This window comes from Neoroseomonas soli (assembly GCF_018129065.1).
In the GTDB taxonomy this organism is placed as follows: domain Bacteria; phylum Pseudomonadota; class Alphaproteobacteria; order Acetobacterales; family Acetobacteraceae; genus Neoroseomonas; species Neoroseomonas soli.
The window spans coordinates 1-46,267 of the sequence record NZ_JAAEDM010000033.1 but is presented as its reverse complement, the minus strand read 5'-3'; the positions used below and the strand labels follow the sequence as shown (position 1 = coordinate 46,267).

Genomic DNA, 46,267 nt, shown 5'->3' with positions numbered 1-46,267 from the left:
ACTGGGGCGGCGGGCTCGCCTGGGTGGCGGGGCCCGCGACGGCGGGGGGCCATGCGGCGCTGGTTGCCGCGGCGGCGCTTTCGGGCGGAACCTGCACGCTGTTCCGTGCGCCGGAGGCCTTGCGCCTGGCCGTCGCGGTGCTGCCGGAGGAGCCGGCGCCGCTCGCCGCCATCGCGCGGCGCGTCAAGGCGGCGCTGGACCCGGCGGGGATCCTCAATCCGGGCCGGATGCGCGCGGGGTTCTGATACGGGCGACAGCGTCGCCGACTCGTGGCCGAAGGTCGCTGCCGCCCGTATCCCCTTTCGCTTGCACGCGGCCGCTCCACCAGCCCCGCGTGCGGATACGGCCGGCAATGATCCCGGGCGCATGAGGCCCGGCTCGAGCGGTGGCGACTCGATAACCGCCGCGTGCGAAACTGCACGCGTCATGCAATCGATCACGCGCTTCGTCCCGCCCCTGTCCGTGTGCGCCCTCGCCGCCGCCCTCCTGCCGCTCCTGGCGGATCCTGCCCGCGCCCAGGGCGCCGCCGACCACATCGACGTCACCGCCGTGACGGTCGAGGGCGCGAGCGCCGAACAATGCGCCGAACGCACCATGCGCCTCGCCTGGCAGTCGCGCGCGTTGTCGCTCGCCACCTCGCCGCCCTACGACCTCTCGGAGGGGCTGCGCACCTTCTATGACCACGTGCTGCGGCTCGACCCGAATGGCGAACTGTCATCCACCGCGCAGCTCAGCACCGTCTACGCCACCGGCTACACGGTGGCAGGCGAAAGGATGCTGCGAGCGGTGACGCCCTTCATCCGCGTCGAGGTCGCCCGCCCCTCCGGCACGCCCGCCGGGGCGCCGTCGCGCCTCGCGATCTCCTGGCTGTGGCTGCAGCGCCTGGCGCAGGCCACCGACGCCGCCGGCCGCGCGGTCGAGCGCCCCTCCCTCCATCGCTTCGATGTCGTGGGGGAGGTCGAGACCACCTACGGCACCTGGGGGCATGCGGTCGCGCCCTGCCGGGTGGGCTCGGATGGGCTGTGGTTCGGCGCCGTCGTGGTCTGGAGCTATCTGGCGCCGTAAGGCTCAGCCCGCCTCGCGCACCGCGAAGCGGGCCTTGCCTTCCGCCTCCAGCTCCGCGCGCCTGGCGTCGATCTGCCGCTGCACGGCATCCCGGTCGCTGCGGCTGTAGCGGTATCGCCGGCAGGAAGCGTTCCACTCCGTCACGGCTGCGTTGAAGGCCTGGATTTGCCCCTGCTTGGCGCTGCGCATGTCGGCGCGCGCGGCCTCGATGCGGATGTCGTTGAACATGCACCAGCGCAACTCGGCGCGGCTCAGCGATCGTTCGCCGCCACCCTCGGCGGGCCTGGTTTCGGTGAGGTCGTCCGAGCATGCGGTGAGGGCCAGACCCAGCAGCAGGATGGCGGCGCGGCGGTATCGCATCGGCGGCGTCTCCTTCCGCCGGGCCGGCCTGCCCGGCGGGACGGCCACAGGATAGCACCGGCGCAACGATCGGGTGCGGTGACCTTGCGCTCATTCCGCACGCCCTTACGGTGCGCGGCGATCCAGAGGAGGCGCCCATGGCCCAGCGCAAGCACCGCATCGCCGTCATTCCCGGCGACGGCATCGGCAAGGAAACCACGCCCGAGGGGCTGCGCGTGCTCGATGCCGCCGCGCGCCGCTTCGGCTTCGAACTGGAACTCACGCATTACGACTGGTCCTGCGAGACCTACGCCGAGACCGGCAAGATGATGCCGGATGACGGCATGGACCGGCTGCGCGACAGCGACTCGATCTTCCTCGGTGCGGTGGGCTGGCCGGGGGTGGCGGACCATGTGTCGCTGTGGGGCCTGCTGATCCCGATCCGCCGCGGCTTCGACCAGTACGTGAACCTGCGGCCCTGCAAGCTGCTGCCGGGCTCGAAGTCCCCGCTTGCCGGCCGCGGGCCGGAGGACATCGACTTCTACGTGGTGCGCGAGAACACCGAGGGCGAGTACAGCTCCGTCGGCGGCCGCATGTTCCCGGGAACGGACCGGGAATTCGTCTCCCAGCAGTCGATCATGACGCGGATCGGCTGCGACCGGGTGATGAAGTACGCCTTCGAGTTGGCGATGACCCGTAAGCGGAAGAAGGTGACGAGCGCCACCAAGTCCAACGGCATCACCTTCACGATGCCCTACTGGGACGAGCGCTTCGCCGAGATGGCGAAGAACTACCCGGAGGTGACGACGGACCAGTTCCACATCGACATCCTCTGCGCCCATTTCGTGCAGCATCCGGACTGGTTCGACGTGGTGGTGGGCTCCAACCTCTTCGGGGACATCCTGTCCGACCTCGGCCCGGCGGTGGCGGGTTCGATCGGCATCGCGGCATCCGCGAACATCAACCCGGAGAAGACGGCGCCGTCGATGTTCGAGCCGGTGCACGGTTCCGCCCCCGACATCGCCGGCAGGTGGATCGCCAACCCCATCGGGCAGATCTGGTCCGGGGCGATGATGCTCGAGCACCTGGGCGAGAAGGCGGCAGCGGACTGCATCGTGCGGACCATCGAGAAGCTGCTGGCGGAAGGCGGCCCCCGCACGCGTGACATGGGTGGCCAGGCCGGCACGGTGGATGTGGGCAAGGCGATCGCCGAGGCCGTCGCGCGCGGCTGACGGCGCTGTCACTTGAACAAGGCGGCCCGTGCCGTTACCCTGACCATCTATTGCGAGTGATTCGCAACTGACGCCTCGGAGGGTATCGGGCATGGGCCGCGATTTCAGCCATATCGCGCGGCGCTGCGAACGCGCGGTGGTGACGGCCTATCGGGAATTGCGGGAGCAGGGCTCGGGCGACTTCGGTGCCTTCGGGGCCTGTACCGCGCTGTACCGCATCCATCACCCGGAAGCCTCGGTGAAGGAGGCCCGGCGGCTCGTCGCGGAATGGATCGATCACCACATCGTCCGGGCGGATGAAGGCCCGGCGCCGGGCTGCGACTGCGGCTGACGGCGCCTGCCGTTCGGCGCGCCGCAACCACCCCCCCCGGAGAGGGGCTTTGCCCCCCTCCGGACCTCCCCCCACCAAAGGCCGAAAGGCCCTTGGAACCCATGAGATTCAATCGGGGGAGGGAACTCATGGCCGCGCCCCGGCTTGCGGGCGCGCTTCCCCTCCGAGAACTCCCCGATCAGGTCCTGGTGTCCAGAGGCCTTTCGGCCTCTGGCGGGTGGGGTCCCGGGGAGGGCAGAGCCCTCCCCGCGCCGCCCCTCACCCCGCCGGCTTCGCCCAGGCGATCGCCGCCCGTGCCAGCGCGTCGATCGTGTCCGCCACCGGGAAGGGCAGCGCCGGCCCGGCGCTGATGCCGAGCGGAATTTCCGTGCAGCCCAGCACCACGGCCTTCGCCCCGCGCGCCACCAGGCGCTGCGCTGCCTCGGCGAGCGGCGCATAGGCCGCCGACACCTTGTTCGCCTTCACCAGTTCGATGGCCGGCATCACGACCCGGTCCATCTCCTCGGCCGGCGGGGCCAGGCATTCGTGGCCGCGGCTCTCCAGCCGTTCCTGGTAGAGCCGCATCGCCAGCGTGCCCTTGGTCGCGAGCAGCCCGATCGGGCCGCCGGTGATGCCAAGGCGCAGCAGTTCGTCGGCGGCGGCCTCGACGATATGCAGGATCGGCAGGCGGGTGGCGGCCTGCATGCCGTCGAACCAGCCATGGGCGGTGTTGCACGGGATGGCGATGGCGCCGCAGCCGGCCGCTTCCAGGCCGCGGATGCCGCGCATCAGCCAGGGCAGCGGGTCCTCCCCGCCGGCGATCCGCGCCGCGGTGCGGTCGGGCACGCGCGGGTCGGACCACAGCACCGAGGGGATATGGTCCTGGTCCCGCTCCGCCGGCGTCAGCAGCGTCAGCCTTTGCATGAAGGTGGCCCCGGCCAGCGGCCCCATGCCGCCGAGCACACCCAGCACCCGCGCATCCTTCATCCGCCGAACACTCCGTCCCAGGTCAGTTTCACGCCCGTCGCCAGCAGCAGCACGTAGAGCACCCGGTAGAACAGCGCATCGGAGACGTGCCTTTGCGCCCGGATGCCGAGATAGACGCCCACGGGCGCGAGCGGGAGCAGCACCGCGCTGGTCGCCAGGTTCCCCACCGAGAGGTTCCCGAGGAAATAATACGGTACCAGCTTCACGTAGTTCATCACGCCGAAGAAGACGACCGTGGTCGCCGCCATCACCTGCCGGTCGAGCCGCCGCGGATAGAGGTAGATCGCGAGCGGCGGCGATCCGGCATGGGCGATGGTGCTGGTGAAGCCCGAGACCGCCGCGCAGATCCCGCCCTTGGCCGGGCTGTGCGGTGCCGGCGGCGGCGGTTCCCGGTGGCGGGCGAGCCAGAGCGTGCGCGCGAGGAAGGCCAGCGTGGTGACGCCGACCATCGCCAGGATGGCGCGGTCCGACATGTAGCCGAAGGCGAGCGCGCCGATCAGGATGCCGACCAGCGCGCCGGGGATCAGCACGCGCATCTCCCGCTGGTCCCACTTCCCCCACCAGGCCTTCACGCCGGAGATGTCCATGGCGCAGAGCAGCGGCAGGGCGATGCCGGCCGCCACCGGGGCGGGCACCGTCAGCGCCATCAGCGGCACCAGCAGGTTGCCCGCGCCCGAGGCGAAGCCGCCCTTGCTGATGCCGGTGATCAGCACGGCCGGTATGGCGAGCGCGTAGAACCAGGGATCGGTGACGAAGGGCAAGGCGGGGTGACGCTGGATGGGTCAGCGTGTATGGCACACGCGGTTTCCCCCGCCCATCCCGGACGTCCCGCCCATGGAACACCTCAACGACCCGATCTGGCTGCTCGGCCTGGCTGCCGCGATGGCGGCGACCGGGCTTGTCTCGGGCACGCTGGCGGGGTTGCTCGGGGTCGGCGGCGGCATCGTCATCGTGCCGCTGCTGTTCAACGTCTTCCCGCTCTTCGGCATTCCGGAGAGCATCCAGATGAAGGTTGCGGTCGCGACCTCCCTGGCGACGATCATCCCGACGTCGATCCAGTCGGCGCGCAAGCACTACCAGAAGGGGGCGATGGACGTGGCGCTGCTGCGCTCCATCTGGCCGTCCATGCTGGCGGGCGTGGCGCTCGGGACCTTCCTGGCCGTCTATGTGCGGGGGGAGGGGCTGACGGCGGTCTTTGCCGTGGTCTCGCTGATGGTCGCGCTGAACATGGGCTTCACCGGCGTGGAGTTCAAAATCACCGACAGCGTGCCCGACGGCCCGCCGCGCCAGGCGCTCGGCATCGGCATTGGCTCCGTCAGCGCCATGATGGGCATCGGCGGCGGGACGCTCGGCGTGCCGATCCTGTCGATGTGCGGGGCGCCGATCCGCTCGGCGGTTGCGACCGCCTCGGCCTTCGGCCTGATCATCTCCATCCCGGCGACGATCGGCTTCGTGTGGGGCGGGTGGAGCGACCCGCTGCGGCCGCCCTATTCGCTCGGCTACGTGAACCTGATCGGCTTCGCGCTGATCGCGCCGAGCTCGATCCTGGCGACGCCCTGGGGCGTGCAGCTCGCGCACACCATCCCGCCGCTGTGGCTGAAGCGGGCCTTCGCGGTGTTCCTGGCGATCACCAGCTTCCGGATGTTCTGGTCGCTGTTCACCTGATGGCGCGGCGCCGGCCGCGTCACGCGGCCGGCCTGTGGTCCCGGAACATCTCCCGCAGCTTCATCTTCAGGATCTTGCCCGTCGCCGTGTGCGGAATCTCGTCCAGCACCACCAGGTCATCCGGCAGCCACCACTTCGCGACCTTGTCCGCCAGGAACTCCCGCATCTGCTCCAGCGACGGGGAGAGCACGCCCGGCTTCATCACCAGGATGAGCAGCGGCCGCTCGTCCCACTTCGCGTCCTTCATCGCCACCACGGCGGCCTCCGCCACGCCGGGATAGCCGACGGCGGCGTTCTCCAGCGCGATGGAGGAGATCCACTCGCCGCCGGACTTGATGACGTCCTTCGAGCGGTCGGTGACCTCCATGTAGCCGTTCTCGTCGATGGTCACGACGTCGCCGGTGTCGAAGAAGCCCTGCGGGTCGAGGATCTCCTCCTCCTCGCGCCGGAAGTAGCGGCGGGAGATGGCCGGGCCCTTCACCTTCAGGCGGCCGAAGGTCTTTCCGTCCCAGGGCAACTCGTTGCCGTCGTCGTCGGTGATCTTCATCTCGACCGTGTAGGGCGGCGTGCCCTGCTTCGCCTGCAGCGCGAGCATCGCGTCGCCGGACAGGCTCGCGACCTCCGGCTTCAGGGAACACAGCGTCCCGACCGGGGAGAGTTCCGTCATCCCCCAGGCATGCAGCACCTGCACGCCGTACTTCTCCTGGTATGCCCTGGTGATCGCCGGTGGGCAGGCGGAGCCGCCGATCGCCACCCGCTTCATCGAATCGATGCGGGAGCCGGTGCTCTCCATGTGTTGCAGCAGCATCATCCAGACCGTCGGCACGGCGGCGGAGAAGGTCACCTTCTCCCGCTCGATCACCTCATGCACCGAGGCGCCGTCGAGCTTCGCGCCCGGCATCACCAGGGTCGCGCCGGCCATAGGCCCGCAGAGCGCCAGCGACCAGCCGTTCGCGTGGAACATCGGCACCACCGGCATGACGCGGTCGGCCGCGCCGAGCCCGAAGGCGTCCGCCTGATTGCAGGCCAGGGCGTGGATGACGTTGGAGCGGTGCGAATACACCACCCCCTTCGGGTCGCCCGTGGTGCCAGAGGTGTAGCAGATGCCCGCCGCCGACTGCTCATCCACCTTCATCCAGGCGAAGTCGCCGTCCACCTCCGCGATCCAGTCCTCGTAGGCGACGGCGTTGCGCAGGGATGTCTCGGGCATGTGCGCTGCATCGGTCAGGATGATGAAGCGCTCCACATGCGGCAGCCGGTCCGCCACGGACTGCACCAGCGGAACGAAGGTCAGGTCGAGCATCAGGATGCGGCTGCCCGCGTGGTTCATGATCCAGGTGATCTGGTCCTGGAACAGCCGCGGGTTGACGGTGTGATAGACGGCCCCGGCGCCGGCGATCCCGTACCAGGCTTCCAGGTGCCGCCAGGTGTTCCAGGCCAGCGTCGCCACGCGGTCGCCCGGCCGGATGCCGTCCTTCACCAGCCGCTGCGCGACCTTCAGCGCGCGCCCGCGCACCGTCGCGTAGTCCGTGCGGTGGAAGGGGCCCTCGACCGAGCGGGTCACAACCTCCCGCTTCGGGTGCTGGATCGCCGCGTGGTCCAGCACCGTGTGCATCAGCAGCGGCCAGTCCTGCATCAAGCCAAGCATGCGCGTCTCCCCTCCGCGGGCCGTCCTGCCCGCTGAGAAGGCGGCGGCCCTGCGATTGCCGGGGAAGGCTACACGAATTCGCCGCGCCACAAGGAGGGGCGGCGCGCTACTCCGCCGGGACCAGCGCCGCGCCCTGCCGCGCCGGAGCCCCGCGCCGCCAGGGCAGCGCCAGGGAATACAGCGCCGGCACCACCAGCAGCGTCGCCAGCGTGCCGAGCGTCAGCCCGCCGATCATGCCCACCGCCATCGGCCCCCAGAAGGTGGACTGCGTCAGTGGCACGAAGGCGAGCACGGCGGCGAGCGCCGTCAGCAGCACCGGCCGCGTGCGGCGCACCGTGCTCTCGATGATCGCCTGCCGCAGCGGCAGCCCGGCCTCCAGGTCCTGCCGAACCTGGTCCACCAGGATCTGCGTGTTGCGCATCACCATCCCGGCCAGCGCGATGACGCCGAGCAGCGCCACGAAGCCGAAGGGCGCGCCGAAGGCCAGCAGCGCGAAGGCCGCGCCGGGGATGCCGAGCGGCGCCGTCGCCAGCACCAGCGCCATCCGCCCGAAATGGCGCAGCTGCGCCATCAGCAGCACCAGCATGGCCACGGCCATCAGCGGGAAGATGGCAAAGAGCGCGGCATTGGCCTTGCCGGATTCCTCGGCCGTGCCCCCGGCCTCGATGCGCATGCCGACGGGCAGGGATTCGATCACCGGGGCCAGCCGCGCCTGCACGGCGGCGGCGACATCGGGCCCCTGCAAGCCGTCCAGCACGTCGGCTCGGACGGTGATGTAGGCCTCCCGATTGCGGCGGAAGAGGATCGGTTCCTCCGCCTCCGGCACCAGCCGCGCGACCTGCGACAGCGGCACCGGCCCCGCCGGCGTGGCGAGCGAGAGGTCGGCCAGCGTCTCCGTCGTCAGCCGTTCGGCCGCCGGTGCGCGCAGCACCACGTCCACCAGCCGGTTGCCCTCGCGATGCTGGGTCGCGGTCATGCCGGTCAGCAGCAGTTGCAGGGAGGACGCCACCTGCGCCGGCGACAGCCCGAGTTCCGCCACGCGCGCCCGGTCGAGTTCCAGCCGCAGGTTCGGCGCCCGTTCCCCCCAGGACATCGAGACATCCCGCGTCCCCGGCGTGGCGCGCATCGCGGCCATCACCTCGTCGCCGATGCGGCGCAGGTCCGCGGGGTCGGCGCCATGCACCCGGAACTGCACCGGGAAGCCGACCGGCGGGCCGAAATCGAGGCGCGAGACGCGCACCCGAGCCTCCGGCACCAGCCCCTCGGCGATCAGGCCGTTCAGCCGCGCGCGCAGGCGTTCGCGCGCCGGCACGTCGGGGGTCTGCACCACCAGCTTGGCGAAGGCCTCGTTCGGCAGGTCCGGGTTGAGCGCGAGGAAGAAGCGCGGGCTGCCCTGGCCGAGATAGGTCGTCACCAGCCGCGCATCGGGGTCGCCTTCCAGCGCCGCCTCGATGCGCCGGGCGGCGGCCAGCGTCGCCGCATGCCCCGCGCCCTGGCGCAGCGTCACGTCCACCAGCAGTTCGAGCCGCGCCGAGGTCGGGAAGAACTGCTTGCGCACCATCCCCATGGCCGCGAAGCCCGCTACCAGCACGCCGAGCGTGCCGGCGATCACCACGATGCGGTGGTCCACGCACCACGCCACCACCCGCCGCAGCGCGCGGTATCCGCGCCCGTCATAGGCGCCGTGGTGCTCGGCGCGCTTCGGCGCCGGCAGCAGCTTCACTCCGAGCCAGGGCGTGAACAGCACCGCGACGATCCACGAGGCGACCAGCGCCATCCCCACCACCCAGAAGATGCCGCCCGCGTATTCGCCGGCGCTCGACTTCGCGAAGCCCACCGGCAGGAAGCCCGCCACCGTCACCAGCGTGCCCGAGAGCATCGGCCCCGCCGTCGAGGTCCAGGCGAAGGTCGCCGCCCGCGCGCGGGACCAGCCTTCCTCCAGCTTCACCACCATTGCCTCGATGGCGATGATCGCGTCGTCCACCAGCAGGCCGAGGGACAGGATCAGCGCGCCGAGCGTCACCCGCTCCAGCTCCATCCCCGTCGCCAGCATCAGGATGAAGACGATGGCGAGCGTCAGCGGCACCGACAGCGCGACGATGATCCCCGCGCGGAAGCCGAGCGAGAGGAAGGACACCACCATCACCACGCCGAGCGCCGCGACGAACTTCAGCAGGAATTCGGCGACGCTCTCCTCGACCACATGCGCCTGGTCGACGATCTGCGAGACGTTCACGCCGACCGGCGTGATGCGGCGCTGCGCTTCCATCGCGCGGTCGAGGTCCGCGCCGAGCGTCAGCACGTTCACCCCCGGCTGCTTGCCGATAGCGATCAGCACCGCGGGCTCCCCGCCCTGGCGGATGCCATTCGCAGGCGGGTCGGCGAAGCCGCGCGTCACCTCGGCGATGTCGCCCAGGCGCAGGGACCGCCCGCCGGCCGCCACCGGCACGTCGCGGATTGCCGCCAGCCCGTCATAGCCGCCGCCGAGGCGCAGATGCAGCCGCGTCGCGCTGCCTTCCACCGTGCCGGCCGGGATCACCGGATTGTGCCGCGCCAGCGCATCGAGGATCGCCTGCGGCTGCAAGCCGAGCGAGGCGAGCCGCGCATGCGCGACCTCGACATGGATCCGTTGCGGCTGCTCGCCGAAGATCTTCACCTTGTCCACGCCGGGCACGCGCAGCAGGCGGGCGCGGATCGCCTCGGCCTGGCGCACCAGCTCGGCATTGTCGGCGCCGGTCAGGGCGTAGATCGCGGACCAGACGTCGGAATACTCGTCGTCGAAGAAGGGGCCTTGCACGCCGGCGGGCAAAGTGTGGCGGATGTCGCCCACCTTCTTGCGCACCTGGTACCAGAGGCCCTGCACTTCTCGCGGCGGCGTGGTGTCGCGCAGCACCACGGTCATCACCGCCTGGCCGGGGCGGGTGAAGGTCTCGATGCGGTCGAGCCAGGCGAGATCCTGCAACCGGCTTTCGATCGGGTCGGCGACCTGGGTCTGCATCTCCTCGGCCGTCGCGCCGGGCCAGGCGGCGGTGACGACCATGACCTTCAGCGTGAAGCCGGGATCCTCCGCACGGCCGAGGCGCAGATAGGCCATCGCCCCGGCCGCCGCGAGCACGAGGATGAGGAACAGGGTCAGCGCGCCATTGCGCACTCCCCAGTCCGAGAGGTTGAAGCGCTGCCCTTCCATGATGCGCCCCTCAGCGCAGCGTCGCGGCTGCGCGGGTCTGCACCACGCGCACCGTGCTGCCCGGATCGATCAGCTGCGGGCCGAGCGAGACCACCTTGTCGCCATCGGCCAGCGCGCCGCGCAGCGCGACCTGCGTCTCGCCGATCCGCGCGACTTCCACCGGCACGGCGGTGACGCGGCTGCCCTGCACCTTCCACACCATCGGCCCCTGGCCGCGGTCGTGCAGGGCGGAGACGGGCAGCACCACGACCGGCGCGCTTTCGGCACTCAGCCGCACCGTTCCGGTCATGCCGAGCGCCACCCAGTCGGGTGCGGCGGGCAGCGCGAAGCGGGCGGCATAGGTGCGCAGCACCGGGTCGGCCTGGGGCGAGACCTCCCGCAACCGGGCGGCCACGGGCGTGCCGGGGCGGGCCCAGAGCACGGCGCGGGCCTGGGCGCCGGCGAGGCCGGGCAGGGCGCCTTCCGGCACCTGGACCAGCAATTCGCGCTCGGCGGGATCGGCCATGCGCAGCACCGGCTGGCCCTCGGCGACGACCTGGCCGGATTCCGCCAGCAGCACCGTCACCACGCCGTCGGCGGGGGCGCGCAAAACGGTGTGGCCCAGGCGGTTGCGCGCGAGGTCGAGCGCCGCACGGGCCGCGCCGGCACGTTCCTCGGCGCCGCGGGCGGTGGTCTGGCGCTGCTCGTCATAGGCGGCCGCGACATGCCCGGCGGCGCGCAGCGCGGCGGAACGCGCGGCATCGGCCGCGGCGCGGCGGGATTCGGCCTCGGCGGCAGCGAGGTCGGCCTCCGCGGCGCGGACCGCGAGCGCGATGTCGGCAGGGTCGAGCCGCGCCAGTTCCTGCCCCGCCGTCACCATGGCGCCGACATCGACCAGCCGCTCGGCGATGCGCCCGCCGGCGCGGAAGCCGATATCGGCCTCCCGCCGGGACCGCACCACGCCGGCGAAGGCGCGCGGCTGCTCGGCGGGGGCGTAGCGGATTTCCGCTACCTGCACGGGCTTCGGGGCCTCGGCGGAAGCGGCGGCCTGCGGGCCGGGCTCGCGGCAGGCCGGCAGCAGGGCAAGGGCGGCGAGGGCAGGGAGGGCAGCGCGCACGGCTCGATTCCTGGGGGCCGCCGAAGCTATCCATTTCGACTGACGAAAGTCAATAATCGTCAGTGATCAATCTTCAGTCCCCGGATCAGCAGGTCGAGCATCCCATCCAGTTCCACCGCCAGTTGTGCCTCATCGGCGACACCCTTCTCGAGGCAGTCGGCGATCAGGACCGGGTGGGTCCAGGGAAAGGTCGCCTGTTTCAGTCGCCGCGCCGCAGCCACCGGATCGACCGGCGCGAATTCCGCCCGTGCCACACCGTCGGCCAGCACGCGCGCGAAGGCCGCTTCGATCCGTGCGACGAAGGCGGCGATGACGCCCCAATGCTCGCTCATGGCCGCCGAGACCATGTCGTGCATGCGCTTTTCCCGGAAGAAGAGTTCCAGGTGGCGGGCGTGCAGCAGGCGGAGCATGGCGCGCAGGCGCCCGGCCGCCGGCCCGGTGCCGTCGGCGATGGCATCGAGCTCGCCGCCGATGCCCGCGAGCAGCCGCTCGGCGATCGCCTCGTTGATCGCGCTTTTGGACGCGAAGTAGCGATAGACATTGGCCGGCGACATGCCGAGCTCGCGGGCGATGTCCGCGACCGCCGTCTTCTGGTAGCCGATGCTGCGGAACAGCGCCTCGGCGACCTCCAGGATGCGGCGCCGGGTCGCGGCGGCACGGTCCTCCTGCGCGGCGGCGACCGGGCTGGTCATGTGCTGATGGATTCCGTCAATCGTTAGTCATCTTCTAGGCCAGGCGGGGCCGCCATGCCAGCGCGGCGGTTGCCGTGCCTGCCGCGGCGCACCAATCTCAGGCTCTCGCGCGGGAAGAGGAGGAGTGCCGTGACAGGCGTGCCGGATGTCAGCCCGAAGGAAACCTGGGAAGCGCTGCGGAACGACCCGCAGGCGGCCCTCGTGGATGTTCGCACCGATGCGGAATGGAACTTCGTCGGCCTGCCCGACCTGGGTTCCATCGCCAAGCAGGCGGTGATGATCCCCTGGCAGATCTACCCGACCATGCAGTTGAACGGACATTTTGCCGACCACCTGCACAAGGCCGGGCTGACGCCGCTGCACAAGATCTACTTCATCTGCCGGTCGGGCGCGCGCTCGCTGGCCGCCGGCCAGGCGGCGCAGGCGGCGGGGTTCCCGCACGCCTTCAACGTCGCCGACGGCTTCGAAGGCCCGGTCGACGGCGCGGGCCATCGCGGCAACGTGGCCGGCTGGAAGGCCGAGGGCCTCCCCTGGCGGCAACGCTGACGGGCGGGCATTCTCCCCCGCCTCATCCAAAGGGGGAGAACGCCATGACGCCGCTGCCGCTCAAGACCGAGTTCCTGTTCCGCATCGCCCTGTCCGTCGGCACGCCGCAGATGGCCGGCACCGCGCGGAACGGGGAATTGCGTATCGTCCCCGTCACCGGCGGCAAGGCCGAGGGCCCGCGCTTCAAGGGCGAGGTGCTGCCCGGCGCCGCCGCCGACTGGCTGCGCGTGGACCCGGACGGCACCGCGCATATGGACGTGCGGCTGACGCTGAAGTCCGAGACCGGCGGCATCGTCTTCATGCACTACAGCGGCATCCGCACCGGCTCGCCCGAGGTGCTGGCGCGGCTGAATTCCGGCCAGGCGGTCGATCCTTCCGAATACTATTTCCGCACCGCCATGCGCTTCGAGACCGGGGCGCCCGAACTCGCCTGGATGAACCAGGTGATCGCGGTCGGCGTCGGCCAGCGGCCGCCCAGCGGGCCGACCTACGACGTCTACGCCGTGGCCTGACGGGCCGGCGCTCGCAGCCCGATCGCGCGGCCAGGCGCGATCGGGACCCGCGATGCGGGCCGCGGGCCGGCCCCGGGCAGGACCTCGCCCGGGACCGGGCGCCATCGCCGATATCGGACCGCCGGTATCGGACACGGATTTCGTCCGCTTTCCGAACTGATTCCCGCTAGACTTGCCCCCGGCCGGCGCGCCGCCGCACCCGCGAGCACGGGGGATTGAGGTCATGCAATGTCGATGGCTCGGGCCGGCGCCGAGGCCGGGCAATGCCGGCGAGCCACGGAACCGCCGCATGGAGGTCATCCTCCGATGATGCGCGACGCCCCCTGCCTGCGCCGCCTCGCCGCGCCGCTGCTGGCCCTGGTGATGCTCGTCGCCTGCACCAGCGTGCAGGTGCCGATGAACCGGCCGCTGCCGACGGACGCGGCGGGCCAGCCCGACTTCGCCTCGAACTACGGCGTCGGCACCTTCGCGCGCAGCATCGAGGCGGGTGATCCCGAATGGCCGGCGGCGCGCAGCGACCTCCTGGTGTTCGTCGCCTTCTCGGGCGGCGGCAAGCGGTCGGCGGCCTTCGCGCACGGCGCGCTGCGCGGGCTGCGCGCCATCCCGGTGCGGCCGCGGGGCGAGGCCGGTTGGACCATGCTCGACGACGTGGACTACATCTCGGGCGTTTCCGGCGGCAGCTTCCCCGCGGCGCATTACGGCCTCTACCGGGAACGGCACTTCGAGACCTTCCCGCAGGAATTCCTCAAGCGCGACATCAACGCCTTCATCTACGGCATCTACCTCTTTCCCTGGCGCTGGGACTGGCTGGTGAACCCGCTGGTCGGCACCAACGACTACATGGCCGAGATCTACGACCGGCTGATGTTCCGCGGCGCGACCTATGCCGACCTCCGGCGGCGCGGCCCGCCGCTGATCTCGGTGAACGCGACGGACATCACCAACGAGATCTCCTTCTCTTTCCTCGGCGCCACCTTCGGCCTGCTCTGCTCGGACCTGAACAGCTTCCCGATCGCCCGCGCCGTCGCGGCGAGCAACGGCTTCCCGGTGCTGTTCTCCCCCATCACGGTCGAGAACCACGCGGCGCGCTGCAACGGACGCAGGCCGCCCAATGCGCCGCCCGCGGCCTGGGCCTCGCCGGCGAGCCTGGTCTCCCGCCGCGCCGAGATCGCGCGCATCGCCAATGTCTATGCCGACCCGGAGCAGACGCGCTTCGTCCACCTCATGGACGGCGGCATCGCGGACAACCTGGCGCTGCGCGGGCTGATGAACCTCTTCGTGCGGCTGGATGCGAGCAACGAGATCTTCCGCGAGGCCGCGCGCCACACGCGCCGCATCCTCATCCTCAGCGTGGATGGGGAGGCGGCGCCGGACCGCAGCCTCGGCCGCCGGCGCGTCGTCACCGGCATCGGGCAGGTCTTCTCGGCCGTCAGCAGCACGCAGATCGACGCCTACAATTTCGAGACGCTGTCCCTCGCCGAGGAAAAGGTGGCGGCCCTGGTGCGCGGCTTCCGCGAGGCGCGCTGCCGGGAGGCGCGGCTGATCAACGGCTACCGCTGCGACGACGTGCAGGGCGAGGTGGTGCACGTCTCCCTCTCCGGCGTGGACGATCCGGTCCTGCGCGCCCGGCTGCAGGCGATCCCGACGGGGCTGACCATCCCGGAGGCGGATGTGGATGCGCTCGTCGAGTACGGCGAGCGCCTCGTGGCCGTGCATCCCCGCATCCGCGCCATCGCGGCGGATGGCGGGGTCAATGCGCCGGCGGACCAGACGGTGGCGGCAAGTGCCCCGGGGCGGGGCGGGAGGTGATGCGATGCGGAGCACCGGCACTCGCGACATGTGGGCAGCAGCCCTGGGAGGCAGCGCGGGCCGACGCGCCGTCCTGTGCGGGGCGGGAGTCGCGGCACTTTCGGCCACCCTCGCGGCCTGCGGCGCCGAGACGCCGGCCGGGCCGGATCCCACCAGCGGGCGCCGCCCGGAGGCGACGGTCGAACTCGAGATGGTCCAGGCCGCCTATTACGGCAGCGCCGCGACCGGCTCGGGCGAGATCGAGTATCGCGGCCGGCGCCACCGCTTCCGCGTGAGCGGGGCGGGACTCGGCGGCATCGGGCTGGCGCGCGTCCAGGCCTATGGCGAGGTCTTCAACCTGCGGGACCTGGCCCGCTTCCCGGGCGCCTATGCCGAGGCCAGGACCGGCTTCGCGCTCGGCGCCCTCGGCGGCGGCCAGTTGTGGCTCGAGAACGAGTCGGGCGTGATCATGCGCCTCCAGGCACGGCGGGAGGGGCTGATGCTCTCCCTCGGCGCCGATGCGCTGGTGATCGAGTTGGAGTGACGCGGGAGGCGGGCCGGCCGGGGGCATCCGGGGAAGGTGGCGATCATGGGTGGCCTCGCGACGCCCGCCCGGGCCTTCGGGGCCGCGCCGTGATGCACGACATCGGGTACTGGAGCAGGTCGTGGGTCTTCGGCGTCCCGCTCATCGCGCTGACCGTCGTGGTGCACGTGATCGGGCTGAGCCTGATCCGCGTGGCCTTCGCGCGCGCCTTCGGCCGCCGCGACATGCGCCGGGCGGCCTCGACGCTGCGCTTCGCCGTCGTGATGGGCGCGGCGACCGCGCTGGTCACGCTGCTGCACGTCGTGCAGGGGGCGATCTGGGCGGCCGCCTATGTGCTGCTCGGCGCGTTGCCGGACCCGCACGAGGCGATGCTCTATTCGCTGGGCGCGATGACCGCCTATGGCCACGCCGCCGTCTTCCTCGCGCCGGCCTGGCAGATGCTGGGCGCGCTGGAGGCGCTGAACGGCCTCATCCTCTTCGGCCTGACCACCGCCTTCCTCTACGGCATGATCCAGCAGGCCTGGCCGGGGCACGAATAGGCCGGCCCGGCTTCCCGCGCCGCCGGGCGGCCCGCCCCTTCGGCATCGATCCCGCGCGCGGCTGGCCCGCCGGCCGCGCGCGCGGACGCGCCGGGCCGATCCGCCGGGCGCATCATTCGTTGTAGTAGTAGTTGTTCACCACTGTGGGCGGCTGCGCGTAGTGGTTCGCGGTCGCCGCGGCGGTGCCGGCGGCAACGCCGACCGCGGCGCCCGCGGCGATGGTGCCGGCAGGATGGATCCAGGGCGTGACCACCACGGGCGGGCGGTAGTAGCCCCCGTAATGCGCGTCTCCCCAGCCATGCACATAACCATGATAGGCCCCGCCGGAGGCTGCGCCGCCCCAGCGGTAGCCGTCCGCCCCGCCTGCGTGCCAGCGGGTGCCGGCGGGCGTCACTCCACCGGCATGCCACCAGACGAGGCGGGCGCCCGGTGTGGCGGCGCGCAGCGCCTGGCGCGCCGCGCCGCCAGCCTCGATCGGCGCCGAGGCCGCGGCGGCGCTGGCAAGGGCGGCCACCGCCGCCGGAAGCAGGATCCTGCGCATGGCGAAGTGCTCCCCGGTCAGCGGTTGAGGTTGTGGTCCTGAAGCAGCTTGCGCCAGTCGACGAGGCTGCGCTCGCAGAAGCTGCGGTCCACGTCGTGCGAGGAGCCCGCGCCGAAGGAGGAGGAGAAGCGGAAGGCCGCATTCGCCCCCATCTGCGCCACCAGGATGCTGTTGAAGGCGAGCACCGCCTGCTGTGCCGCCGGGCGTTCGCCTTCGGGCAGGCACTGGTACGCGTGACCGGCCATGAGGCCGAGGTTCACCAGGCCGCGGTCCAGCCCCTCCGGCGTGACCGCCGTTGCCGGGGGCGATGTCTGCGCCGCGGCCGGTCCCGCTGCGGCAATGACCAGGAGCGCGGCACCCAGGATGTTCCTGCACATCTCCGTCCCTCCCCGATGCGGGGGACAGCCTAGCCGAAAGCCGGCGCCCGCCGGGCATTCATTCGCCATCCGCCTTCGGCGCGGGGCGGCGCGGAGGAAGCCCGTGGTCCCCGTGCAGCGGGGCGCCGCCGCGGATCGCCATGCGATCGCCGCGGCGGCGCCCGGCCGTGATGCCGCGCCGGCTCAGTTCCTCGGCACGTCCAGGCGGCTGAGGATCGGCCGCCACTGCTGGTCCGACCGGCGGAGGAAGTCGGCGAAGTCCTGCGGCGTGCCGCCGGCGAGGAACTGGCCCTCGTTGGTCAGCCTTTCGCGGATGCGGGCATCCTGCAGCGCCTCGTTCGCCGCCGCGTTCACGCGCTCGACGAAGTCCGCCGGCGTGCGCGCGGGCGCGAGCAGCCCGAACCAGGACAGCACGTCGAGGCCCGGGGCGTAGGCCGTGGTCGTTGGCACCTCGGGGGTGGAATCCACGCGGCGCGCGCTGGTCCAGGCGATCAGCCGGCCCTGCTGGTTGCGGTGGGTCGGGATGGCGGTGCCGCCGGCGACGATCAGCATGTCGAGGTCGCCCGCGAGGAAGGCGGCGAGCTGCGCCGAATCCCCACGATAGGTCACGTCCTGCATGGTGATGCCGAGGCGCTCCATCACCATCAGCATCGCGACATTGGTCAGCGTGGTCGGCCCGTTGGTGCCGTAGGTCATCTGTCCCGGCCTGGCCTTCGCCGCGGCAACCCAGGCCGCCACATCCACCGGCCCGCCGTTCAGGCGGGAGAGGATGCCGAAGGGGAAGGTCGTCGCCAGCATCACCGGCGCGAAATCCTCAAGCTTGTACGGCAGGTTCGGGATGATCACCGGGTTGATGGTCAGCGTCGTGCCGGCGGCCATCAGCAGCGTGTGGCCGTCCGGCCGTGCGCGGGCGACGTATTCCGCCCCGATGATGGTGTTGGCGCCGGGGCGGTTCTCCACCTGCACGGTCTGGCCGAGGGTGGCCGTCATGCGCTCGGCCATCAGGCGGCTCACGATGTCCGTGCTGCCGCCCGGGGCGAAGGGCACGACGATGGTGATGGGGCGCGCCTGGGCGCCGCCCTGCGCCAGGGCGGGCCGTGCCAGGCCGGCTGCGGCGAGGCCGCCGAGCAGCGGGCGGCGGGCGATGCGGAAGGTCATGCGGTTCTCTTTCCTGGCGTGACGCGGGCCGTGCTCTGCCGGCGCGGTTTCGCGGCGCAGTCTCGCCCTTATCGCGCCGTCGCGCTACCGCCGCCCGGCGCGCTGCCGGTCACGGTCGCGCCGCGACGATCCAGAACGCGCCATCGAGCACGATGCCCTCCGGGCCCTCGAGGCCGGCATAGGCGGCGGTCACGGCGCCGAGCACGGCGCTGCGCAATGCCGCATCCTGCGGATCCATCGCGCGCGTCAGCGGACCGAAGCGGATCGAGAACTCGGCTGCGTCCGCCACGCCGCCGGGGCCGCCAAGCCGCATGCGTTCGTCATGCGGTGCAACCTCGATCGTCCTGAAGCCGGCTTCCTGGAGGATGCGCCTGATCCGTGCCGGATCGGCGAGCGAGAACATCCCGGGTTCCTCCGGCCCCGGCACCGGCACCGCCCCCTCGGGCAGCAGCGGCTTCGCGGCCGCGAGCGCGGTGGTGATGTACGGGTTCTCCGCCGGCGTCCGGAAGCAGACGAACACGAGGCGGCCGGAGGGCTTGAGCGCGCGATGGAGATTGCGGAAGGCCTCGACCGGCGCGCCGAAGAACATCACCCCGAGGCGCGAGAGCACGAGGTCGTAGGCGCCCCGCGGCAGATCGTGGCGGCCGGCGTCGGCGAGCGTCAGCATGACCTGCGACAGCCCGGCCTCGGCGATGCGGGCCTCGGCACGCGCCAGCATCGGCGCGGAGATGTCGACGCCGTGCACCTGGCCCGAGGGCCCCACGCGATGCGCGAGGTCGAGCACGGTCGCCCCGCAACCGCAGCCGACATCGAGCACATGCTCGCCTGCCCGCACCTCCGCGCGGGCCATGATCGCTGCCAGGAGCGGAGCGAGAAGGGTGTCGAGCCTGTCCTGCAGCGTCACCCACGGCGCCGTCGCGGGGCTGTTCCAGTAGCGGGCCTGCCTGGCGTCGGGGTCATCGTCCGCTGGTGTCGCCGGTGGCTCCTTGCCGGATCCCATGGGGCGTCTCCTCGCGCGGCGGCCTTGGCCGCTGCGTCAGGCTGGCATGGTTCGCGGCCGCAACTCAACCGGCATGCGCGCCGGCCGGCGCCTGGGCGGCTTCCGTTCGCTTCGGCCCGCGGCGACCGCTCCAGCCACCCGCTTTCGCGAGCATCTTCACCCGATCAGTGGTTTCGCCCGTTCGGGATCAGCTCTAGCCCCGCCCCGCGAGTTGCCGGTTCTCGAGGCGTGAGAGCAGCCGCACCACCGGCCAGAGCAGGATGAAATACGCCACCGCCGCCGCCATGATCGGCGTCGCGTTGTAGGTGACGCTCTGCGCCTGCCGTGCCTCGAAGAGCAGTTCGGGCAGCGCCACAACGCTGGCGATGGAGGTGAGCTTCACCACCTCGAGCGTGTTCGAGATCAGGTCCGGCAGAACGTTCCGGACCGCCTGCGGCAGCACGACATAGGTCATGGTCTGCCCGCGCGTGAGGCCGGTGGAGCGCGCCGCCTCGAGCTGCCCGCGCGGCACGCTCTCGATGCCGGCGCGCAGGATTTCCCCGTAATAGGCGCCGGTATTGAGGAAGAAGCCGATCGCCACCGCCCCCCACGGGCCGACATCGACGCCGACGAAGGGCAGCCCGGCGAAGATGAAGACCAGCAGCACCAGCGGCGGCAGGGCGCGGAAGGTGTCCACCCAGACGCGCAGCGGCCACTTCACCCAGGGCGAGGGGAAGGTGGTCAGCACCGCGAGGATGATGCCGCCGAGCAGCCCGAGCGGCACCACCAGCGCCGAGAGCAGCAGCGTCGCCTTGAGCCCCTGCCAGAGGATCGGCCAGGCTTCCTGGACGATCTGCCAGTTGAAGAAGGTGTCGAGAAAGAGGTCCATGGTCCTAGGTTCCGACCATGCGATTCACGCTCCGCTCCTCGCCCGCGGCTGCGGGGCTCCGCGATCGCATGGTCAGCGCTTCCACGCGAAGCGTGTCTCGATCCAGCGGCCGAGCACGACGACGGGGAAGAACAGCACCAGGTAGGCGATCGCGCCGAGGGTCAGCGGCGAAGGGTTGAAGGAGAAGGACACCCCCGCATTCGCCGCGCCCAGGATGTCCGGCACCGCGACCACCGAGGCGAGCGCCGTCCCCTTGGTGATGGCGATGGTGCGGTTGGTCAGCGGCGGGATGGTGATGCGCAGCGCCTGCGGCAGCACGACGAAGCCGAGCGTCTGCACGAAGCCGAGGCCGGTGGAGCGCGCTGCCTCCCACTGGCCCTTCGCGACGGAGGTGATGCCGGCCCAGAAGATCTCCTCCGAGAAGGCCATCAGCACCAGCGTCAACGCGAGCCATGAAGCGACGAAGCCCGACAGCTCGACACCCGCGTTCGGCAGCCCGAAGTACAGCAGCACGATGATGACGAGCGGCGGCAGCGCGCGGAACAGGTCAACCACGAAGATGATCAGCCAGTTCAGCGGCCTGATGCTGAAGGTGCGCACCAGCGCCAGCAGCAGCCCGAGCGCCAGCCCCGCGGCGATGATGCAGAGCGCGAGCACGACCGTCAGCCCGAAGCCATCGATGATCTTCGGCAGGTACTGCGCCATGACGCGCGCGTTGAAGAAGCTGTCGGTGAAGCGCTCCCAGCCGGTCATGGCTCAGTGGCGTTCGATCTGGGAGATGAAGGCGCGGGTGCGCTCGTGCTTCGGGTCGGCGAAGATCTCGGCCGGCAGGCCGCTCTCGACGATCATGCCGTCGGCCATGAAGACCACGCGGTCGGCGGCGGCCTTGGCGAAGCCCATCTCGTGGCTGACCACCACCATGGTCATGCCGTCCTCGCGCAGTTCCCGCATCACCGCGAGCACGCCGCCGACCAGTTCGGGGTCGAGCGCGCTGGTCGGTTCGTCGAACAGCATGACGCGGGGCTCGAGCGCGATGGCGCGCGCGATCGCCACGCGCTGCTGCTGCCCGCCCGAGAGTTGCAGCGGGTAATGGTCCGCGCGGTCGGCCAGGTGCACGCGGTCAAGCGCCGCCTGCGCCTTCGCCTCGGCCTCCGCCCTGCCCAGCCCCAGCACCTTGCGCAGCGCCAGCATGACGTTCCCGAGTGCGGTCATGTGCGGGTAGAGGTTGAAGGACTGGAACACCATGCCGATGCGCTGGCGCGCCTTGTTGATGTCCGTCTTCGGGTCGAGCATGTCGATCCCGTCCACCGTCACCGAGCCGGAGGAGGGCTCCTCCAGCCGGTTCAGGCAGCGCAGCAGCGTGGACTTGCCCGAACCCGAGGGGCCGATCAGGAAGACCAGCTCCTTCTCGACCACCCGCAGGTCGACACCCTTCAGCACGTGGAGGTGGCCGAAATGCTTGTGGATGTCGCGCGCCTCGACGATGGGCGCGCGCCCTGTGGTGGTGCTCACCCGCAGTTCGGATTCTGTGGCGTCGGGTCATAGCCCGGCATGTCGGGCGGGCCGTAGCCGGGGAATTCCATGCGCTCGGCCTGGTCCGGGCCAGGCGCGTTGCCGAACCAGCGCTCGGACAGGCGCGCGACCGTGCCGTCGCGCTTCATGCAGGTCAGCACGTCCTCGACCTGGTTGCGCAGGGCGCCGCTGTCGCGCCGGAAGGGCGTGCCCCAGTGCAGCCGCGTGCCCGGCAGCACCCAGTCCGCCACGAACTGCGGCGTGCGGGACGCCGAGTAGCGGATCACCGTATTGCCCGAGAGGTTCGCATAGGCGCGCCCCTGGATCACCGCCTGCGCTGCATCCGCCTGGCTGTCGAAGGCGAGCAACGTCAGGTTGAGCCGCTCGCGGTTGTTCACCACCCACTGTTCGTAGGGCGTGCCCTTGTTCACGCTGATCGCCTTGCCGCGCAGGTCCTCCTCCGAGCGGATCGGCGCGGTGCCGCGACGGATGCCGAACTGGAGCTCCGTCCAGATGTAGCCCTCGGTGAAGAGCAACGCCTCGGCGCGTTCGCGCGTGACCGTCGTCGGCGCGCAGAGGAAGTCGTAGCGCCCGGCGTTGAGCGCCGGGATCAGGCCGGAGAAGGAGGCATTGTCGATCACGATCTCCCGGCCCATGCGGCGGGCGACTTCGCGGAAGAGGTCGATCTGGAAGCCCTGCACGCCGCCCTGGAGGTTCGGGAAGGAGTGGGGGGCGAAGGTTCCGTCCACGGCGCAGCGCAGCGGCGGCTGCCCCTGCGCGAGGGCCGGCCCGGCGGCGACGGCCGAGATGAGGGCAGCGGCGAGCAGCCTGCGCATGGTGAAACCTCCCTTGATGATCCTCGTCCGTGCATCAATTCCAGATGGCTGCCCTGCTGTCCATGCGGGGATCGCCACAAAACCGCCCCCGTAGCGTCCCGCTGCCGCCGCCGCAGGCAGTTTCACTGGTGGATGAACGGAGCAACGCCATGCCTGTCATCCCCCTCGCCATGATCACCGCCGGACTGGTCGGGAACCTGCTGCTCGTCGCGCTGCTGCTGGGCGACGCGACGGCGCCCGGGCGCATGTCGCTCGCGGTCGCCGCGGTGCTCGCGCTGGGCGGCGCCGCGCTGATGCTGGGCGGGCTGATGATGCTCGAGCCGCGGCGCGGCGGCCCAGCCGATCACCGTTCCTGATGCCGGTTGTCCATCCCGCGGAAGACGATCAGCGGGCGTGACGTTCGCGCCCTGGGCGACATCTCGAGCCAATCGAGGAATTCCACCAGCACCTTGCCGGTGATGTCCGCCACATGGAGGCGGTGTGCCGCCTCCGGCGTGTACCAGCCGAGCCGTTCCAACTCGCCCGATCCGGCGATCTCCCCATGCACCGCCTCCGCCGGCACGGCGAGGAAACGGGCATTGAAGCGGATCGGCCGGCCCGAGGGCGTGACCGCCCGGCAGACGTAGTGCAGCGCGCCGAGTTCGGCCGCCACCGCTTCCCCCCGCCTTTCGCCCAGCACCAGGCCGGTTTCCTCGAAGAGCTCGCGCGCGGCGGCGATGCCGATGGCGCGCGCCCGGGCCGCGGTGGCGTGGCGTTCCAGCATACGGCGCGCCGCCGCGCCCAGTTCGCTCAGCGCCGGCTGGCGGTGGTCGTCGGGGTCCACCCGCCCGCCGGGGAAGACCATGACATCCGGCATGAACCGGTGGCGCGAATGGCGCTTGCCCATCAGCACCTCCGGCCCGGTGGGTCCGAGGCGCCAGACGATCAGGCTGGCGGCATCCCGCGGCCGCACGATGCGGCGGGCATGGCCTTCGGCATCCGCCCCGCCGGGATTGTCGGCGGCGGGGTGCTCGTGGCGCGATTCAGTCAAGGGTGAATCCCCGCAGCCGCAGCCAGGTGCGGAAGCCGAAGCGCTCGGGCACGGATAATTGCCGCGCCGCGTTCTCCGACCAGGTGCAGCCTTCCGGCGCCGGCCCGTGCACCTCCGGGTAGCGCGGCTTCTGGCGCGGGCGCAGCGCGTCGTAGTCGGCCAGCGCGAGGTCGAGCCCGGAATCCGCGTAGCGTTCGCGGTGCACCACCGCGGAGGGCGGCAGGCGCGGCGTCACCTCATTGCGGGAAGCAGGCCAGCCGAGGCTAAGCCCGGCCACCGGATAGACGCCTTCCGGCAGGCCAAAGAGCGGGCCGACCTTCTCGATATGGCTGCGCACGTAGGAGATCGGGCAGGTGCCCAGCCCCGCCGCATCGGCCGCGGCAATCGCCATGCCCATCGCCAGCGCGGCGTCCACCGCGGTGTTGAGGAAGGTGTCCATGTTGTTGTTGGCGTGCGCGCGCCCATGCAGCTCGCAGGCCCGCTGGCCGCGCCGCATGTCGCCGCAGAACAGCAGCAGGACCGGCGCGTCCTTGATCCAGGGCATGGTGCCGATCCAATCGGCCACCCTGGCGATCTTCGCCGCGTCCCGGGTGACGACGATCGAATACTGCTGCAGGTCCGACTTCGACGGCGCCGACTGCGCCGCGGCCAGGATGGTGTCGAGCAGCGGGTCGGGCACCTCCTCGCCGCGGTAGCGCCGCGTCACGCGGCGGTCGAGCAAGGCGGCGAGGGCCGGGGGAACGTCCTCGGGCGGCTCGAAGGGGACGGAGCCGTAGCGGGCGTGGATCAGGTCGGCGGGAGTCATGCGTGCAGCGTGGCACCGCCGTGGCCGGACGGGAAGATCACGGGTCCGGGCTCGGCCAGGCCAGGCGGAAGCGCTCGAAGACGGGGCCGGTCCCGGAGGCCCGAGCGATGGGCCGTCCCGAAGGCCTCGACCGCCGGCGAGCGGTCAGGCACGGACCACCCAGGCGTCGGCGACCGTCACGCCCTGGCCCTCGGCGTGGACGATCATCGGGTTGATCTCCGCCTCCGCGACCTCCGGCACCGCGGCGAGGAGCGAGACGGCGACGATGGCTCGCGCGAGGGCATCGAGGTCGCCCTGCGGCAGCCCGCGCCAGCCAGCCAGGGGCTTCAGGCCCTTCACCTCGGCGATCATGGTGCGGGCTTCGCCGAGGCCGACCGGGGCGCAGCGCAGGGCCGTGTCGCGGTGCAGCTCGGCCATGATGCCGCCGGCGCCGACCAGCACGACCGGCCCGGATTCCGGGTCGCGCCGGAAGCCGATGATCGCCTCGGCCAGCCCCTTGGCCATGGGCTGCACCAGGAAGCCGGTGACGGCCGCCGCCGGCGCCTTTTCCCGGACCAGCGCGAGCATGGCCGCCGCGGCGTCCTGCAGCGCCGGCGCGTCGGCGATGTTCAGCGCGACGCCGCCGACCTCGGTCTTGTGGGCGAGGTCCGGCGACAGGATCTTCAGCGCAATCGGATACCGCAGCCCTTCCGGCACGGCATCGGGCGTCGCCATCACGGCGAAGGCGGTGTCGAGGCCGAGCGCGCCGAACAAGCGGCGCGCATCCGCCTCGTCGGGCCGGGCCGGCAGGGCGTGCACGACAGCGGGTGCTGCGGGCATCGCGCGCGGCGCCTGCCATTCGATGAAGGCGCGGATCACGTCGGCGCAGGATTCCGGCGTGCGGAAGGCCGCAATGCCGGCCTCGCCCAGCATGCGCAGGGAGACATCGGCCTGCGGCACCAGGAACGCCGCGACCGGCTTCCCCAGCCCGGCCTGCGCCGCGCCCAGGATGCCGGCGACCGCATCGGCGGGCCGGAACTGCGCCGAGGAGCCGATCACCGACAGGGCAAGGTCGGTGTGCGGATCGGCGGACAACGCCGAGAGCGCCGCCTTCACCTTGTCTGCCCGCGTGCCGGCCAGCGTCACGTCGATCATGCGGCCATGGTGCGGCAGGCCTGCGGCCTTCAGTCCCTCGACGGCCGTGGCGTCGGGGGCGCGCGTCTCGATGCCGGCGACGCCGAGCGCATCCACCGCCATCGCCCCGCCACCGCCGGTCGTGGTCATCACCGAGACGGCACGCTTCGGCGCCGCGAGCGGCCTGCGCCCGATGAAGAGGGCAGGGGCTTCGAGCAGCGCCTCGATCATCGTCACGCGTGCGATGCCGTTGGCGCGGAAGAAGGCGTCCGCCGCCGCGTCGGACCCCGCCAGCGCGCCGGTGTGGCTGTTCGCCAGTTCCGCCCCGAAGGCCGAACGCCCGAGCTTGAAGGCGATGATCGGCTTGCCCGCCGCGTGCGCCCGGCGCGCCGCCTCGGCCAGCAGGTCGGCGCGGCGGATGGCTTCGAGGAACAGCAGGATGGCGTCCACCTGCGGGTCGTCCACCAGCAGGCCGGCGATCTCGCTCGCCGTCAGGTCGGCCTCGTTGCCGGTGCTGATCAGGTGCGAGAAGCCGAGCCCCCGCGCCGCCCCGCGCGCCATGATCGCGCCGAGCATCGAGCCCGACTGCGACACCAGCGCGAGCCGGCCGGCGGGCAGGCTCTCGGCTTCCAGCGCCGCGTTCACGCTGCAGGCCGTGCGCGAATTCAGGTTGATCAGCCCCATGGAGTTCGGGCCGAGGATGCGCACGCCTGCGGCCTGCGCCGTCGCCAGCAAGCGTGCCTGGCGCGCCTGGCCTTCCGGCCCGGCCTCGGCGAAGCCGTCCGCGAGGATGGCCGCGACCGGGATGCCCTTCGCGGCAACATCGGCGATCACGCCTTCCACATGCTCCGTGCCGAGCAGCAGGTAGGCGAGGTCCACCGGCCCCGGGATGTCGGCGATGGTGGGATAGGACTTCTCCCCGAGCACCGTTTCGGCGCGCGGGTTCACCGGGTAGAGATCCCCGTCGAAGCCGTGCTTGCGCAGGTAGATCTGCGCCCGCGCCGTCAGCCGGGCGGGGTCCGCCGAGGCGCCGACGAGGGCGATGCGGCGAGGGTTCAGCAGGGCGGGGGCGAGGGCATTCATCGGGGGACGTTCCGGCTCAGCGCGACCCCTGCGCGAGGCAGCCTTCCGGCGGCGCTGCGGGCGGGGCGACATGAAGGGCAAGGAAGGAGGGCTGCGGCGCATCGGCCGGCAGCAGCGCAAGGTCGAGCGCATGCAGGGTGACGTCGCCCTGCGCGATCCGTGCGCGCGTCGCGGCGCGGGCAAGCAGCTCGCGCGTCGGCCGTATCACCAACGCGCGCCGGCCGGCTTCGAGGCCCGGCAGGCCGTCGAACAGCACCACGGCGGCCGGCTTGGCCCAGGGGATGTTGGTCGGGATGCGGGAAAGGTGCCGCGCGGCATCTGAAAACGCGCAAGGCGCGGCACGCTCGACCGCCTCCAGCGCGGCGGTCGGCGGCAGGCGCATCGCCGCGTCCTGCGTCTCCGGCGTCTGGGCGGCCGCCACGGCGGGCAGGGCGGCAGCGAGCACCGCCACCACCGCCCGCCGCATCGGGAACCTCATACCGGCCAGCCTTTCGGCTGGCTCGGCATGAGCCTTCGTCTTGCGCGCAGCCGCCACACCAACCCTGCGCGCGGATACGCCCGGCAAAGATGCCGGACGTATCAGATCGGGTCCCAGCAGAAGACGTCGCCGGACCGCTCGAGCTTCGAGAAGCCCTGCGCCAGCGACGGCAGCGCGTATTCGGCGATCGCTTCCGGCGTCCAGCCGGCCTCGCGGTGCACCGACTTGATCGGGCGGATCTGGCTGTAGACGAACAGCTCGTTCATGCGCGGGGAGAAGATCTGACCCGTCACGTCCTTCGCCGCGTCGGAGGCGAGGAACACCGCGAGCGGCGCGTTCTTGTCCGGCGTCATCTGCATGATGCGCTCGACGCGGCGCTTCTGCTCCGGCGTCTCGGCCGGGATGGTGCCGGTCATGCGCGACCAGGCGAAGGGCGCGATGCAGTTCGAGCGCACGTTGAAGCGCGCCATGTCGAGCGCGATCGACTTCGACAGCCCGACGATGCCGAGCTTCGCCGCCGAGTAGTTCGCCTGGCCGAAATTGCCGATCAGGCCCGAGGTCGAGGACATGTGCACGAAGGCGCCCGACTGCTGCTGGCGGAAATGACCGGCCGCGGCGCGGGAGACATAGAAGGACCCGTTGAGGTGCACGGCGATGACCGCGTCCCATTCTTCCGGCGTCATGCGGTGGAAGATCTGGTCGCGCAGGATGCCGGCGTTGTTCACGACGATGTCGATGCGGCCGAAATGATCCAGCGCCGCCTGCACGATCTTCTGCGCCGAGGCCCAGGTGGACACGCTCTCGGTCGAGATCTCGGCCTGGCCGCCCTTCTGGGCGATGATCGCCTTGGTCTGCTGGGCCGGCGTCGCGTCCTGGCCCTCGCCGGACACCGAGGCGCCGATGTCGTTGATGATGACCTTCGCGCCCTGCGCGGCCATCATGATGGCGATCTCGCGCCCGATTCCGTTGCCACCCCCGGTGACGATCGCGACCTTGCCTTCGAGCATATTCGGCATCTGGCGTATCCCTCCTCGGTCCTTAGCCGGCTAAGCTTCTAGACCCGGCCTCGCGGGGCGTGAAGCCGCCCCCTTGGGCGTCGTGCCGGGTTGCCGGGCCGCGATCACGCCCTAACATGGCCGTGTCCGGGAAAAAGGGGTTGCCGTGGCGTTCGTATCGCTCGAAGGCGTGGGCAAGACCTATCGCGGCCGCACCGGGGCCTGGGAGGCGGTGCGGGATTTTTCGCTCGATCTGGCGGAAGGCGAGTTCTTCTGCCTGCTTGGCACCTCCGGTTGCGGCAAGACCACGGTGCTGAACATGGTCGCGGGGTTCGAACAGCCGACGGCGGGGCGCATCCTGCTGGACGGCAGGCCGGTGGACCGCCCCGGCGCCGACCGCGGTGTGGTCTTCCAGGGGCATGACAGCCTCTATGACTGGCTGACCGCGCTCGACAACATCGGCTTCGGCCTGCGCCTGCGCGGCCTCGGCAGGTCCGAACGGCGGGCCAAGGCCGAACATTACCTGACGATGGTGGGGCTGACGGGGCAGGGGGCGAAGCATCCGACCGAACTCTCGGGCGGCATGAAGCAGCGCATCCAGATCGCCCGCGCGCTCGCGAACGACCCGCGCATGCTGCTGATGGACGAGCCCTTCGGCGCGCTCGACGCCATGACGCGCGCGGTGCTGCAGGGCGAACTCAGCCGCATCTGGGCGGAAACGCGCAAGACCGTGCTCTTCATCACCCACGACATCGAGGAAGCGGTGGCGCTGGCGACGCGCGTCGGCGTCATGAAGCGGGGCCCCGGCGGCACGCTGAAGGCGGTGATCCCGGTGGACCTGCCCTTCCCGCGCGAACGCACCTCCGACGCCTTCATGGCGGTGTTCCGGGAGGTCCACGCCCTCATTCACGACGAGATCCACGGTGCGCACTGACGGCCTTGCCACCGCCGGGGGCTATGTTGCCGGCTTCGCGCTGCTGTTCCTGGTCTGGCACCTGGCGGCGACGGTGCTGGTGTCGTCGGTGCTGTTCCCGCCGCCCCTGCCGGTGCTGGAACGCGCCGTGGTGCTGATCGAGGACAACATCCTGCAGGAGCAGATCGTCGCTTCCATGCGTCGCATCCTGCAGGGCTTCCTGATCGGGTCCGCAATCGGCATCCCGATCGGCCTCGCCATCGGGTCCTTCAAGCTGATCCGCTGGCTGCTCGAGCCCTGGACCGAGTTCTTCCGCTTCATCCCGGCGGTGGCGATGATCACCGTCGCGGTGATCTGGTTCGGCATCGGGGAGGAAAGCAAAATCTTCCTCATCGCCTACACCACGGTCTTCGTCGTCGTCATCAGCACCGCGGCGGGAGTCGGGGCGGTGGGGCGGGACAAGATCCGCGCGGCGCAGTGCCTCGGCGCCTCGCGCCTGCAGGTCTTTGCGCTGGTGGCGCTGCCGGCGACCGTGCCCTACATCCTGACCGGGATGCGGCTGGCGATGTCCAACGCCTTCGTCACCATCGTGGCGGCGGAACTGATCGCCTCGAACGACGGCCTCGGCAAGCTGCTGTGGGATGCACGCCTGTTCATGCAGGTGGAGGACATCTTCGTCGCCCTGCTGGCCCTCGGCCTGCTTGGCTTCGCGACCGACCGGATCTTCCGCTTCCTCATCCGCGCCTTCGCGGGGCGCTTCAACGCAACAGTCTGAACAGGGAGACCAGGAAAATGAACCGTCGCTCGCTCCTCGCGCTGCCGGCCGTGGCCGCCGCCGGCGCCTATATCGGCCCGGCATCCGCCCAGGCGCCCACGCGCATCACCATCGCCACCGGCGTCGATCCCTCCTTCGCCGCCTACTACGTCGCCAAGGAAGGCGGCTTCTTCGAGCGCAATGGGCTCGACGTCACCGTCAACACCGGGCCGTCCGGCTCGGCGATGATCGCCTTCCTGATCGGCAACCAGATCCAGTCCGCCTATGGCGCGGAGCAGGCCGGCGTCTCGGCCAATGTGCGCGATCCGAACGTGGTCGCGGTCGCTGAGGGCGTCGCCCTGCTGCGCTGGATCAGCGTGCTCGGCCGCGGCATCCGCACCATGGAGGAGCTGAAGGGCAAGCGCGTCGGCGTGGCGCGCGGCACGGGGTCCGAGACCTTCTGGCTCTCGGTCGTCTCGAAGCTCAACCTCAACCCGGCCGACTACACCATCGTGAACGTCGAGGCGCCGGAGATGGTCGCCGCCATGGAACGCGGCAACATCGACGCCTTCGCGGTGTGGGAGCCCTGGCCGACGCGCGCCCAGCGCGCCATCCCGAACACGCACATCCTCGTCAACAACGAGCAGATCCAGATCGTCCGCAACTACGTCTACATGAACAAGGCCTGGGCGACGGAGAACCGCCCGGTCACCGAGCGCCTGATGCGCGCCCTGATCCAGGCGAGCGACTTCCTCGATTCCAACCGCGACGAAGCGGTCCGCCAGGTTGCGCGCTTCCTGCGCCAGGACCGTTCCCTGGTGGCGGAACTGATGAACAAGGTCGGCTACCGCATGAACCTGACCCCCGACAGCGTGGCGAACGTCCAGCTCGCCATCGACCAGCTGCGCGGCATGAACCGGCTCGATCGCCCGGTGACGACCGCCGACGTGATCTGGGCGGACCCGATGCGTTGGGTCGCGCCGGACCGCGTGCGGATCTGATGCGGTGACGGACCGCCGCGTCGCCGCGCTCGCACGCCTCGCCGCGCATGTGGCGGAGGTCGCGCCGGTCGATCTCTCGGTGCGGCTGTGGGACGGGTCGGTCCTGCCGCTCGCGCCCGGGGCGAGGGAGGACCTGACCCTCGTGGTCGGCACGCCGGCGGCGCTGACGCGGCTGGTGCGGCGGCCACGCCTGCCGACGGTGGTGGAACTGATCGCCGAAGGCGCAGTGGACCTTGAAGGCGGCACGCTGCTCGACCTCGCCGCGCGGGCGGGGTCGGGCTCCACGCGCGGGATCGCGAAGCGGATCGACAAGGGGCTCGCGCTGCGCGCCTTCCTGCCCTTCCTGTTCGGCCCGGGCGGCGGCGGGGCTGGGCATGCCTACACCGGCACGCAGGCGGCGAGGCACGGGCAGGGGCGCGACGACAAGGCGCAGGTGCAGTTCCACTACGACCTGTCGAATGCCTTCTACGCGCTCTTCCTCGACCCGGAGATGGTCTATTCCTGCGCCTACTTCCCGGACTGGGAAGCGGACCTCGCCACCGCGCAGCGCGCCAAGCTGGAGATGATCTGCCGCAAGCTCCGCCTGAAGCCTGGCGAGCGGATGCTCGACATCGGCTGCGGCTGGGGCGGCCTGGTCTGCCACGCGGCGCAGCACCACGGCGTGCAGGCGCATGGCGTGACGCTGTCCCAGGCGCAATTCGACTTCGCCACGGAGAAGGTCCGGTGCCTCGGCCTGCAGGACCGCGTCACCATCGAACTGCGCGACTTCCGCGACCTGCGCGACGTCGAGTTCGACAAGGTCGCCTCCATCGGCATGTTCGAGCATGTCGGCCTCGACAACCGCGACGGCTATTTCCGCCACATCCGGTCGCTGCTGAAGCCGCGCGGCATCTACCTGCACCACGCCATTGCCCGCCCGATGAAGGCCACGGAGAAGAAGTTCCGCAAGGCGAACCCGGAATTCCGCGCACTGGTGAACTACATCTTCCCCGGCGGCGAACTCGACCACATCGGCGGCACCACCGACGCGATGGAACGCAACGGCTTCGAGGTCCACGACACGGAAGGCTGGCGCGAACACTACGGACGCACCTGCCGGCTCTGGACCGAACGGCTCTACGCCAACCGCGAAGCCGCCTACATCGAGGCCAGCGCGGCCAAGACGAAGATCTGGCTGCTGTATCTCGCCGGCTGCGCGCTGGCCTTCGAGCGCGGCACCGTCGGCATCTTCCAGACGGTGGCGACGAAGCGCGCCCGCGGTGCCTCCGGCCTGCCGGCGACCCGCGCCGACCTCTACGCGTGACCGGGCCGGTCTTCCGCCGCGCGACCGCAGCCGACGTGCCGGCGATCGTTGCGCTGCTCGCCGACGACGTGCTCGGCGCGGCGCGCGAGACGCCGGGCGACCCTGCCTATGCCGCCGCATTCGCGGCGATCGAGGCCGATCCCAACCAATTGCTCGCGGTGGCCGAGGAGGACGGGCGGATCGTCGGCTGCGTGCAACTCACCTTCATCCCGGGCCTGTCCCATCGTGGCCTCTGGCGCGGGCAGATCGAGAGCGTGCGAACCGCATCGGACCGGCGCGGCTCGGGCCTTGGGCGGCGCATGTTCGCATGGGCGGTCGAGCAATGCCGGGCGCGCGGTTGCGGGATGGTGCAACTCACCACGGACAAGTCCCGCACCGAGGCGCGGCGGTTCTACGAGGCCCTCGGGTTCAATGCGAGCCACGAGGGGATGAAGCTGGCGCTGTGAAAGCGCGCCGGAGAGGGGCGCCGCCCCTCTCCGGACCTCTCCCCGCCAAGGGCCGAAAGGCCCTTGGAACCCATCAATTTCAAGCGGGGGGAGCGGGCCCGCCGGGAGCGGCTACGACTTCGCCGCGATGATCGCCCCGGTCATGCTTTCCGGGATGCGCGGGCGCCAGGCGCCGGCATCGACCTGCGTCACGAAGTCCAGCACCGCGCGGTTGAACGCGTCCGGATCCTCCAGGTTCATGGTGTGCCCGCATTTCGGCATCACCAGCAGCGCGCTGGTCGAGATGGTGCGCTTCAGGAACAGCGCCGGTTCCAGCGTCGGGTCGTCCTCGTCGCCGGCGATGATGAAGGTGGGCAGGGTCATCGCCCTGAAGCCGGCCTCGAGGTCGCCCAGCGCCGGGCGCGCCCGCTGCACGCCCATCATGGTGTTGGCCGATCCTTCGGTCGAATGCTCCATGAGCTGCGCGCGGAACTCGGCGTAGCCGCGCGGGTCCTTCTCCTCGAAGACCAGGCGCGTCGGGCCGCGGGCGTAGACGGCGCCGATCCTGTCCATGCCCTCGGCGCGGATGCGGGCGGCGGTCGCCTCGACCTCGGCGCGGAACTGGTCCTGCTTGCCGGGGGCGGCGCCGTAGCCGACGCCCGCCGCCGTCAGGCTGCGGGCCACCCCGGGGTAGCGCAGGCCGAGATGCAGCGTCGCGAAGGCGCCCATCGACAGGCCGACCACATGCGACTTGCCGAGGCCCAGGCCATTGATGACGGCGGCGATGTCATCCGTGGCGCGATCCTGGGAATAGGCCTTCGCGTCCGCCGGCACGGCAGAGGGTGCATAGCCCCGCGCAGAATACGTGATGCAGCGGTAGCGGCGGGAGAAGAACCGCATCTGCGGTTCCCAGGAGCGGTAATCGCCGGCGAACTCATGCACGAAGACCATCGGGATGCCGCTGCCGGCCTCCTCGTAATACAGGTCCACGCCGTCATCGGTCCGGATCGTCGGCATTCCGCTCACTCCCGTTGTTGCCGGTGCAGGATGGAAGGGTCACGGCGCGCCGTCCAGGCGCCTTGACAGGGGCGGGTCGCGAGCGCATCTCCAATCCGGACCAATTGGGTCCAGATTGCAGGAGGCGACCGGCCGTGCTGCGGCTGTCAAAGCTCACGGATTATGCGGTGGTGGTGCTCACCAGGCTGGAGGAAGCCGAGGAGGGTGGCGTGACGACCGCCCCCGTCCTTGCTGCCGCGACCGGCCTGGCGGAACCCACCGTGTCGAAGGTTCTCAAGATCCTGTCCCACGCCGGCCTGGTCGAGGGACGGCGCGGGGCTGCGGGCGGCTACCGCCTGACCCGCGCGATCGCCGAGATGCCTTTGACCGAGGTCATCACCGCGATCGACGGCCCGATCGCCCTCACTGCCTGCGTGGACAATACCTTCGGCCTTTGCGACGCCGAGGCCACATGCCCGGTCCGGGGGCGCTGGGACCCTGTGAACGACGCCATCCGCCGGGCGCTGTCCGGCATTTCCATCGCTGACCTCGCGGCTGCGCCGGCCATCGTGCCGCACCCCGAGGTCGTCGCCGCCGAATAGGACGGAGATCACGAATGCCTGCCGTCACGGAAACGATCGAGGCCGTCCAGTCCGTCACCGAGTCCGGCTACAAGTGGGGCTTCGAGACGGACATCGAGATGGAGTTCGCCCCCAAGGGGCTGAACGAGGATATCGTCCGCTTCATCAGCGCCAAGAAGAACGAGCCCGAATGGCTGCTCGAATGGCGCCTGCGCGCCTTCGCCGCCTGGAAGGCGATGGAGGAGCCGACCTGGGCGGCGGTGAAGTATCCGCCGATCGACTACCAGGACGCCTACTACTACGCCGCGCCGAAGCACACGAAGGGGCCGAAGTCGCTCGACGAGGTCGATCCCGAACTGCTCAAGACCTACGCCAAGCTCGGCATTCCGCTGCGCGAGCAGGAAATCCTCGCGGGCGTCGAAGGCGCGGGCTCCACGCCGGCCGAGGGGCGCATGCCCGTCGCGGTCGACGCGGTGTTCGACAGCGTGAGCGTGGCCACGACCTTCAAGGATCGGCTCGAGAAGGAAGGCATCATCTTCTGCTCGATCAGCGAGGCGGTGCAGAAGCACCCCGAACTGGTGCGGAAGTACCTCGGCACGGTCGTACCGCAGGGCGACAACTTCTTCGCCGCGCTGAACAGCGCGGTCTTCACCGATGGCAGCTTCGTCTACATCCCGAAGGGCGTCCGCTGCCCGATGGAGCTGTCCACCTATTTCCGCATCAACGCCAAGAGCACCGGGCAGTTCGAGCGCACGCTGATCATCGCGGATGCGGGTTCCCACGTCTCGTATCTGGAAGGCTGCACGGCCCCGATGCGCGACGAGAACCAGTTGCATGCCGCGGTGGTCGAACTGGTCGCGATGGATGACGCGACGATCAAGTACTCCACCGTCCAGAACTGGTACCCCGGCGACGCCGAGGGCAAGGGCGGCATCTACAATTTCGTCACCAAGCGTGGCGCCTGCCGCGGCGCGCGGTCCAAGATCTCCTGGACGCAGGTGGAGACGGGTTCCGCCATCACGTGGAAGTACCCCTCCTGCATCCTGCAGGGCGCGGACAGCGTGGGCGAGTTCTACTCCGTCGCCATCACCAACAACTACCAGCAGGCCGATACGGGCACGAAGATGTTCCACATCGGCCCGCGCACGACGTCGACCATCGTGTCGAAGGGCATCAGCGCCGGCCATGGGCAGAACACCTATCGCGGCCTGGTGCGCATCGGGGCCAAGGCGACGGGCGCGCGCAACTTCACCCAGTGCGACAGCCTGCTGATCGGCGACCTCTGCGGCGCGCACACGGTGCCCTACATCGAGAACCGCTGCATGTCCGCGAAGGTGGAGCACGAGGCCACCACCAGCCGCATCGCCGAGGACCAGCTCTTCTACTGCCGCCAGCGCGGGCTGACGGAGGAGGAGGCGGTCGGCCTCATCGTCAATGGCTTCTGCCGCGAGGTGCTGAAGGAACTCCCGATGGAGTTCGCGGTGGAAGCGCAGAAGCTGCTGCAGATTTCGCTCGAAGGGAGCGTCGGATGAGATCGCCGGAGGGCTACGGCACCGAAGGCACGAATCTCATCCGCAAGGAGAACGCTTAAATGCTGCGTATCGAAGGACTGACCGCCGAAGTCGAAGGCAAGCCGATCCTGAACGGGGTCGACCTCGAAGTGCCGAGCGGCGAGGTGCATGCGATCATGGGCCCGAACGGTTCGGGCAAGTCCACGCTCTCCTACGTGCTTGCGGGGCGCGAGGGCTACGTGGTGACGGGCGGCAGCGCCACCTTCAATGGCGTCGACATCCTGGCGATCGAGCCCGAGGAACGTGCCGCGGCCGGCCTCTTCCTGGCCTTCCAGTACCCGGTCGAGCTGCCGGGCGTGGGCAACGCCACCTTCCTGCGCACGGCGCTCAACGCGCAGCGCAGGGCGAAGGGTGAGAGCGAGCTCGACGCCATGCAGTTCCTCAAGCTGGCGCGGGAGCGGATGAAGGCGCTGTCGATGCCCGAGGACATGCTGAAGCGCGGCGTGAATGTCGGCTTCTCCGGCGGCGAGAAGAAGCGCAACGAGATCCTGCAGATGGCGATGCTCAAGCCGGCGCTCGCGATCCTCGACGAGACGGATTCCGGCCTCGACATCGACGCGCTGAAGATCGTTTCCGATGGCGTCAACGCCATGCGCGGGCCGGACTTCTCCGCCCTCGTCATCACCCACTACCAGCGCCTTCTCGACTACATCGTGCCGGACCGCGTGCATGTGCTGATCAGCGGCCGCATCGTGAGGTCCGGCGGTCCCGAACTCGCGCAGGAGCTGGAGGCGCAGGGCTACGCTGCCGTCCAGGCGGCGGCATGACGGCACCTGTCGCCACCGGCGCGGCTGGCTTCCTCGCCCGCTACGAAGGGCTGAAGGACCACCTGCCCGGCGCCCGGAAGCCCTGGCTGAACCAGCTGCGCGCCGACGCCGCGGTGCACTTCGCCGCGCGCGGCTTCCCGACGCGCCGCGTGGAACAGTGGAAGTACACCGACCTCGCCCCCGTCGCGCAGGCCTCCTTCGCCGAGCCGCTGACGATGGTCGAGGGCGCCATCGCCCTGCCGGTGCCGAATGCGGAGAACCGCGCGGTGTTCGTGGATGGCCGCTTCCGGCCGGACCTCTCGACGCTGGATGGCCTCGCCTTCCGCGTGGGCGGCCTCGCGCAGGGCCTCGCGGATGCCGAGCCGTGGCTCGGCGCGCTCGCCAAGCCGGGCACCGAGCCGCTCGCCGCCCTGAACACCATGCTGTTCGAGGACGGGCTGTTCCTCGACCTGCCGGAAGGCGTCGATGGCGGGCTGCTGGAACTGGTCTCGATCGCGGTCGATCCGGGCCGCCCCTTCGCCTTCCACCCGCGCCACCTGTTCCGCCTCGGCGCCGGCGCGAAGCTGACGCTGATCGAAACCGCCACCGGCCGCGGCCACTGCCTGCACAACCCGGTCTTCGAGATCGACGTCGCCGAGAACGCGACCCTGACGCATGGCCGCATGCTGCAGGAGGAAGCGACCGTCTTCCACCTGTCGACCATCTACGCGACCGTCGCGGCGGGCGGCACCTACGACAATTTCACCGTCGCCGCCGGCCCGCGCCTGACGCGCAACGAGATCCATGCGGCGCTGACCGGCCCCAAGGCCGCCTGCCACATGAACGGCGCGCAGATGGCCAGCGACGGCCAGCACGTGGACACCACCACCGCGCTCGACCACGCCGCACCCGACTGCGCCAGCCGCCAGACCTACAAGACGGTGCTCGCCGGCCGCTCGCGCGGCGTCTTCCAGGGCAAGATCCACGTCCACAGGGTCGCGCAGAGGACCGACGGCTACCAGATGAACCAGGCGCTGCTGCTCTCGGACGAAGCCGAGATCGACAGCAAGCCGCAGCTGGAAATCTACGCCGACGACGTGAAGTGCAGCCACGGCGCGACGGTGGGCGCGCTGGATGCGGACAGCCTCTTCTACCTCCGCACCCGCGGCATCCCCGAGAGCCAGGCCAAGGCCATGCTGGTCGAGGCCTTCCTGCACGAGGCGGTCGAGACCGTGACCGATGACACGCTGCGTACCGCCCTGACGCGGGCGCTGGACAACTGGTGGGCGAGGCAGGAGGCCTCTGCGTGATGGACGCGATCCCGGCGGTCACTTTCGACGTCGCGCGCATCCGGCAGGATTTCCCGATCCTGTCGCAGACGCATCGCGGCCGGCCGCTGGTCTTCCTCGATTCCGGCGCGAGCGCCCAGAAGCCGCGCGCCGTGATCGAGGCCATGGTCCGCTGCATGGAAACGGCCTACGCCAACGTCCATCGCGGCGCCTATCGCCTGTCCGAACTCGCGACCGATTCCTACGAGGCCGCGCGTGCCGCCACCGCGCGCTTCCTGAACGCCGCCGACCCGCGCGAGATCGTCTTCACCAGGAACAGCACCGAGGCGATGAACCTCGTCGCCCATTCCTGGGGCCGTGGCGTGATGAAGCCGGGCCAGGCGGTGCTGATCTCCGAACTCGAGCACCACGCCAACATCGTCCCCTGGCAGATGCTGCGCGACGACAAGGGCAACGAACTGCGGGTCTGCCGCGTGACCGACAGCGGCGAACTCGACATGGAAGACCTCGCGCGCAAGCTCGCGGACGGCAAGGTCGGGCTGGTCGCCGTCGCCCACATGTCCAACGTGCTCGGCACCGTCACGCCGGTGGAGCGCATCGTCGCGCTGGCGCATGCCCATGGCGCGAAGGTGCTGCTGGACGGCTCCCAGGCGGCGGTCCATCGCCGTGTGGACGTCCAGGCGATCGGCTGCGACTTCTACTGCTTCACCGGCCACAAGCTCTATGGGCCGACGGGCATCGGCGTGCTCTGGGCGCGGCTGGAACATCTCGACCGCATGCCGCCCTTCCTCGGCGGCGGCGACATGATCAGCAGCGTCACCTTCGAGAAGACCGAATGGGCGCCCGTGCCCGCGAAGTTCGAGGCCGGCACGCCGCCCATCATCGAGGCCGTCGGCCTGCACGCCGCCATCGACTACGTCACGGCCATCGGCATGACGGCGATCGAGACGCATGAGCGCGCGCTCGTGGACCACGCCATGGGCAGGCTGTCGGAGGTGCCGGGCTTGACGCTGCTCGGCCGCGCGCAGGACCGCGGCGGCGTCTTCGCCTTCGCGCTCGATACGGCGCATCCGCACGACCTCGCGACGCTGCTCGATCGCGCCGGCATCGCCGTGCGCGCCGGCCGCCACTGCGCCGAGCCGCTGCACGCCCGCTTCGGCCTGGAGAACGGCACGACGCGCGCCTCCTTCGGCCTCTACACGACGAAGGAGGAGGTCGATCTCCTCGCACGAGCCGTCACCGAGGCGCGGGAGTTCTTCAAATGAGCGCCGGATCGGATCGCCGCAGGGCGGAGGCCGCCATGACACCGGGCACCGGAGGCGTGCATCCGTCCGGTCGGACGACGGGCCTGTTTGACGACCTGCGCGATCTCTACCAGGAAGTCATCCTGGATCATGGCCGCAAGCCGCGGAACTTCCGCCGGCTGGAGGATGCCGACGCCACCTCGCGCGGGGACAACCCGATGTGCGGCGACCGCATCGAGCTGTTCCTGAAGATGACGCCGGACGGCCACATCGCCGACGCCGCGTTCCAGGGCCGCGGCTGCGCCATCTCAACCGCCTCCGCCTCCCTGATGACGGAGACGGTCAAGGGCAAGACGCCGGAGCAGGCGAAGGAACTCGGCGCGAAGTTCCGCGAACTGGCCATGACCGGCGCCTGCCCCGATTGCGGCGGCGATCTGTCCGACGAGATGGAACGCCTGACGCCGCTGTCGGGCGTTCACGAGTTTCCGTCCCGCGTGAAGTGCGCGACGCTCGCCTGGCATACGCTGAACGCCGCGCTCGACGGGACCAAGGAGGCGAGCAGTGAGTGAGGACGCCACCATCAACCCGCCGGAGACGCGCGCCGCCTGGACGCCGGACGGCGAGGTGAAGCCGCCCGCGCCGAAGGTGAGCGAGGACGCGGTGATCGCCGCGGTCTCCACCGTCTACGACCCGGAGATCCCGGTCGACATCTACCAGCTCGGCCTGATCTACGCGATCGAGATCGCCGACGACGGCAAGGTCAAGGTCGAGATGACGCTGACCACCCCGTCCTGCCCGTCCGCGCAGGAACTGCCCGGCCAGGTCGAGGACGCGGTGCGCGGCGTCGAGGGCGTGACCGATGTCGATGTCGAGGTCGTCTGGGATCCGCCCTGGGACCAGTCCCGCATGAGCGAGGATGCCCGCCTCGCGCTGAACATGTTCTGAGGTCCGCGATGAGCGTTACCGCGAACACGCCCCCCCCGCCACGCCGTTCATTGCCGCCGGTCATGTCGCTGACCGATGGCGCGGCGGACCGCCTGCGCGGCCTCTATGCCAGGGGCGAGCACGGCAAGCTGCTGCGCATCGGCGTGAAGACGAAAGGCTGCTCCGGCCTGTCCTACGACCTGTCCTGGACGGAGGAGGCCGCGCCCACCGACGAGGTCATCACCGACAAGGGCGTCACCGTCCTCATCGACCGCAAGGCCACGCTGTTCCTGATCGGCACGGTGATGGACTACGAGGTCAAGGCGATGACCGCCGGCTTCACCTTCACCAATCCGAACGAGAAGGGCCGCTGCGGCTGCGGCGAGTCCTTCCACGTCTGATCAGGCACGCCGATCCGTCCGGATCGGCGTCCAGATCGAAACCTCCCGCGGCGCCTCGAGCAGCCCGGGAAGCGCCGCATGCCATGCGGCGCGATAGGGCCGCGTGAGCTGCACCTCGACGACCTCCTGGTGGTCGCGCCAGGTCTCGTGCAGCAGGAAGCGGTTCGCATCCTCCGGGTCCTGGTGCAGCGTGGCGGAGACGAAGCTTTCCTCCCCGCGCATTGCGTCGAGCACGCCGTTCAGGAGCACGAGGAAACGCTCGTGCTCCGCCGGCCTGACGCGGAATTCGATGAGGTAGGTGACGGCCATCGCGCGGCTCCCATGCTGGCGTCGCGCGAGGATAGGGGCTGCGCGGGGCGCGGGCGATGGCGCCGGAGGTCATCGCTTCGCGGGCAGCGGCGCGGTCGATACCCCGGCCGCCGCCATGTCCGAACGGATCTTGGCGCCGTCGGTCATCACCGTCACGGCCAGCGCGCCGGTGCGGAAGCCGTGGAACGACTGGCCGCCCCGGGGCACGGCCAGTGCCGCCGCAGCGAGCGCTGCGCGGCTCCAGGCCTCCTGCGAAGACCGCCCAGCCTCGACCGGGCCGCAATCAGGTTGCCCTGCGCGGCCCGGCTTCAAGCGAAAGGGTTACGCGGCGCTCGACCAGTCCGCCGGGACGAAGCGGAAGCCGTTGCCTGCTCGTGCCACGTAGCCGTTCGCCGGGAAGGGGTAGTGATAGCCGGTGACGCGGATGCGGTCGGTCGCGACCATGTCCAGCACCCGCCGCCGCGTCGCCGCCGCCTGGTCGCCGTCGAAGTCGAAGGCGATCTGCCAGTCCGGGTGCGCCATCATGACTTCCGGCCGGTTCGTCACGTCGGCGAGGAACATCGCCTGCTCGCTGCCGTCGGCGATGCGGAAGATGGTGTGGCCGGGCGTATGGCCGGGGGCGGCCATCGATGTGATGCCCGGGATCACCTCCGCGCCCGGCTGGAAGGTCTTCACCCGGTCGCGGTAGGGCGCGAAGCGGCGCGCCGTGTTGGCGAAGGTGCCGCGCTGGCCCTCGGGGCTGCGCGTCTGGTTGGCCTCGTCGGTCCACCAGGCCCATTCGGGGGCGGGCACATGGACCTCCGCATTCGGGAAGGCACGGCCATTCCCGGCATCGAGCAGGCCGTTGATGTGGTCGCCGTGGAAATGGCTGTGGATGACGTGGGTGACGCGGGCCGGGTCGATCCCGGCGGCGGCCATGTTCGCGATCATGCGCCCGGCGGTCGCGCCCGCCGGGGTCACGCCGTTGCCGGCGTCGAACATCGCCAGCGTCGCGCCGCGCTGCACGAAGGTGATGGTGAAGGGGATCACCGTGCGGTCCGTCGGCAGGAAACTGTCGCGCAGAACAGCCTGCACCGCGGCCAGCGGCGCATTCCGCACGAAGCCTTCGACCGGCCGGGAGAAGAAGCCGTCATGCACCGTGGTCACGGTCGCCCCGCCGATGCGGAAGCGGTAGTAGCCCGGCGCCTGCGCCGCGGCCGGCGTGGTTGCTGGGGCCTGGGCCCTGGCGGGGCGCGGCAGGGCCGGCAGGGCCAAGGCGCCCCCGGCGGCAAGCATGGCAAGGCGTCGGCTGGTCAAGGCGTTGGATCTCCCTCCGGGTTGGCAGGGTGGGGTCCCGGCCCGCCAGTCAAGCTCCAAGTTTGCCGGGTTGCAACGTGCACCCGGGGGTGGGATTTTGCGCGGCAGGTGCAATAATCCATTCGCTCTCTCTGTTGGCCCAAGGAATGCTGGTGCCCAAGGACGATACGCAAGCCCCGGCTCCCTTCGCCTCGCCACGGGGCAGGCTTGGATTGCTTCCCCGCTTCTTCTCCTGGCTTTTCGCGACCGACGCCGTGCGGACGCGGGCAGCCGTGCATGGCACACATGAGGAACTCTTCCGCATGCGCGGGGAGCTCGCGGTCCTGCGCGCCGAGATCGAGGCGATGCACGCCGCGGTCGGCCGCCGTGACATCGCGACGCTCGAGGAACTTCTGCGCGAGGGCAACCGCCGCCAGATCGAAGCGCTGATCCGCGACCGCACCCAGACCGTGCCGCTGCCCGACGGCAGCGTGCTCTGCCGCGTCCTCGGCCGCTTCAAGATGTTCACCGACGCGAATGACGGCGGCATGGCGCCGCATCTGCTGCTCGACGGCTACTGGGAATACTGGGTCACCGAGTTCCTCTGCCGCAACCTGGCGCGTGGCGAGACCGCCTACGACATCGGCGCGATCTACGGCTACTACTCCATTCTGCTCGCGGACCTGGTGGGCAGCGAGGGCCGCGTCGTCGCGCTCGAACCCAATTCCTGGCTGAACTGGCTGCTGAGGCGCAACATCTCGGTCAACGGCCTTGGCGGCACCGTCGCCATCCACCGCCTGGCGGCGGCCGAGGCGAAGCATGATTCGGTCCGCGTGCCGGCGATCCTGACCGGGCCCTTCACCGGCCCCTTCGCCAACTGGTTCACCTTCGAGGAAGGCCGCGCCACCTGCCCCGCGCCGGCCGTCGCGTTGCAGGACCTCGAGGCCGGCAGCGTCGATTTCGTGCGCATCGGCATCGCCTCCGCGGCCGATCGGGTCGTCGCCGGCATGGCCGGGCTGATGGACCGCAGCCCGGGCATGCGCATCCTGATGGAATTCGACGCCAATCGCTGCCAGGAGGCGCCGGCGCTGCTCGCAACGCTCGCCGCCCGCTACCCGCTGCGCTTCATCGACGGCGATTCGATCGCCAAGCCCTGCACGGCCGAGGAACTGCTCACGCAGCGCCGCGTCGCGACGCTCTACCTCTCGCGCATCGAGCCGCGCTGAGGCCCCTTCGCGCGGACGAAGGCGACCACCGCCTCGACCTGCGCGGAATGCACGAACTGATCGACCGGCGTCGCGGCCGCAACCTGCCAGCCGGCGGCGGCAAAGGGGCGGGCGTCGCGTGACAGCGCCGCCGGGTTGCAGGAGACATAGACCACCAGCGGCACCGCGCTGCGCGCCAGCAGCGCGGCCTGCTCGTCGGCGCCGGCGAAGGGCGGGTCCAGCACCACGGCGGCGAAGGGGGCGAGTTCGGCCACCGCCAGCGGTTGCCGCGCCAGGTCCCGCCGCGTCGCCGCAATAGGCAGGCCCGACCGGCCGCCTGCGGCGGACAGTGCGGCGACCGCGGCCGCATCCCCCTCGAAGGCGGCGACCCGGCCGCGCCCGGCGAGCGGGAAGGAGAGCGTCCCGAGCCCCGCATGCAGGTCCGCGATCCGCCCGCGGCCGGCCAGCTTCTCCGGCAGCGCGGCGAGCATGGCGGTGACGATCGCCGCCTCGCCTTCCGGGCTCGCCTGCAGGAAGGCGCCGGGCGGTGGCGCAACCTCGACGCCGGACAGGGTGATGGTGGCCGGGCCGTGCTGCGCCGCGACCTCCGCAGGGCCGTCCTTCCTCGCCCAGGCGATGCGCCGCAGGCCCTCCCGCGCCGCGAAGGCGGCGAGGGTGGCGCGGTCTTCCGGTGCCAGGGGGCCGTCGGTGCGCAGCAGCAGGTCCGGCCCGGTGTCGAGCAGGTTCACCACCGCCGAGCCTTCCCGCCGCAGCGCGCGCAGCCTGCGCAGCAGGTCGCGCAGCGCCGGCAGCAGAGCGACGATGCGCGGGTCGAGCACGATGCAGGTGGCGAGGTCCACCACCTCCGCGCTGCCCGCCGCATGGAAGCCGAGGGCGATGCGCTGGCCCGCCCGGCGGATCGCGAAATCGGCCCGGCGCCGGCGGCCGGGCGGGGTGGTGACGGTCGCGGCCACTGGCGCGTCCGGGAAGCCGGCGCGGGAGAGGGCTTCGGCCACCCGGCCGCGCTTCCATTCCGCCTGGGCGGCGGGCGCCCAATGCTGCACGGCGCATCCGCCGCAGCCTTCGGCGAAGTGGGGGCAGGGGGGCGGGACGCGGTCGGGACTGGGCGAGAGGATCTCGACCGCCTTCGCCGCGCAGCCGTCGCGCCGCCGCGGCCCGAGGAGGGCGCGCACCGCCTCCCCCGGCAGGGCGCGGGTGACGAAGCAGGGCGTGCCGTCGGGCAGCATGGATAGGCCGTCGCCGGCCGCGCCGATGCCGGTGACGCGCAGCGCCTGGGTTTCGGCGCTCATCGCTCGGGGCTCATAGGCAGCTTGGACGCGCTCAGCAGGACTTCACGCAGGAAGAGCATGAGGGAGGCGGTCAGGCTGAGCATGGCCAGCAGCAGCAGGCCCGCGATGTGCCCGCCCGCCCGGACGCCGGCGAGCGGTTCGACGAAGGCGGCGATCACCAGGATGCACAGCAGCACCGCCGCCATGATGGCGAAGGTGATGGCGCGGTAGGTCAGGCGCGCCCGCCGGGCCAGCATCCGCAGGTCGTTCAGCGGCGATTCGACGCCGTTGCGCGCTTCCTCGTGCAGGTCCGCCAGGCGCTGGAGCCGCGCCGTCAGCAGCGACAGCATGGCCATGATGCCACCGAGGATGAAGGCGGGCGCGATGGCGAGCTGCAGGGTCCGCTCGATCGTCAGCAGGTCCGTGCCGGTCAGCAACATGCCCGCCCGCCCTCCGTCCCGGGTTCAGCCGAAGGCGTTCAGCCCCGTCTGCGCACGGCCGAGGATCAGCGCGTGCACGTCGTGCGTGCCTTCGTAGGTGTTCACCGTCTCGAGGTTCATGACGTGGCGGATCACGTGGTACTCGTCCACGATCCCGTTGCCGCCGTGCATGTCACGCGCCATGCGCGCGATATCGAGCGACTTGCCGCAGTTGTTGCGCTTCACCAGGGAGATCATCTCCGGCGCGACCTTGCCCTCGTCGAACAGGCGCCCGACGCGCAGCACGGCATGCAGGCCGAGGGTGATCTCGGTCATCATGTCCGCGAGCTTCTTCTGGATGAGCTGCGTCTGCGCCAGCGGCTTGCCGAACATCTTGCGGTTCATCGTGTAGTCGCGCGCGCGGTGCCAGCAGTCTTCCGCCGCGCCGAGAGCGCCCCAGGCGATGCCGTAGCGCGCGCGGTTGAGACAGGAGAAGGGGCCGGCGAGCGACTTCACGCCCGGCAGGCGGTTCTCCTCCGGCACGAAGACGTCATCCATCATGATCATGCCGGTGACCGAGGCGCGCAGCGAGAACTTGCCCTCGATCTTGGGGAAGGTAAGGCCCTTCATGCCGCGGTCGAGGAGGAAGCCGCGCAGGATGCCCTCGTCGTCCTTCGCCCAGACCACCGCGACGTCGGCGATCGGGGAATTGGTGATCCAGGTCTTGGAACCGTTCAGGATGTAGCCGCCATCGACCTTCTTCGCGCGGGTGCGCATGGAATTCGGGTCGGAACCGGCGTCGGGCTCGGTCAGGCCGAAGCAGCCGACCCATTCGCCGGTGCGCAGCTTCGGCAGGTACTTGTCCTTCTGCGCCTCCGACCCGAAGGCATGGATCGGGTACATGACCAGCGAGGACTGCACGGAGAAGGCGGAGCGGTAGCCGGAATCGACGCGCTCGACCTCGCGCGCCATCAGGCCGTAGGAGACGTAGCCGACGCCCGCGCAGCCATGGCTGTCCAGCGTGGCGCCGAGGAAGCCCATCTCGCCGAACTCGTTCATGATCTCGCGGTGGAAGTGTTCCTTGCGGAAGGCTTCCTGCACGCGCGGCAGCAGCTTCTCCTGGCAGAACTGCCGGGCGCTGTCGCGGATCATGCGCTCGTCCTCGGTGAGGACGTCATCGAGCAGCAGGGGGTCGTCCCAGACGAACTGCGCGCGGCTGGGCTTGGCGACGACGTTCATGGCGGTGTCCTCCGCGTAATGGCCGACAGGATGCGGTTCCGCCGGCGCTCGGGCAATCGGGAAAGCCGGGCGTCCGCCGCCCGGGGCGGCGTCGCGGGCCAACCGGCACCCACCGGCGCGCCGTGGAGGCGGCTGCCAGCGGGTCCGGCAGGGGGTTTTGTCAGGCGGCCTCGGTTTCCGGCGTGGTGTCGGCCACGGCCGGCTTCTCGGCGCGCGGGCGCGGCAGCGGGATCAGCATGAAGGCCGGCACGGCATCGCCGAAGCCCTTCACCGCCGGGCCGAGATCCTCCTGTCGGTAGCGGCGTTCGCGGCCGGCATCGCGGTCGCGGTCGCGTCGCGGCTCGCGCTCGGTGCGGGCGGCCTCGGCGGTCTCGCGCTCGATGCGGGCGCTGCGGTCGCGATCGCCACCGCGGTCACGGCTCTGCTCGCGGCGCGGG

General features: G+C 70.8%; 52 protein-coding genes and 1 pseudogene. 25 read left to right on the top strand and 28 right to left on the bottom strand.

Going from position 1 to position 46,267, the window contains the following annotated elements; genetic code table 11:
- On the top strand, window positions 1–245 hold a 245-nt coding region (locus GXW76_RS13400; protein ID WP_272876064.1), incomplete at its 5' end, for an FAD-linked oxidase C-terminal domain-containing protein.
- A 181-nt stretch (window positions 246–426) separates the two neighbouring features.
- Complete coding sequence (locus GXW76_RS13395; protein WP_211862580.1) at window positions 427–1,065, top strand: hypothetical protein; 639 nt, start codon at window positions 427–429, stop codon at window positions 1,063–1,065.
- A gap of 3 nt (window positions 1,066–1,068) precedes the next feature.
- On the opposite strand, the gene GXW76_RS13390 is transcribed toward GXW76_RS13395, so the two are convergent.
- Window positions 1,069–1,425 (bottom strand): hypothetical protein, encoded by a 357-nt coding sequence (locus tag GXW76_RS13390; RefSeq protein WP_211862578.1) that lies wholly within the window; start codon window positions 1,423–1,425, stop codon window positions 1,069–1,071.
- A gap of 137 nt (window positions 1,426–1,562) precedes the next feature.
- On the opposite strand from GXW76_RS13390, the gene GXW76_RS13385 reads away from it, so the two are divergent.
- Both GXW76_RS13385 and GXW76_RS13380 read left to right on the top strand, forming a co-directional pair.
- Window positions 1,563–2,636 carry a tartrate dehydrogenase gene (locus tag GXW76_RS13385; RefSeq protein ID WP_211862577.1) on the top strand — a complete coding sequence of 358 codons (1,074 nt, stop codon included), beginning with the start codon at window positions 1,563–1,565 and terminating at the stop codon, window positions 2,634–2,636.
- 91 nt (window positions 2,637–2,727) lie between these two features.
- Window positions 2,728–2,967 (top strand): hypothetical protein, encoded by a 240-nt coding sequence (locus tag GXW76_RS13380; protein WP_211862575.1) that lies wholly within the window; start codon window positions 2,728–2,730, stop codon window positions 2,965–2,967.
- A 258-nt stretch (window positions 2,968–3,225) separates the two neighbouring features.
- Here GXW76_RS13380 and cuyB read toward each other — a convergent pair whose 3' ends face one another.
- Both cuyB and GXW76_RS13370 read right to left on the bottom strand, forming a co-directional pair.
- The gene (gene cuyB / locus GXW76_RS13375; protein WP_211862573.1) at window positions 3,226–3,933 is read right to left on the bottom strand and encodes a cysteate racemase; all 708 of its coding nucleotides are present in this window, start codon (window positions 3,931–3,933) and stop codon (window positions 3,226–3,228) included.
- Window positions 3,930–4,694, bottom strand: coding sequence for a sulfite exporter TauE/SafE family protein (locus GXW76_RS13370; RefSeq protein WP_211862571.1), 765 nt, complete (start codon window positions 4,692–4,694; stop codon window positions 3,930–3,932). The genes cuyB and GXW76_RS13370 overlap by 4 nt, the downstream gene beginning before the upstream one ends.
- 73 nt (window positions 4,695–4,767) lie before the next feature.
- Here GXW76_RS13370 and GXW76_RS13365 point away from each other — a divergent pair, with 73 nt between their 5' ends.
- The gene (locus GXW76_RS13365) at window positions 4,768–5,598 is read left to right on the top strand and encodes a sulfite exporter TauE/SafE family protein (RefSeq protein WP_211862569.1); all 831 of its coding nucleotides are present in this window, start codon (window positions 4,768–4,770) and stop codon (window positions 5,596–5,598) included.
- A 19-nt stretch (window positions 5,599–5,617) separates the two neighbouring features.
- Here the strand turns inward: GXW76_RS13365 and GXW76_RS13360 are convergent, their stop codons facing one another.
- The 4 genes from GXW76_RS13360 to GXW76_RS13345 all read right to left on the bottom strand — a co-directional run bounded on the left by GXW76_RS13360 (window position 5,618) and on the right by GXW76_RS13345 (window position 12,221).
- Window positions 5,618–7,246 (bottom strand): long-chain-fatty-acid--CoA ligase, encoded by a 1,629-nt coding sequence (locus GXW76_RS13360; RefSeq protein WP_211862567.1) that lies wholly within the window; start codon window positions 7,244–7,246, stop codon window positions 5,618–5,620.
- 106 nt (window positions 7,247–7,352) lie between these two features.
- On the bottom strand, window positions 7,353–10,433 hold the full coding sequence (locus tag GXW76_RS13355) for an efflux RND transporter permease subunit (RefSeq protein ID WP_211862565.1): 3,081 nt from the start codon (window positions 10,431–10,433) through the stop codon (window positions 7,353–7,355).
- A gap of 10 nt (window positions 10,434–10,443) precedes the next feature.
- Complete coding sequence (locus GXW76_RS13350) at window positions 10,444–11,529, bottom strand: efflux RND transporter periplasmic adaptor subunit (RefSeq protein ID WP_211862563.1); 1,086 nt, start codon at window positions 11,527–11,529, stop codon at window positions 10,444–10,446.
- A 59-nt stretch (window positions 11,530–11,588) separates the two neighbouring features.
- Window positions 11,589–12,221, bottom strand: a complete 633-nt coding sequence (locus GXW76_RS13345) for a TetR/AcrR family transcriptional regulator (protein ID WP_211862561.1) — start codon at window positions 12,219–12,221, stop codon at window positions 11,589–11,591.
- 129 nt (window positions 12,222–12,350) lie between these two features.
- Between GXW76_RS13345 and GXW76_RS13340 the strand changes: the two genes are divergently transcribed.
- The 5 genes from GXW76_RS13340 to GXW76_RS13320 all read left to right on the top strand — a co-directional run bounded on the left by GXW76_RS13340 (window position 12,351) and on the right by GXW76_RS13320 (window position 16,150).
- The gene (locus tag GXW76_RS13340; protein WP_338150956.1) at window positions 12,351–12,767 is read left to right on the top strand and encodes a rhodanese-like domain-containing protein; all 417 of its coding nucleotides are present in this window, start codon (window positions 12,351–12,353) and stop codon (window positions 12,765–12,767) included.
- Window positions 12,768–12,811: 44 nt separating this feature from the next.
- Window positions 12,812–13,279 carry a DUF3237 domain-containing protein gene (locus tag GXW76_RS13335; protein WP_211862557.1) on the top strand — a complete coding sequence of 156 codons (468 nt, stop codon included), beginning with the start codon at window positions 12,812–12,814 and terminating at the stop codon, window positions 13,277–13,279.
- Window positions 13,280–13,585: 306 nt separating this feature from the next.
- Window positions 13,586–15,088 carry a patatin-like phospholipase family protein gene (locus GXW76_RS13330; RefSeq protein ID WP_211862556.1) on the top strand — a complete coding sequence of 501 codons (1,503 nt, stop codon included), beginning with the start codon at window positions 13,586–13,588 and terminating at the stop codon, window positions 15,086–15,088.
- 4 nt (window positions 15,089–15,092) lie between these two features.
- Window positions 15,093–15,611, top strand: a complete 519-nt coding sequence (locus tag GXW76_RS13325) for a hypothetical protein (protein WP_211862554.1) — start codon at window positions 15,093–15,095, stop codon at window positions 15,609–15,611.
- A gap of 92 nt (window positions 15,612–15,703) precedes the next feature.
- Entirely contained in the window at window positions 15,704–16,150 is a 447-nt protein-coding gene (locus GXW76_RS13320) for a hypothetical protein (protein ID WP_211862552.1), read from the top strand.
- Window positions 16,151–16,262: 112 nt separating this feature from the next.
- Here the strand turns inward: GXW76_RS13320 and GXW76_RS13315 are convergent, their stop codons facing one another.
- The 8 genes from GXW76_RS13315 to GXW76_RS13280 form a co-directional block, all read right to left on the bottom strand.
- Entirely contained in the window at window positions 16,263–16,691 is a 429-nt protein-coding gene (locus GXW76_RS13315; RefSeq protein WP_211862551.1) for a hypothetical protein, read from the bottom strand.
- Between the two features lie 17 nt (window positions 16,692–16,708).
- Window positions 16,709–17,068 carry a hypothetical protein gene (locus GXW76_RS13310; RefSeq protein ID WP_211862550.1) on the bottom strand — a complete coding sequence of 120 codons (360 nt, stop codon included), beginning with the start codon at window positions 17,066–17,068 and terminating at the stop codon, window positions 16,709–16,711.
- Between the two features lie 183 nt (window positions 17,069–17,251).
- The gene (locus GXW76_RS13305) at window positions 17,252–18,226 is read right to left on the bottom strand and encodes a tripartite tricarboxylate transporter substrate binding protein (RefSeq protein ID WP_211862549.1); all 975 of its coding nucleotides are present in this window, start codon (window positions 18,224–18,226) and stop codon (window positions 17,252–17,254) included.
- Between the two features lie 109 nt (window positions 18,227–18,335).
- Window positions 18,336–19,226 carry a class I SAM-dependent methyltransferase gene (locus tag GXW76_RS13300; RefSeq protein ID WP_211862548.1) on the bottom strand — a complete coding sequence of 297 codons (891 nt, stop codon included), beginning with the start codon at window positions 19,224–19,226 and terminating at the stop codon, window positions 18,336–18,338.
- Between the two features lie 193 nt (window positions 19,227–19,419).
- Window positions 19,420–20,094 (bottom strand): amino acid ABC transporter permease, encoded by a 675-nt coding sequence (locus GXW76_RS13295; RefSeq protein WP_211862547.1) that lies wholly within the window; start codon window positions 20,092–20,094, stop codon window positions 19,420–19,422.
- Between the two features lie 72 nt (window positions 20,095–20,166).
- A complete protein-coding gene (locus GXW76_RS13290; protein WP_211862546.1) occupies window positions 20,167–20,847 on the bottom strand; it encodes an amino acid ABC transporter permease in 681 nt (226 codons plus the stop codon).
- A gap of 3 nt (window positions 20,848–20,850) precedes the next feature.
- Window positions 20,851–21,606, bottom strand: a complete 756-nt coding sequence (locus tag GXW76_RS13285) for an amino acid ABC transporter ATP-binding protein (protein ID WP_338150955.1) — start codon at window positions 21,604–21,606, stop codon at window positions 20,851–20,853.
- Complete coding sequence (locus GXW76_RS13280; RefSeq protein WP_211862545.1) at window positions 21,603–22,442, bottom strand: transporter substrate-binding domain-containing protein; 840 nt, start codon at window positions 22,440–22,442, stop codon at window positions 21,603–21,605. The genes GXW76_RS13285 and GXW76_RS13280 overlap by 4 nt, the downstream gene beginning before the upstream one ends.
- Before the next feature lie 149 nt (window positions 22,443–22,591).
- Between GXW76_RS13280 and GXW76_RS13275 the strand changes: the two genes are divergently transcribed.
- Complete coding sequence (locus GXW76_RS13275; protein ID WP_211862544.1) at window positions 22,592–22,798, top strand: hypothetical protein; 207 nt, start codon at window positions 22,592–22,594, stop codon at window positions 22,796–22,798.
- Here the strand turns inward: GXW76_RS13275 and GXW76_RS13270 are convergent.
- From GXW76_RS13270 to GXW76_RS13250, 5 genes are all read right to left on the bottom strand, one after another.
- Window positions 22,786–23,472, bottom strand: coding sequence for an NUDIX hydrolase (locus tag GXW76_RS13270; RefSeq protein ID WP_246514242.1), 687 nt, complete (start codon window positions 23,470–23,472; stop codon window positions 22,786–22,788). The two genes, GXW76_RS13275 and GXW76_RS13270, sit on opposite strands and share 13 nt — an antisense overlap.
- The gene (locus GXW76_RS13265) at window positions 23,465–24,277 is read right to left on the bottom strand and encodes a nitroreductase family protein (protein ID WP_211862543.1); all 813 of its coding nucleotides are present in this window, start codon (window positions 24,275–24,277) and stop codon (window positions 23,465–23,467) included. The genes GXW76_RS13270 and GXW76_RS13265 overlap by 8 nt, the downstream gene beginning before the upstream one ends.
- Before the next feature lie 144 nt (window positions 24,278–24,421).
- Window positions 24,422–26,473 carry an acetate--CoA ligase family protein gene (locus GXW76_RS13260; RefSeq protein WP_211862542.1) on the bottom strand — a complete coding sequence of 684 codons (2,052 nt, stop codon included), beginning with the start codon at window positions 26,471–26,473 and terminating at the stop codon, window positions 24,422–24,424.
- Between the two features lie 16 nt (window positions 26,474–26,489).
- Complete coding sequence (locus GXW76_RS13255; protein ID WP_211862541.1) at window positions 26,490–26,951, bottom strand: hypothetical protein; 462 nt, start codon at window positions 26,949–26,951, stop codon at window positions 26,490–26,492.
- Between the two features lie 101 nt (window positions 26,952–27,052).
- Window positions 27,053–27,967, bottom strand: a complete 915-nt coding sequence (locus tag GXW76_RS13250; protein ID WP_246514241.1) for an SDR family NAD(P)-dependent oxidoreductase — start codon at window positions 27,965–27,967, stop codon at window positions 27,053–27,055.
- Between the two features lie 145 nt (window positions 27,968–28,112).
- Between GXW76_RS13250 and GXW76_RS13245 the strand changes: the two genes are divergently transcribed.
- Genes GXW76_RS13245 through GXW76_RS13225 form a run of 5 tightly spaced genes read left to right on the top strand, consistent with a single transcriptional unit; the run spans window position 28,113 to window position 32,363 of the window.
- Window positions 28,113–28,880 carry an ABC transporter ATP-binding protein gene (locus tag GXW76_RS13245; protein ID WP_211862540.1) on the top strand — a complete coding sequence of 256 codons (768 nt, stop codon included), beginning with the start codon at window positions 28,113–28,115 and terminating at the stop codon, window positions 28,878–28,880.
- The gene (locus GXW76_RS13240; RefSeq protein ID WP_211862539.1) at window positions 28,870–29,634 is read left to right on the top strand and encodes an ABC transporter permease; all 765 of its coding nucleotides are present in this window, start codon (window positions 28,870–28,872) and stop codon (window positions 29,632–29,634) included. Before GXW76_RS13245 ends, GXW76_RS13240 begins: the two co-directional genes overlap by 11 nt.
- Before the next feature lie 17 nt (window positions 29,635–29,651).
- Window positions 29,652–30,614 carry an ABC transporter substrate-binding protein gene (locus tag GXW76_RS13235; protein WP_211862538.1) on the top strand — a complete coding sequence of 321 codons (963 nt, stop codon included), beginning with the start codon at window positions 29,652–29,654 and terminating at the stop codon, window positions 30,612–30,614.
- Between the two features lie 4 nt (window positions 30,615–30,618).
- Window positions 30,619–31,917 (top strand): class I SAM-dependent methyltransferase, encoded by a 1,299-nt coding sequence (locus GXW76_RS13230; protein WP_211862536.1) that lies wholly within the window; start codon window positions 30,619–30,621, stop codon window positions 31,915–31,917.
- Window positions 31,914–32,363 (top strand): GNAT family N-acetyltransferase, encoded by a 450-nt coding sequence (locus GXW76_RS13225; RefSeq protein ID WP_211862534.1) that lies wholly within the window; start codon window positions 31,914–31,916, stop codon window positions 32,361–32,363. Before GXW76_RS13230 ends, GXW76_RS13225 begins: the two co-directional genes overlap by 4 nt.
- Before the next feature lie 111 nt (window positions 32,364–32,474).
- Here GXW76_RS13225 and GXW76_RS13220 read toward each other — a convergent pair whose 3' ends face one another.
- Window positions 32,475–33,359 (bottom strand): alpha/beta fold hydrolase, encoded by an 885-nt coding sequence (locus GXW76_RS13220; protein WP_211862533.1) that lies wholly within the window; start codon window positions 33,357–33,359, stop codon window positions 32,475–32,477.
- 134 nt (window positions 33,360–33,493) lie between these two features.
- On the opposite strand from GXW76_RS13220, the gene GXW76_RS13215 reads away from it, so the two are divergent.
- The 8 genes from GXW76_RS13215 to GXW76_RS13180 are packed head-to-tail and all read left to right on the top strand — an operon-like array spanning window position 33,494 to window position 40,094.
- Window positions 33,494–33,940 carry an SUF system Fe-S cluster assembly regulator gene (locus GXW76_RS13215; protein ID WP_211862531.1) on the top strand — a complete coding sequence of 149 codons (447 nt, stop codon included), beginning with the start codon at window positions 33,494–33,496 and terminating at the stop codon, window positions 33,938–33,940.
- Between the two features lie 14 nt (window positions 33,941–33,954).
- Window positions 33,955–35,451, top strand: coding sequence for a Fe-S cluster assembly protein SufB (sufB, locus tag GXW76_RS13210; protein WP_211862529.1), 1,497 nt, complete (start codon window positions 33,955–33,957; stop codon window positions 35,449–35,451).
- 59 nt (window positions 35,452–35,510) lie between these two features.
- Window positions 35,511–36,257 carry a Fe-S cluster assembly ATPase SufC gene (gene sufC / locus GXW76_RS13205; RefSeq protein ID WP_211862528.1) on the top strand — a complete coding sequence of 249 codons (747 nt, stop codon included), beginning with the start codon at window positions 35,511–35,513 and terminating at the stop codon, window positions 36,255–36,257.
- A complete protein-coding gene (sufD, locus tag GXW76_RS13200) occupies window positions 36,254–37,546 on the top strand; it encodes a Fe-S cluster assembly protein SufD (RefSeq protein WP_211862526.1) in 1,293 nt (430 codons plus the stop codon). Before sufC ends, sufD begins: the two co-directional genes overlap by 4 nt.
- Window positions 37,546–38,790 carry an aminotransferase class V-fold PLP-dependent enzyme gene (locus GXW76_RS13195; protein ID WP_211862524.1) on the top strand — a complete coding sequence of 415 codons (1,245 nt, stop codon included), beginning with the start codon at window positions 37,546–37,548 and terminating at the stop codon, window positions 38,788–38,790. The genes sufD and GXW76_RS13195 overlap by 1 nt, the downstream gene beginning before the upstream one ends.
- 35 nt (window positions 38,791–38,825) lie before the next feature.
- Window positions 38,826–39,338, top strand: a complete 513-nt coding sequence (sufU, locus tag GXW76_RS13190; RefSeq protein WP_456307107.1) for a Fe-S cluster assembly sulfur transfer protein SufU — start codon at window positions 38,826–38,828, stop codon at window positions 39,336–39,338.
- Window positions 39,331–39,714 carry an SUF system Fe-S cluster assembly protein gene (locus GXW76_RS13185; RefSeq protein ID WP_211862523.1) on the top strand — a complete coding sequence of 128 codons (384 nt, stop codon included), beginning with the start codon at window positions 39,331–39,333 and terminating at the stop codon, window positions 39,712–39,714. The genes sufU and GXW76_RS13185 overlap by 8 nt, the downstream gene beginning before the upstream one ends.
- Window positions 39,715–39,722: 8 nt before the next feature.
- Window positions 39,723–40,094: a HesB/IscA family protein gene (locus tag GXW76_RS13180; RefSeq protein ID WP_211862521.1), complete on the top strand. Its 372-nt coding sequence runs from the start codon at window positions 39,723–39,725 to the stop codon at window positions 40,092–40,094.
- Here GXW76_RS13180 and GXW76_RS13175 read toward each other — a convergent pair whose 3' ends face one another.
- From GXW76_RS13175 to GXW76_RS13165, 3 genes are all read right to left on the bottom strand, one after another.
- Window positions 40,095–40,403: a putative quinol monooxygenase gene (locus GXW76_RS13175; RefSeq protein ID WP_211862519.1), complete on the bottom strand. Its 309-nt coding sequence runs from the start codon at window positions 40,401–40,403 to the stop codon at window positions 40,095–40,097. It lies immediately after the preceding gene.
- Window positions 40,404–40,472: 69 nt separating this feature from the next.
- On the bottom strand, window positions 40,473–40,610 hold the full coding sequence (locus tag GXW76_RS13170; RefSeq protein ID WP_211862517.1) for a hypothetical protein: 138 nt from the start codon (window positions 40,608–40,610) through the stop codon (window positions 40,473–40,475).
- A 114-nt stretch (window positions 40,611–40,724) separates the two neighbouring features.
- Window positions 40,725–41,699 (bottom strand): MBL fold metallo-hydrolase, encoded by a 975-nt coding sequence (locus tag GXW76_RS13165; protein WP_246514239.1) that lies wholly within the window; start codon window positions 41,697–41,699, stop codon window positions 40,725–40,727.
- Window positions 41,700–42,001: 302 nt separating this feature from the next.
- Between GXW76_RS13165 and GXW76_RS13160 the strand changes: the two genes are divergently transcribed.
- Window positions 42,002–42,904, top strand: a complete 903-nt coding sequence (locus GXW76_RS13160; protein WP_211862515.1) for a class I SAM-dependent methyltransferase — start codon at window positions 42,002–42,004, stop codon at window positions 42,902–42,904.
- Here the strand turns inward: GXW76_RS13160 and GXW76_RS13155 are convergent.
- The 4 genes and pseudogenes from GXW76_RS13155 to GXW76_RS13140 form a co-directional block, all read right to left on the bottom strand.
- On the bottom strand, window positions 42,877–44,193 hold the full coding sequence (locus GXW76_RS13155; RefSeq protein ID WP_211862513.1) for a class I SAM-dependent RNA methyltransferase: 1,317 nt from the start codon (window positions 44,191–44,193) through the stop codon (window positions 42,877–42,879). The genes GXW76_RS13160 and GXW76_RS13155 overlap by 28 nt on opposite strands.
- Complete coding sequence (locus GXW76_RS13150; RefSeq protein WP_211862511.1) at window positions 44,190–44,612, bottom strand: DUF2721 domain-containing protein; 423 nt, start codon at window positions 44,610–44,612, stop codon at window positions 44,190–44,192. Before GXW76_RS13150 ends, GXW76_RS13155 begins: the two co-directional genes overlap by 4 nt.
- A 24-nt stretch (window positions 44,613–44,636) precedes the next feature.
- Window positions 44,637–45,830 (bottom strand): acyl-CoA dehydrogenase, encoded by a 1,194-nt coding sequence (locus GXW76_RS13145; RefSeq protein ID WP_211862509.1) that lies wholly within the window; start codon window positions 45,828–45,830, stop codon window positions 44,637–44,639.
- Between the two features lie 160 nt (window positions 45,831–45,990).
- Window positions 45,991–46,267, bottom strand: a pseudogene (locus GXW76_RS13140) (DEAD/DEAH box helicase); the annotation flags it as partial.

What these genes read in the sequence shown, in the direction of transcription:
- GXW76_RS13390 (WP_211862578.1), bottom strand. Translation starts at nt 1,425, where the DNA reads ATGCGATACCGCCGCGCCGCCATCCTGCTGCTGGGTCTGGCCCTCACC.
- GXW76_RS13330 (WP_211862556.1), top strand. Translation starts at nt 13,586, where the DNA reads ATGATGCGCGACGCCCCCTGCCTGCGCCGCCTCGCCGCGCCGCTGCTG.
- GXW76_RS13345 (WP_211862561.1), bottom strand. Translation starts at nt 12,221, where the DNA reads ATGACCAGCCCGGTCGCCGCCGCGCAGGAGGACCGTGCCGCCGCGACC.
- GXW76_RS13145 (WP_211862509.1), bottom strand. Translation starts at nt 45,830, where the DNA reads ATGAACGTCGTCGCCAAGCCCAGCCGCGCGCAGTTCGTCTGGGACGAC.
- GXW76_RS13155 (WP_211862513.1), bottom strand. Translation starts at nt 44,193, where the DNA reads ATGAGCGCCGAAACCCAGGCGCTGCGCGTCACCGGCATCGGCGCGGCC.
- sufD (WP_211862526.1), top strand. Translation starts at nt 36,254, where the DNA reads ATGACGGCACCTGTCGCCACCGGCGCGGCTGGCTTCCTCGCCCGCTAC.
- GXW76_RS13300 (WP_211862548.1), bottom strand. Translation starts at nt 19,226, where the DNA reads ATGGGATCCGGCAAGGAGCCACCGGCGACACCAGCGGACGATGACCCC.
- GXW76_RS13265 (WP_211862543.1), bottom strand. Translation starts at nt 24,277, where the DNA reads ATGACTCCCGCCGACCTGATCCACGCCCGCTACGGCTCCGTCCCCTTC.
- sufB (WP_211862529.1), top strand. Translation starts at nt 33,955, where the DNA reads ATGCCTGCCGTCACGGAAACGATCGAGGCCGTCCAGTCCGTCACCGAG.
- GXW76_RS13310 (WP_211862550.1), bottom strand. Translation starts at nt 17,068, where the DNA reads ATGTGCAGGAACATCCTGGGTGCCGCGCTCCTGGTCATTGCCGCAGCG.
- GXW76_RS13355 (WP_211862565.1), bottom strand. Translation starts at nt 10,433, where the DNA reads ATGGAAGGGCAGCGCTTCAACCTCTCGGACTGGGGAGTGCGCAATGGC.
- GXW76_RS13280 (WP_211862545.1), bottom strand. Translation starts at nt 22,442, where the DNA reads ATGCGCAGGCTGCTCGCCGCTGCCCTCATCTCGGCCGTCGCCGCCGGG.
- GXW76_RS13295 (WP_211862547.1), bottom strand. Translation starts at nt 20,094, where the DNA reads ATGGACCTCTTTCTCGACACCTTCTTCAACTGGCAGATCGTCCAGGAA.
- GXW76_RS13325 (WP_211862554.1), top strand. Translation starts at nt 15,093, where the DNA reads ATGCGGAGCACCGGCACTCGCGACATGTGGGCAGCAGCCCTGGGAGGC.
- GXW76_RS13175 (WP_211862519.1), bottom strand. Translation starts at nt 40,403, where the DNA reads ATGGCCGTCACCTACCTCATCGAATTCCGCGTCAGGCCGGCGGAGCAC.
- GXW76_RS13180 (WP_211862521.1), top strand. Translation starts at nt 39,723, where the DNA reads ATGAGCGTTACCGCGAACACGCCCCCCCCGCCACGCCGTTCATTGCCG.
- GXW76_RS13260 (WP_211862542.1), bottom strand. Translation starts at nt 26,473, where the DNA reads ATGAATGCCCTCGCCCCCGCCCTGCTGAACCCTCGCCGCATCGCCCTC.
- GXW76_RS13290 (WP_211862546.1), bottom strand. Translation starts at nt 20,847, where the DNA reads ATGACCGGCTGGGAGCGCTTCACCGACAGCTTCTTCAACGCGCGCGTC.
- sufC (WP_211862528.1), top strand. Translation starts at nt 35,511, where the DNA reads ATGCTGCGTATCGAAGGACTGACCGCCGAAGTCGAAGGCAAGCCGATC.
- GXW76_RS13360 (WP_211862567.1), bottom strand. Translation starts at nt 7,246, where the DNA reads ATGCTTGGCTTGATGCAGGACTGGCCGCTGCTGATGCACACGGTGCTG.
- sufU (WP_456307107.1), top strand. Translation starts at nt 38,826, where the DNA reads ATGACACCGGGCACCGGAGGCGTGCATCCGTCCGGTCGGACGACGGGC.
- GXW76_RS13320 (WP_211862552.1), top strand. Translation starts at nt 15,704, where the DNA reads ATGCACGACATCGGGTACTGGAGCAGGTCGTGGGTCTTCGGCGTCCCG.
- GXW76_RS13335 (WP_211862557.1), top strand. Translation starts at nt 12,812, where the DNA reads ATGACGCCGCTGCCGCTCAAGACCGAGTTCCTGTTCCGCATCGCCCTG.
- GXW76_RS13220 (WP_211862533.1), bottom strand. Translation starts at nt 33,359, where the DNA reads ATGCCGACGATCCGGACCGATGACGGCGTGGACCTGTATTACGAGGAG.
- GXW76_RS13150 (WP_211862511.1), bottom strand. Translation starts at nt 44,612, where the DNA reads ATGTTGCTGACCGGCACGGACCTGCTGACGATCGAGCGGACCCTGCAG.
- GXW76_RS13385 (WP_211862577.1), top strand. Translation starts at nt 1,563, where the DNA reads ATGGCCCAGCGCAAGCACCGCATCGCCGTCATTCCCGGCGACGGCATC.
- GXW76_RS13275 (WP_211862544.1), top strand. Translation starts at nt 22,592, where the DNA reads ATGCCTGTCATCCCCCTCGCCATGATCACCGCCGGACTGGTCGGGAAC.
- GXW76_RS13305 (WP_211862549.1), bottom strand. Translation starts at nt 18,226, where the DNA reads ATGACCTTCCGCATCGCCCGCCGCCCGCTGCTCGGCGGCCTCGCCGCA.
- cuyB (WP_211862573.1), bottom strand. Translation starts at nt 3,933, where the DNA reads ATGAAGGATGCGCGGGTGCTGGGTGTGCTCGGCGGCATGGGGCCGCTG.
- GXW76_RS13235 (WP_211862538.1), top strand. Translation starts at nt 29,652, where the DNA reads ATGAACCGTCGCTCGCTCCTCGCGCTGCCGGCCGTGGCCGCCGCCGGC.
- GXW76_RS13195 (WP_211862524.1), top strand. Translation starts at nt 37,546, where the DNA reads ATGGACGCGATCCCGGCGGTCACTTTCGACGTCGCGCGCATCCGGCAG.
- GXW76_RS13315 (WP_211862551.1), bottom strand. Translation starts at nt 16,691, where the DNA reads ATGCGCAGGATCCTGCTTCCGGCGGCGGTGGCCGCCCTTGCCAGCGCC.
- GXW76_RS13395 (WP_211862580.1), top strand. Translation starts at nt 427, where the DNA reads ATGCAATCGATCACGCGCTTCGTCCCGCCCCTGTCCGTGTGCGCCCTC.
- GXW76_RS13255 (WP_211862541.1), bottom strand. Translation starts at nt 26,951, where the DNA reads ATGAGGTTCCCGATGCGGCGGGCGGTGGTGGCGGTGCTCGCTGCCGCC.
- GXW76_RS13380 (WP_211862575.1), top strand. Translation starts at nt 2,728, where the DNA reads ATGGGCCGCGATTTCAGCCATATCGCGCGGCGCTGCGAACGCGCGGTG.
- GXW76_RS13365 (WP_211862569.1), top strand. Translation starts at nt 4,768, where the DNA reads ATGGAACACCTCAACGACCCGATCTGGCTGCTCGGCCTGGCTGCCGCG.
- GXW76_RS13250 (WP_246514241.1), bottom strand. Translation starts at nt 27,967, where the DNA reads ATGCCGAATATGCTCGAAGGCAAGGTCGCGATCGTCACCGGGGGTGGC.
- GXW76_RS13160 (WP_211862515.1), top strand. Translation starts at nt 42,002, where the DNA reads ATGCGCGGGGAGCTCGCGGTCCTGCGCGCCGAGATCGAGGCGATGCAC.